The organism is Staphylococcus hsinchuensis (genome assembly GCF_038789205.1).
GTDB lineage: Bacteria > Bacillota > Bacilli > Staphylococcales > Staphylococcaceae > Staphylococcus > Staphylococcus hsinchuensis.
This window is the reverse complement of record NZ_CP128355.1, coordinates 2,132,436-2,190,106: the sequence shown is the minus strand read 5'-3', so window position 1 is coordinate 2,190,106 and position 57,671 is coordinate 2,132,436. Positions and strand designations below refer to the sequence as shown.

The 57,671-nt window shown below is 34.2% G+C and carries 58 protein-coding genes (2 of these 58 cut by a window edge); 36 read left to right on the top strand and 22 right to left on the bottom strand.

Annotation, left to right across the window (positions count from 1 at the left end):
• The 5 genes from QQM35_RS10975 to ilvD all read right to left on the bottom strand — a co-directional run.
• Window positions 1–216: the start of a 2-isopropylmalate synthase gene (locus tag QQM35_RS10975; protein WP_251518319.1), read on the bottom strand. Its footprint begins 1,317 nt before the window's first position; 216 of the gene's 1,533 nt are visible here — the first part of the coding sequence; its start codon is at window positions 214–216; its stop codon lies off the left edge, out of view.
• A 168-nt stretch (window positions 217–384) separates the two neighbouring features.
• A complete protein-coding gene (ilvC, locus tag QQM35_RS10970; RefSeq protein ID WP_342610395.1) occupies window positions 385–1,389 on the bottom strand; it encodes a ketol-acid reductoisomerase in 1,005 nt (334 codons plus the stop codon).
• Window positions 1,390–1,441: 52 nt separating this feature from the next.
• Window positions 1,442–1,915, bottom strand: a complete 474-nt coding sequence (gene ilvN / locus QQM35_RS10965) for an acetolactate synthase small subunit (RefSeq protein ID WP_251518324.1) — start codon at window positions 1,913–1,915, stop codon at window positions 1,442–1,444.
• Window positions 1,912–3,684: a biosynthetic-type acetolactate synthase large subunit gene (gene ilvB / locus QQM35_RS10960; protein WP_425356345.1), complete on the bottom strand. Its 1,773-nt coding sequence runs from the start codon at window positions 3,682–3,684 to the stop codon at window positions 1,912–1,914. The genes ilvN and ilvB overlap by 4 nt, the downstream gene beginning before the upstream one ends.
• A gap of 30 nt (window positions 3,685–3,714) precedes the next feature.
• Window positions 3,715–5,403 carry a dihydroxy-acid dehydratase gene (gene ilvD / locus QQM35_RS10955; protein ID WP_251518328.1) on the bottom strand — a complete coding sequence of 563 codons (1,689 nt, stop codon included), beginning with the start codon at window positions 5,401–5,403 and terminating at the stop codon, window positions 3,715–3,717.
• A gap of 518 nt (window positions 5,404–5,921) precedes the next feature.
• Here ilvD and tsaE point away from each other — a divergent pair.
• From tsaE to QQM35_RS10930, 5 genes are all read left to right on the top strand, one after another.
• A complete protein-coding gene (gene tsaE / locus QQM35_RS10950) occupies window positions 5,922–6,383 on the top strand; it encodes a tRNA (adenosine(37)-N6)-threonylcarbamoyltransferase complex ATPase subunit type 1 TsaE (RefSeq protein ID WP_251518330.1) in 462 nt (153 codons plus the stop codon).
• Window positions 6,364–7,026, top strand: a complete 663-nt coding sequence (gene tsaB / locus QQM35_RS10945; RefSeq protein WP_251518332.1) for a tRNA (adenosine(37)-N6)-threonylcarbamoyltransferase complex dimerization subunit type 1 TsaB — start codon at window positions 6,364–6,366, stop codon at window positions 7,024–7,026. Before tsaE ends, tsaB begins: the two co-directional genes overlap by 20 nt.
• Window positions 7,027–7,037: 11 nt before the next feature.
• A complete protein-coding gene (gene rimI, locus QQM35_RS10940) occupies window positions 7,038–7,463 on the top strand; it encodes a ribosomal protein S18-alanine N-acetyltransferase (RefSeq protein ID WP_425356344.1) in 426 nt (141 codons plus the stop codon).
• Entirely contained in the window at window positions 7,456–8,478 is a 1,023-nt protein-coding gene (tsaD, locus tag QQM35_RS10935) for a tRNA (adenosine(37)-N6)-threonylcarbamoyltransferase complex transferase subunit TsaD (protein ID WP_251518336.1), read from the top strand. The genes rimI and tsaD overlap by 8 nt, the downstream gene beginning before the upstream one ends.
• 191 nt (window positions 8,479–8,669) lie before the next feature.
• Window positions 8,670–9,092 carry a VOC family protein gene (locus QQM35_RS10930; protein ID WP_251518338.1) on the top strand — a complete coding sequence of 141 codons (423 nt, stop codon included), beginning with the start codon at window positions 8,670–8,672 and terminating at the stop codon, window positions 9,090–9,092.
• Window positions 9,093–9,461: 369 nt separating this feature from the next.
• On the opposite strand, the gene QQM35_RS10925 is transcribed toward QQM35_RS10930, so the two are convergent.
• Window positions 9,462–11,396, bottom strand: a complete 1,935-nt coding sequence (locus QQM35_RS10925; protein WP_251518340.1) for an ABC-F family ATP-binding cassette domain-containing protein — start codon at window positions 11,394–11,396, stop codon at window positions 9,462–9,464.
• Between the two features lie 166 nt (window positions 11,397–11,562).
• Here QQM35_RS10925 and QQM35_RS10920 point away from each other — a divergent pair, with 166 nt between their 5' ends.
• The 6 genes from QQM35_RS10920 (at window position 11,563) to QQM35_RS10895 (ending at window position 17,471) form a co-directional block, all read left to right on the top strand.
• Window positions 11,563–12,186 carry a redox-sensing transcriptional repressor Rex gene (locus QQM35_RS10920; RefSeq protein WP_251519063.1) on the top strand — a complete coding sequence of 208 codons (624 nt, stop codon included), beginning with the start codon at window positions 11,563–11,565 and terminating at the stop codon, window positions 12,184–12,186.
• A 254-nt stretch (window positions 12,187–12,440) separates the two neighbouring features.
• The gene (locus QQM35_RS10915) at window positions 12,441–13,532 is read left to right on the top strand and encodes a YeeE/YedE family protein (protein WP_251518342.1); all 1,092 of its coding nucleotides are present in this window, start codon (window positions 12,441–12,443) and stop codon (window positions 13,530–13,532) included.
• An 18-nt stretch (window positions 13,533–13,550) separates the two neighbouring features.
• Window positions 13,551–13,775 carry a sulfurtransferase TusA family protein gene (locus QQM35_RS10910; RefSeq protein ID WP_251518344.1) on the top strand — a complete coding sequence of 75 codons (225 nt, stop codon included), beginning with the start codon at window positions 13,551–13,553 and terminating at the stop codon, window positions 13,773–13,775.
• Window positions 13,776–13,971: 196 nt separating this feature from the next.
• The gene (locus tag QQM35_RS10905; RefSeq protein WP_251518346.1) at window positions 13,972–14,934 is read left to right on the top strand and encodes a LacI family DNA-binding transcriptional regulator; all 963 of its coding nucleotides are present in this window, start codon (window positions 13,972–13,974) and stop codon (window positions 14,932–14,934) included.
• Between the two features lie 91 nt (window positions 14,935–15,025).
• On the top strand, window positions 15,026–16,543 hold the full coding sequence (locus QQM35_RS10900; protein ID WP_251518348.1) for a sucrose-6-phosphate hydrolase: 1,518 nt from the start codon (window positions 15,026–15,028) through the stop codon (window positions 16,541–16,543).
• Window positions 16,506–17,471: a carbohydrate kinase family protein gene (locus QQM35_RS10895; RefSeq protein ID WP_251518350.1), complete on the top strand. Its 966-nt coding sequence runs from the start codon at window positions 16,506–16,508 to the stop codon at window positions 17,469–17,471. Before QQM35_RS10900 ends, QQM35_RS10895 begins: the two co-directional genes overlap by 38 nt.
• A gap of 49 nt (window positions 17,472–17,520) precedes the next feature.
• Here QQM35_RS10895 and agrA read toward each other — a convergent pair whose 3' ends face one another.
• The 6 genes from agrA to QQM35_RS10865 all read right to left on the bottom strand — a co-directional run bounded on the left by agrA (window position 17,521) and on the right by QQM35_RS10865 (window position 22,610).
• On the bottom strand, window positions 17,521–18,237 hold the full coding sequence (gene agrA, locus QQM35_RS10890) for a quorum-sensing response regulator AgrA (RefSeq protein WP_251518352.1): 717 nt from the start codon (window positions 18,235–18,237) through the stop codon (window positions 17,521–17,523).
• Between the two features lie 18 nt (window positions 18,238–18,255).
• Window positions 18,256–19,545, bottom strand: coding sequence for a quorum-sensing sensor histidine kinase AgrC (gene agrC / locus QQM35_RS10885; protein ID WP_342610392.1), 1,290 nt, complete (start codon window positions 19,543–19,545; stop codon window positions 18,256–18,258).
• Window positions 19,546–19,573: 28 nt separating this feature from the next.
• The gene (gene agrD / locus QQM35_RS10880) at window positions 19,574–19,711 is read right to left on the bottom strand and encodes a cyclic lactone autoinducer peptide AgrD (protein WP_251518356.1); all 138 of its coding nucleotides are present in this window, start codon (window positions 19,709–19,711) and stop codon (window positions 19,574–19,576) included.
• A 2-nt stretch (window positions 19,712–19,713) separates the two neighbouring features.
• Complete coding sequence (locus tag QQM35_RS10875) at window positions 19,714–20,283, bottom strand: accessory gene regulator AgrB (RefSeq protein ID WP_251518357.1); 570 nt, start codon at window positions 20,281–20,283, stop codon at window positions 19,714–19,716.
• Window positions 20,284–21,068: 785 nt separating this feature from the next.
• Window positions 21,069–21,854 carry a carbon-nitrogen family hydrolase gene (locus QQM35_RS10870; RefSeq protein ID WP_251518359.1) on the bottom strand — a complete coding sequence of 262 codons (786 nt, stop codon included), beginning with the start codon at window positions 21,852–21,854 and terminating at the stop codon, window positions 21,069–21,071.
• Between the two features lie 126 nt (window positions 21,855–21,980).
• Window positions 21,981–22,610, bottom strand: a complete 630-nt coding sequence (locus QQM35_RS10865; RefSeq protein ID WP_251942670.1) for a nitroreductase family protein — start codon at window positions 22,608–22,610, stop codon at window positions 21,981–21,983.
• Window positions 22,611–22,803: 193 nt separating this feature from the next.
• Here QQM35_RS10865 and QQM35_RS10860 point away from each other — a divergent pair, with 193 nt between their 5' ends.
• The gene (locus QQM35_RS10860) at window positions 22,804–25,845 is read left to right on the top strand and encodes an SdrH family protein (RefSeq protein ID WP_342610391.1); all 3,042 of its coding nucleotides are present in this window, start codon (window positions 22,804–22,806) and stop codon (window positions 25,843–25,845) included.
• 110 nt (window positions 25,846–25,955) lie between these two features.
• Here the strand turns inward: QQM35_RS10860 and mroQ are convergent, their stop codons facing one another.
• Complete coding sequence (mroQ, locus tag QQM35_RS10855) at window positions 25,956–26,702, bottom strand: intramembrane glutamic endopeptidase MroQ (RefSeq protein WP_251518365.1); 747 nt, start codon at window positions 26,700–26,702, stop codon at window positions 25,956–25,958.
• A 176-nt stretch (window positions 26,703–26,878) separates the two neighbouring features.
• Between mroQ and groES the strand changes: the two genes are divergently transcribed.
• The 3 genes from groES to QQM35_RS10840 all read left to right on the top strand — a co-directional run bounded on the left by groES (window position 26,879) and on the right by QQM35_RS10840 (window position 29,486).
• On the top strand, window positions 26,879–27,163 hold the full coding sequence (gene groES, locus QQM35_RS10850) for a co-chaperone GroES (RefSeq protein ID WP_251518367.1): 285 nt from the start codon (window positions 26,879–26,881) through the stop codon (window positions 27,161–27,163).
• A gap of 51 nt (window positions 27,164–27,214) precedes the next feature.
• Entirely contained in the window at window positions 27,215–28,843 is a 1,629-nt protein-coding gene (gene groL / locus QQM35_RS10845) for a chaperonin GroEL (RefSeq protein WP_251518369.1), read from the top strand.
• Window positions 28,844–29,018: 175 nt separating this feature from the next.
• Window positions 29,019–29,486 (top strand): bacillithiol transferase BstA, encoded by a 468-nt coding sequence (locus QQM35_RS10840; protein WP_251518371.1) that lies wholly within the window; start codon window positions 29,019–29,021, stop codon window positions 29,484–29,486.
• 71 nt (window positions 29,487–29,557) lie between these two features.
• On the opposite strand, the gene QQM35_RS10835 is transcribed toward QQM35_RS10840, so the two are convergent.
• Window positions 29,558–30,856 carry an aminotransferase class I/II-fold pyridoxal phosphate-dependent enzyme gene (locus QQM35_RS10835; protein ID WP_251518373.1) on the bottom strand — a complete coding sequence of 433 codons (1,299 nt, stop codon included), beginning with the start codon at window positions 30,854–30,856 and terminating at the stop codon, window positions 29,558–29,560.
• Between the two features lie 198 nt (window positions 30,857–31,054).
• Here QQM35_RS10835 and QQM35_RS10830 point away from each other — a divergent pair, with 198 nt between their 5' ends.
• The 7 genes from QQM35_RS10830 (at window position 31,055) to pmtD (ending at window position 35,424) form a co-directional block, all read left to right on the top strand.
• A complete protein-coding gene (locus QQM35_RS10830; protein ID WP_251519066.1) occupies window positions 31,055–31,150 on the top strand; it encodes a Trp-rich small protein in 96 nt (31 codons plus the stop codon).
• A 313-nt stretch (window positions 31,151–31,463) separates the two neighbouring features.
• On the top strand, window positions 31,464–31,658 hold the full coding sequence (locus QQM35_RS10825) for an SE1626 family protein (protein ID WP_251518375.1): 195 nt from the start codon (window positions 31,464–31,466) through the stop codon (window positions 31,656–31,658).
• Window positions 31,659–31,859: 201 nt separating this feature from the next.
• On the top strand, window positions 31,860–32,240 hold the full coding sequence (gene pmtR, locus QQM35_RS10820; protein ID WP_251518377.1) for a PSM export ABC transporter transcriptional regulator PmtR: 381 nt from the start codon (window positions 31,860–31,862) through the stop codon (window positions 32,238–32,240).
• On the top strand, window positions 32,237–33,142 hold the full coding sequence (pmtA, locus tag QQM35_RS10815) for a phenol-soluble modulin export ABC transporter ATP-binding protein PmtA (protein ID WP_251518379.1): 906 nt from the start codon (window positions 32,237–32,239) through the stop codon (window positions 33,140–33,142). Before pmtR ends, pmtA begins: the two co-directional genes overlap by 4 nt.
• Window positions 33,139–33,807 (top strand): phenol-soluble modulin export ABC transporter permease subunit PmtB, encoded by a 669-nt coding sequence (gene pmtB, locus QQM35_RS10810; RefSeq protein ID WP_251518381.1) that lies wholly within the window; start codon window positions 33,139–33,141, stop codon window positions 33,805–33,807. Before pmtA ends, pmtB begins: the two co-directional genes overlap by 4 nt.
• Window positions 33,808–33,820: 13 nt before the next feature.
• On the top strand, window positions 33,821–34,693 hold the full coding sequence (gene pmtC, locus QQM35_RS10805) for a phenol-soluble modulin export ABC transporter ATP-binding protein PmtC (RefSeq protein ID WP_251518383.1): 873 nt from the start codon (window positions 33,821–33,823) through the stop codon (window positions 34,691–34,693).
• Complete coding sequence (gene pmtD, locus QQM35_RS10800; protein ID WP_251518385.1) at window positions 34,693–35,424, top strand: phenol-soluble modulin export ABC transporter permease subunit PmtD; 732 nt, start codon at window positions 34,693–34,695, stop codon at window positions 35,422–35,424. Before pmtC ends, pmtD begins: the two co-directional genes overlap by 1 nt.
• 66 nt (window positions 35,425–35,490) lie before the next feature.
• On the opposite strand, the gene QQM35_RS10795 is transcribed toward pmtD, so the two are convergent.
• Entirely contained in the window at window positions 35,491–36,051 is a 561-nt protein-coding gene (locus QQM35_RS10795) for a thioredoxin family protein (RefSeq protein WP_251518387.1), read from the bottom strand.
• Between the two features lie 245 nt (window positions 36,052–36,296).
• Here QQM35_RS10795 and QQM35_RS10790 point away from each other — a divergent pair, with 245 nt between their 5' ends.
• Together QQM35_RS10790 and QQM35_RS10785 are read left to right on the top strand one after the other, a co-directional pair.
• The gene (locus QQM35_RS10790) at window positions 36,297–36,857 is read left to right on the top strand and encodes an HAAS signaling domain-containing protein (protein ID WP_251518389.1); all 561 of its coding nucleotides are present in this window, start codon (window positions 36,297–36,299) and stop codon (window positions 36,855–36,857) included.
• Window positions 36,854–37,708, top strand: coding sequence for a DUF4097 family beta strand repeat-containing protein (locus tag QQM35_RS10785; protein WP_251518391.1), 855 nt, complete (start codon window positions 36,854–36,856; stop codon window positions 37,706–37,708). Before QQM35_RS10790 ends, QQM35_RS10785 begins: the two co-directional genes overlap by 4 nt.
• A gap of 98 nt (window positions 37,709–37,806) precedes the next feature.
• On the opposite strand, the gene QQM35_RS10780 is transcribed toward QQM35_RS10785, so the two are convergent.
• Window positions 37,807–38,850: a C45 family autoproteolytic acyltransferase/hydolase gene (locus tag QQM35_RS10780; protein ID WP_251518393.1), complete on the bottom strand. Its 1,044-nt coding sequence runs from the start codon at window positions 38,848–38,850 to the stop codon at window positions 37,807–37,809.
• A gap of 611 nt (window positions 38,851–39,461) precedes the next feature.
• Here QQM35_RS10780 and QQM35_RS10775 point away from each other — a divergent pair.
• Complete coding sequence (locus QQM35_RS10775) at window positions 39,462–39,632, top strand: hypothetical protein (protein WP_251518395.1); 171 nt, start codon at window positions 39,462–39,464, stop codon at window positions 39,630–39,632.
• Between the two features lie 405 nt (window positions 39,633–40,037).
• On the opposite strand, the gene QQM35_RS10770 is transcribed toward QQM35_RS10775, so the two are convergent.
• Window positions 40,038–40,463, bottom strand: coding sequence for a YolD-like family protein (locus QQM35_RS10770; RefSeq protein ID WP_251518397.1), 426 nt, complete (start codon window positions 40,461–40,463; stop codon window positions 40,038–40,040).
• Between the two features lie 399 nt (window positions 40,464–40,862).
• Between QQM35_RS10770 and QQM35_RS10765 the strand changes: the two genes are divergently transcribed.
• Entirely contained in the window at window positions 40,863–41,900 is a 1,038-nt protein-coding gene (locus tag QQM35_RS10765) for a lactonase family protein (protein WP_251942682.1), read from the top strand.
• Between the two features lie 72 nt (window positions 41,901–41,972).
• On the opposite strand, the gene QQM35_RS10760 is transcribed toward QQM35_RS10765, so the two are convergent.
• The 3 genes from QQM35_RS10760 to QQM35_RS10750 all read right to left on the bottom strand — a co-directional run bounded on the left by QQM35_RS10760 (window position 41,973) and on the right by QQM35_RS10750 (window position 45,041).
• Entirely contained in the window at window positions 41,973–43,352 is a 1,380-nt protein-coding gene (locus QQM35_RS10760; RefSeq protein WP_418128829.1) for an aldehyde dehydrogenase, read from the bottom strand.
• 155 nt (window positions 43,353–43,507) lie between these two features.
• Window positions 43,508–44,434, bottom strand: a complete 927-nt coding sequence (locus QQM35_RS10755; protein WP_251518403.1) for a manganese-dependent inorganic pyrophosphatase — start codon at window positions 44,432–44,434, stop codon at window positions 43,508–43,510.
• 55 nt (window positions 44,435–44,489) lie between these two features.
• The gene (locus QQM35_RS10750; RefSeq protein ID WP_251518405.1) at window positions 44,490–45,041 is read right to left on the bottom strand and encodes a cysteine hydrolase family protein; all 552 of its coding nucleotides are present in this window, start codon (window positions 45,039–45,041) and stop codon (window positions 44,490–44,492) included.
• A gap of 133 nt (window positions 45,042–45,174) precedes the next feature.
• On the opposite strand from QQM35_RS10750, the gene QQM35_RS10745 reads away from it, so the two are divergent.
• On the top strand, window positions 45,175–46,269 hold the full coding sequence (locus tag QQM35_RS10745; RefSeq protein ID WP_251519068.1) for a glycosyl hydrolase family 28-related protein: 1,095 nt from the start codon (window positions 45,175–45,177) through the stop codon (window positions 46,267–46,269).
• Window positions 46,270–46,366: 97 nt separating this feature from the next.
• Window positions 46,367–47,926 carry an SLC13 family permease gene (locus QQM35_RS10740; protein WP_251518407.1) on the top strand — a complete coding sequence of 520 codons (1,560 nt, stop codon included), beginning with the start codon at window positions 46,367–46,369 and terminating at the stop codon, window positions 47,924–47,926.
• Window positions 47,927–48,006: 80 nt separating this feature from the next.
• On the opposite strand, the gene QQM35_RS10735 is transcribed toward QQM35_RS10740, so the two are convergent.
• Together QQM35_RS10735 and QQM35_RS10730 are read right to left on the bottom strand one after the other, a co-directional pair.
• Complete coding sequence (locus QQM35_RS10735; protein ID WP_251518409.1) at window positions 48,007–48,810, bottom strand: prephenate dehydratase; 804 nt, start codon at window positions 48,808–48,810, stop codon at window positions 48,007–48,009.
• Window positions 48,811–48,846: 36 nt separating this feature from the next.
• The gene (locus QQM35_RS10730; RefSeq protein WP_342610390.1) at window positions 48,847–49,911 is read right to left on the bottom strand and encodes a nitric oxide synthase oxygenase; all 1,065 of its coding nucleotides are present in this window, start codon (window positions 49,909–49,911) and stop codon (window positions 48,847–48,849) included.
• Between the two features lie 214 nt (window positions 49,912–50,125).
• Here QQM35_RS10730 and QQM35_RS10725 point away from each other — a divergent pair, with 214 nt between their 5' ends.
• From QQM35_RS10725 to pcrA, 8 genes are all read left to right on the top strand, one after another.
• On the top strand, window positions 50,126–51,595 hold the full coding sequence (locus QQM35_RS10725; protein ID WP_251518413.1) for a nicotinate phosphoribosyltransferase: 1,470 nt from the start codon (window positions 50,126–50,128) through the stop codon (window positions 51,593–51,595).
• Window positions 51,588–52,409 (top strand): ammonia-dependent NAD(+) synthetase, encoded by an 822-nt coding sequence (nadE, locus tag QQM35_RS10720; protein WP_251518422.1) that lies wholly within the window; start codon window positions 51,588–51,590, stop codon window positions 52,407–52,409. The genes QQM35_RS10725 and nadE overlap by 8 nt, the downstream gene beginning before the upstream one ends.
• A gap of 82 nt (window positions 52,410–52,491) precedes the next feature.
• The gene (locus tag QQM35_RS10715) at window positions 52,492–53,070 is read left to right on the top strand and encodes a DUF2179 domain-containing protein (RefSeq protein ID WP_342610389.1); all 579 of its coding nucleotides are present in this window, start codon (window positions 52,492–52,494) and stop codon (window positions 53,068–53,070) included.
• On the top strand, window positions 53,067–53,258 hold the full coding sequence (locus QQM35_RS10710) for an NETI motif-containing protein (RefSeq protein WP_251518426.1): 192 nt from the start codon (window positions 53,067–53,069) through the stop codon (window positions 53,256–53,258). The genes QQM35_RS10715 and QQM35_RS10710 overlap by 4 nt, the downstream gene beginning before the upstream one ends.
• Before the next feature lie 272 nt (window positions 53,259–53,530).
• Window positions 53,531–54,832: an adenylosuccinate lyase gene (gene purB, locus QQM35_RS10705; protein WP_342610388.1), complete on the top strand. Its 1,302-nt coding sequence runs from the start codon at window positions 53,531–53,533 to the stop codon at window positions 54,830–54,832.
• A 91-nt stretch (window positions 54,833–54,923) separates the two neighbouring features.
• On the top strand, window positions 54,924–55,226 hold the full coding sequence (locus QQM35_RS10700; RefSeq protein WP_251518429.1) for a YerC/YecD family TrpR-related protein: 303 nt from the start codon (window positions 54,924–54,926) through the stop codon (window positions 55,224–55,226).
• Window positions 55,227–55,457: 231 nt separating this feature from the next.
• A complete protein-coding gene (locus QQM35_RS10695; RefSeq protein WP_251518432.1) occupies window positions 55,458–56,150 on the top strand; it encodes a heptaprenylglyceryl phosphate synthase in 693 nt (230 codons plus the stop codon).
• Window positions 56,147–57,671 carry the 5' portion of a DNA helicase PcrA gene (pcrA, locus tag QQM35_RS10690; RefSeq protein ID WP_251518434.1) on the top strand. Its footprint extends 674 nt past the window's final position, so only the first 1,525 of its 2,199 coding nucleotides appear in the window; the start codon lies at window positions 56,147–56,149; its stop codon lies off the right edge, out of view. The genes QQM35_RS10695 and pcrA overlap by 4 nt, the downstream gene beginning before the upstream one ends.

The window sequence follows — 57,671 nt, the reverse complement described above, 5'->3', positions numbered from 1 at the left end:
ACCGCAAACAGCTGTAGTTGTTAATGTTTCAGCAATACTTTCAACAGATTTAAAACTTCCTGTACTAGAAGCGGGGAAACCAGCTTCGATAATATCGACGCCCCATTTTTCTAGTTGTTTAGCGATTTTTAAACGTTCGTCAAATGTGAAATTCACTCCTGGTGTTTGTTCACCATCTCTTAGTGTTGTATCAAAAATTTGAATATGGTTTTCCATTTGCAACATCTCCTCACATTGTATGTTCATTCTATAATTGGATGATGTCTATTTGGTGGTATTGCCATGAGCAATATAAAAATTCACCATGTTAGGAGGCGTCTTGTTGATTTAATTGTTGTGTTACCTAACATGGTGGATATGGACTTCATTCAATTATAGTGCTTGTTATTTTGGGATACTCTTTGATTTAATAAATGGCATCATTTCACGTAAGTCTTTACCAACTTTTTCAATTTGATGTCCGTGTTGTGCTTCGCGTAATTTATGGAATTCTTCGAAATTATTTTTATTATCTTCGATGAATCGATTACTGAAGTTGCCATTTTGAATATCTGTTAAAACATCTTTCATATTGTCTTTAACTTCAGGGCTGATGACACGTGGTCCTGAAACATAGTCACCGAATTCAGCAGTGTTAGAAATTGAATAACGCATATTTTCCATACCGCCTTCATACATTAAGTCTACGATGAGTTTCATTTCGTGTAATACTTCAAAGTAAGCAATTTCTGGTTGATAACCCGCTTCAACTAATGTTTCGAAACCTGATTGGATTAATTTTGTAACGCCTCCGCAAAGAACGGCTTGTTCACCAAATAAATCAGTTTCAGTTTCTTCTCTAAATGATGTTTCTAGAACACCAGCTCTTGTTGAACCGATACCTTTGGCATAACTTAATGCGATGTCTCTTGCTTCGCCACTTGCATCTTGTTCTACTGCGAATAATGACGGTACTGCACTTCCTTCTGTAAATGTTCTACGTACTAAATGACCAGGACCTTTAGGTGCAACTAAGAATACATCTACGTCTTGTGGTGGTTGGATAACATCGAAATGAATGTTGAAACCATGTGCAAATGCTAGAACGTTGTTTGCTTCAAGATTCGGTTCGATTTCATTTTTATAAACATCACCTTGGATTTCGTCAGGTAATAAAATCATGATGACGTCTGCTTGTTTAGCAGCTTCGTTAACAGGATATACTTCGAAACCATCATCTTTAGCTTTGTTAAAGGAATTTCCTGGGCGGATACCGATAATCACATCATAGCCGTTGTCTTTTAAATTTTGTGCATGTGCATGGCCTTGTGAACCATAACCTACGATTGCAATTTTCTTACCTTGTAAGGCATCATTTGTTACTGATTGATCATAATAAACTGTTGTCATGTTAAATTCCTCCATATTATTATTTGAATTTTCAGATTTTAATTTCAATTTTTTAATGTATGGCTGCTGAGCCAGTCCTTGATACTTGTTCGATTTGGTATGATGATAGATCATCTAAGAGGTTATCCATAGTATATTGAGGACCTGCAGCTTGAAGATAGGTGTACCCATCTTCATTTTTTAAAAATGAAACTAGCGCATCATACGGTTTAATTAACTTTTGTAATTTTAATTCATCTTGAGGTGTTTGGAATTTCAAAAGAAGTAATTCTCTGTTGTACATATTTGTATCTGTTATGTCTTGTACAGAAATGACATTGATTTGTTTCTTTAATTGTTGAATTAAATTACGAAGTACATCTGAATCAGGCACTTCTGCTACAAATATAATTTCAGTAATACCTTCCTCTAAGGTAGGGGTAGCTGAAATGGTAACGATATTAAACTGACGACGTACAAATATACTAGTTAATCGATTTAATGTACCAGCTTTATCTCGTACACGGGTTTTGAATGTCCTTCTCATATTAGGCCCTCCATCTCATGATTTGCTTTACCACTTGGTACCATTGGATTGACAGGTTCGACAGGTGAGATACGAACGTCAATGAGTGCCGGTCCTTCGTGATTAAATGCTGCATCTAATTGTTGCTCTAAGTTATCTGGATTATCTATGAGATAGCCTTTCACATTGTATGCTTCGGCTAATTTTAAGAAGTCTGGTTGGTCGTTAAATACAGAATGTGAAAAACGTTTATTGAAAAATTTATCTTGCCATTGCTTTACCATACCTAAAGTACCGTTATTTACGATAACTATTTTAATATCGATTTGATATTCATCTAATATAGCCATCTCTTGGTTTGTCATTTGGAATCCACCATCTCCAACAAATGCTACAACGGTCTTATCTGGTTGTGCTAATTTAGCACCAATAGCAGCTGGAATACCGAACCCCATTGTACCTAAACCACCACTTGTAACAAGTTGGCCATGTGTTTTAAATGGATAATATTGAGCAACCCACATTTGGTGTTGTCCTACATCAGTTGTAACGATTGCATCACCGTTTGTTATTTCACCAATGTATTCAATTGTACGTTGAGGTTTTGAGAATACTTTATCTTCATCTTCCTCATAAGAGAAAGGTTGCTTTGCTTTGTTCTCATAACACCATTCTAACCATTCTGTATGCTTGATTGAATTACTTTCGTAGCCTAGTAATTCTTCTAAAGTTGCTTTACAGTCAGCATTGATTCCTAAATCTACCTTGATGATCTTATTGATTTCTGAAGGGTCGATATCAACGTGAACAATCTTAGCATTTGGTGCAAATTCATCAGGATTACTCGCAAGTCGGTCATCAAAACGACTACCGAAATTAATTAATAAATCACATTCTGTGAGTGCCATATTACTTGCGTAAGAACCATGCATGCCCCCCATACCTAAAAATAGCGGATGTTCATACGGGATAGAACCTAATCCTAATAATGTATTAACAACAGGTAATTGATGTCGAGTAACAAATTCGTTTAATACATCATTTGCTTTTGCATGATTAATACCAGCACCAGCAAGAATTAGTGGCTTTTCAGCACTTTTTAAGTAATCGCGTAATTTTTGTATTTCATTTTCTGATGGTTTTTCAGCTACTGAATATCCAGGTAAGTCAAGTGAGTTACAAACTTGCGCATTAGTTGAAAGCACGCCCATGTCTTTTGGAAAGTCGATTACGACTGGGCCTTTTCTTCCAGTGTTGGCAATATGAAATGCTTCATGCACAATTGTTGGGATATCGCTTACATTTTTAACTTGGTAATTATGTTTAGAAATTGGTGTCGTCATTGATAATAAGTCAGCTTCTTGGAAGGCATCTTTACCGATACCTGCTGTTGCAACTTGTCCTGTAAATACTACTAATGGAAGGGAATCGCTATAAGCATCAGCGATTCCTGTGATTGCATTTGTAGCTCCAGGGCCACTCGTAACTACGACAACGCCTGTATTACCAGAAACACGTGCATAACCTTCTGCAGCGTGTGTTGCACCTTGTTCGTGTCGTGCTAAAATGTGTTTGATTTTGCCTTCATAAAATGTGTCATAAAGTGGCAATACTGCACCACCGGGATAACCAAAAATAAATTCAACATTTTCATTGACGAGTGATTCTACTAATAATTCAGAACCAGTCCTCATTTCATCTACTGTTTGTTGTTCTATTTCAACTTCAGGTTCTACTGATTGAGCTGCTTCTAATGTATCAAAACTTTCTGTACTATTTTGATCTAGCATTTCTGTTTGTTTAGCCATTTTACTCACTCCTTATAAAAGGTCATCTGGTACTTGCATGATGCCACCTGTATTAGCACTAGTAACTAATGATGTGTAACGTGCAAGATATCCTGTTTTAACTTTTGCTTTGAATGGTTCAAGTTCTTGCTTTCTAGCTTCTAACGTTTCGACTGGTACATCGACATCTAATGTTCTGTCGACTAAATCGATTGTGATTTCATCGCCATCTTCGATTAAAGCGATAGGTCCGCCAGCTGCGGCTTCAGGAGATACATGTCCGACTGCGACACCTCTTGTTGCACCTGAGAAACGACCATCTGTAATTAATGCGACGTCCTTACCAAGTCCGCGACCTACAATGGATGAAGTAGGGGCTAACATCTCTGGCATACCTGGACCACCTTTAGGTCCTTCGTAACGGATGACTACGACATGTCCTTCACGAACAGTGTGGTTATCGATGGCTTCTACTGCTTCATCATGTGAGTTGAAACAAATAGCTTTACCTTTAAATACTTTGATAGAAGGGTCAACGCCACCGACTTTTATCGCTGCGCCCTTAGGTGCGATATTGCCGTATAAGATTGATAGACCACCTTGTTTATCGTAAGGGTTATCTAAATGTCTGATGACATCATTATTTGTGATCTCTTTGCCTTCGTTATTTTCGCGTAACGTCTTGCCTGTAACTGTGATACGGTCTGGATGTAACGTGCCTTCTTTTTTAAATAGTTCATTGATGATTGCTGGAACACCACCTGCTTCATGAACATCGTGCATTGAATATGATGAACTTGGTGCTATTTTTGAAAGGTAAGGTGTTTTTTTAGCGATATCATTAATACGTGTTAAATCATAATCGATGCCAGCTTCGTTAGCTATAGCTAATGTGTGTAGTACAGTGTTAGTAGAGCCGCCCATAGCCATATCTAGAGCAAATGCATCATCTATTGCGTCATGTGTAACGATATCGCGTGGTTTGATATCATTTTTAATGTTGTCTACTAATCTAAATGCAGCTTCTCTAATCATTTCACGTCGTTGGTCACTTACGGCTAATGCAGTACCGTTATATGGTAATGCTAAACCTAATACCTCCATAAGACAGTTCATAGAGTTTGCTGTGAACATCCCTGAACAAGAACCACAAGTAGGGCATGCATTTTGTTCCATATCTAAGAATTCTTCTTTTGAAAGTGAACCATCTTTAAATGCGCCAACCGCTTCAAACATTGAAGAAAGGTTTAAAGCTTTCCCTTGTGATGATAAACCGGCTTTCATTGGCCCACCTGAACAAAAGACTGCTGGTACGTTTGTTCTTACTGAAGCTAGCAACATACCTGGTGTGATCTTGTCACAGTTTGGAATGTAAAATACGCCGTCAAACCAATGTGCATTGACAACAGTTTCTGCAGCGTCTGCGATGATTTCTCTAGATGGCAATGAATATCTCATTCCGATGTGTCCCATTGCGATACCGTCATCGACACCGATTGTATTGAATTCGAACGGTACTGCACCTGCTTCACGTATTGCTTCTTTAGCGATGTCTCCTAATTCTCTTAAATGTACATGTCCTGGTACGATGTCGATGTATGAATTACATATAGCCACAAATGGTTTATTCATATCAGTTGGTTTATCTAATGCGCCTGTTGCGTGTAATAAACTTCTTGCCGGTGCTTGATGATCTCCTCTTTTTATCATATCGCTTCTCATTTTAATTCCCCCATAAAATTGAAAATAAAAAAACGTCCCAATAATTTATTGGGACGTTTTTAAGTCCCATTCCATTAGAAAGAGGACTTAAACGTTTAGTAGGTCATTACTAAAGTTCCAGTCCTAATTGCATAATAAAATGACTAAAATATTTGAAGTTGTCGGTCTATATTTCATTGTATGTTGGGTCATTTTATTATACTCCTTCCTCTAGAATGGTTATATTGAAATTTATTTGAAATGTCTAAAAATTCGATAAATTAAATCTACTACAGATAGAGCAATGTGCCAATAAGTATTTGAAATTTTCTTACAATTTAAATTAGAGATATCGTATTTATATAAATTAAACATGCTTAAAGTAAAATCAGTTAAAATTTGTTAAAATAGAAACGTTCATTTAAGCTCATTTATAAAAACAAGCGGTGTATGGTGCGAATGCCATTTTGAGTAAAAAAATAAAGATGAAATTAAAATATGTGAAATAAACGCTTTGAACGTAAATAAAGGAGTTAGCAATGATTAGAATAAAGGATTTGAATGATTTAGAACGTTTTGGTGAGACAATAGCTCAACATTTGTCGATAGGAGATATTATTTTATTAAATGGCGATTTGGGCGCTGGCAAGACAACTTTAAGTCAGAAGATAGGGAAAGCATTAGGCGTCAAACGCAATATCAATTCTCCAACATTTAATATAATTAAGTCATATCGAGGTACAAATTTGAAATTACATCATATGGACTGTTATCGTTTAGAGGATTCAGACGAAGATTTGGGCTTTGATGAGTATTTTGAAGATGAAGCAGTAACATTAATAGAATGGAGCCAATTTATTGCTGACTATTTACCATCTCAATATTTAGTAATTAATATAACTACAACTGATGAAACAGAACGAGAAATAACAATAGAAGCACAAGGTGCACATTATAAACAGTTAAAGGAGGCGATTGAGCATGAATTATCTATTGATTGATACTTCTAATCAACCGTTATCTGTGGCAGTCATGCAAGATAATCAATTGTTGAGTGAGTTAAATTCCAATTTAAAGAAAAACCATTCTGCTCAATTAATGCCTGCAATAGAATCCGTAATCAAAGAGAGTGGTATAGGGAAAAAAGAGATAAATGCAATCATTGTGGCACAAGGTCCAGGATCGTACACCGGATTAAGAATTGGTGTGACAGTCGCAAAAACATTGGCATATGCTTTGGATGCCAAGTTATATGGCGTATCTTCTTTAGCTGCATTAGCCGCTACCGTTGACGAAAGAGAGGATTTAATTGTTCCTCTCTTCGATGCTAGACGTGAAGCGGTTTATACCGGGGTGTATCAAAATCATTCTGGTCAAATGAAACAAATTATTGAAGATCAGTATCTACCAATTACAGATTTATTAACTATTTTGCATGATCAACAGCAACCTTATGTATTTGTCGGCCAGGATGCCAAACAGCTTGAATCATTGATAGATGGAGAATATATATCGAATTTACCACGAGCTAAAGTAATGTTAAACCTAATTGAAAATGAAGAAGATGTACATCAATTTACACCAAACTATATTAAATTATCAGAGGCGGAACGCAATTGGATAAACCAACAGAACAAGAACTAAATATCCGCTTAATGACGTTAAAAGATGTGCCACAAGTATTTGATATAGAGCGAGCAAGTTTTAATGACAGTAGTTGGACAATTGATGCATTTTACCATGAGATTGAAAAAAATGAATTCGCGCATTATTTTATAATTGAATTTAATGAGACTATTATTGGCTACATCGGTGTTTGGATAGTGATTGACCAAGCTCAAATCACGACAGTTGCAATCGACGAACAATATAGAGGATATGGACTAGGGCAGCTTTTATTGAAATATGTGATGAATTACGTCCAAACGCAATGTGAGGTCATGAGTTTAGAAGTACGTGAAGAAAACGTTATAGCTAGAAGAGTTTACACAAATTTAGGATTCCAATATGGTGGAAAGCGGAAAAATTATTACGGTGAAGGTGAGGATGCTTTAGTGATGTGGGTGAATTTAAATGAATAATCAAACTAAAATATTAGCAGTAGAAACGAGTTGTGATGAAACAAGCGTAAGTGTCATAGAAAACGGTACAAATACATTATCTAATATCGTTCTAAGTCAAATTGAAAGTCATAAGCGATTTGGTGGGGTTGTTCCTGAAGTCGCAAGCAGGCATCACGTTGAAGGTATGACAACTACAATTGATGAAGCGCTGAAAAAAGCTCAGGTGACAATGGAAGATATCGACGCGGTTGCAGTAACGCAAGGACCTGGTCTCATTGGTGCACTTCTCGTAGGAATTAATGCCGCTAAAGCATTAGCATTTGCATATGATAAACCAATCATTCCCGTACATCATATTGCGGGTCATATATATGCAAATCATTTAGAGCAACCATTACAATTTCCATTAATGGCGCTTATCGTTTCTGGTGGTCATACTGAACTGATTTACATGAAAGACCATTTAAACTTTGAAGTCATTGGAGAAACACGTGATGATGCTGTAGGTGAGGCTTACGATAAAGTAGCGAGAACCATTGGATTAAGTTATCCAGGCGGTCCTCAAATTGATAAACTTGCCGCAGAAGGTAAAGATCGATATGACTTTCCAAGAGTGTGGTTAGAAAATGATAGTTACGATTTCAGTTTTAGTGGATTGAAAAGTGCTGTTATTAATAAATTGCATAATTTACGCCAAAAAGGGGAGGCCATTGAGGCAGCTGATGTTGCAACTAGCTTTCAAAATAGTGTTGTAGAAGTATTAGTAGGTAAAGCAATGAACGCGTGTCGTGCATACGATGTACAACAATTGATTGTCGCAGGTGGTGTAGCAAGTAATAAAGGGTTGAGAACACATTTAACACAAGCTTGTAAAGACAATGATATTACATTGCACATACCTAGTATGAAACTTTGTACTGACAATGCTGCCATGATTGGTGCTGCAGGGCATTATTTATATCAAAGAGGTATGCAGGCCGACATGTCATTAAATGGTTTGAGCAGTATAGATATTGAAGCATTTACAATGTAATAATGCGATAGCGAGTTGACTTTATAAGTGAAACCAAATGAGTCGATAAATAAGACTTTTATTTTGCTCATCAACAACATCATAATTTTATCATTGATATTTTAATAAATAATAATATGGGTATAAGTAATAGAGGATTATTAAAAAATTGACTCATGACAAATCATTTATAAACATAGGAGGTTTCAACTATGAAATCAATTCAATACTTCAACTTTCAAAATAGTTTATCAGCGTTAAATTTTTATGAAAAACATTTAGGTGCAACAAATATCAATCGCCTTGGTGGCGACGACAAAATGTTCGACGATATGCCTGACGATTACCAAATTGACAAAGACTTTACGATGCATGCTTCATTCGAAATTTTAGGTGAAACTTTTTACTGCAGTGACACATGGAAGAATAAGAGCATAGATAATACTGGGGCTATTGTTGCATTTACTTTTGACGCTTCAAATACTGCCGATAAAGAACGTGCTGAAGAATTTTTCAATAGAGCAGTTGCTGGTGGTTGTGAAGTAACAATGCCATTAGGTAAAACTGAATGGTCAGAGTTCTATGGTATGTTTAATGACCCATATGGTGTAACTTGGATGGTTAACGCTGAATAATAAAAACATAACTAATTATTACAGGGCTTTAGAAACATTGATGACGTTTCTAAAGTCTTTTTTTGTGCATATTTAAATATTGTAAAGCAATATTATCTCAATAATTATATATTAGTTTAAAAGTCAAGAGGGAACATGCGTACTTATCAACAAAAAGTGTATAACTTGTGGATAATTACTGTGTATCCATGTGGACAATGGTAGATATCTGAAAATTAGCAACAGCAAAAGTTACTTTTTACCTGTGGATAACTAGGATAACTTTGTGGATAGCTATCATTATAGGAAATACATTGTGAATAAAAGTTATTGTAAAATGTAAAATAAAAAGGTGCAAAAGTGAGAAATTCTCCTTTTGCACCTTTACAATTATTGAGCTGATGTTAATGATTCTTGTAATTCTGCCCACTCTGTCATTGTTTGTTCTAGTTTTTGTTCGGCATCATTTTTTTCTTGAGTCATTTCATTCGCTTTTTGTGGATCTGAATACACTTCTGGTTGCGTTAAAGCTTCATTTAATTCACTAATTTGTTGTTCGTACGTTTGAATTTGTTCTTCACATTGTTCTATTTTACGTTCGATTTGGCGTTGTTCTTTACGTTGTTGTTTTTGTGATTTGTAAGTATTACTTTGATTTTTAGTGTTTGATTCCGCCTGGGTCTCTTGTTCCGCTTTAGCTTGAATGGCTTGCTGTTCTTCTAGTTTTTCAGTGTAATATTGATAGTCACCGAGATAGATTGTGCCACCATCATGATCCAGGCTAAATACTTTATTAGCTAATTGATTAATAAAATAACGATCGTGTGATACGAACAGTAATGTACCTTCGAATTGTGCTAACGCTTGCTCTAACATTTCTTTAGAGTCAATATCGAGATGGTTTGTAGGTTCGTCTAAAATGAGTACATTATTGCGTTCTAGCATGAGTAACGCGAGTTGTAGACGTGCCTTTTCGCCACCAGATAAATCGTTGATAATCTTCTTTACATCTTCTTGAACAAATAAGAAGCGGCCTAATATTGCACGTACATCCTTTTCATTCATCATAGGGTATTGGTCCCATATGTAATCTAGAATTGTTTTAGAAGATTTAAATTCAGCTTGTTTCTGATCGTAGTAGCCTACTTTTAAATTCGCACCCGTTACAATTTCTCCATCAAGTTTATTTAATTTGCCAGCAATTGTTTTAATTAATGTGGACTTTCCAATGCCGTTTGGTCCGATGACTGCGATGTGATCACCTTTAGTAATTTCTAAATTAATTCCACTCGTAATGGGTGCATCATAGCCAATTTGTAAATTTTTAATATGATATACATCATTTCCGGTATTTCTATCAAAATCAAATTGGATGTTTGCACTTTTAGCATCAATCATCGGTTTATCCATGCGTTTAATTTTTTCTAACATTTTACGGCGGCTTTTCGCCATACCAGAAGTTGAAGCACGTGCAATATTTTTATCTACAAACGTTTCTAAGCGTTTAATTTCTGCTTGTTGACTTTCATATTCTTGCATTCGTTTTTTATAATATTGATCACGCTGTTTAATAAATTGACTATAATTACCTAAGTAATGTTGAACATCGCCTAGAGCTACATCATAAATTTGATTGACAATTTTATCTAAGAAATAACGATCGTGACTGATTATAATGATAGCGCCTTTAAAGTAATTGAGGTAACCTTCTAACCATTGAGTCGTTTCCATATCTAGATGGTTGGTAGGCTCGTCAAGTAGTAATAAATCAGGTTCATTAAGTAACATTTGGGCTAAAGATAGTCGGGTTTTTTGGCCTCCGCTAAAGTCATTAATAGGGCGGTTAAAATCCGCTTTTTTAAAGTTAAGGCCAAAGAGTACGGTTTTGATTTTACTTTCATATTGATAGCCTTCTTGTTGTTCGAACTGATTGGACAATGTTTCGTAACGATCTAAATGTGATTTATAAGATTCACTTTCGAAATCTTCAGCATGTTGTGCAAGCCAATCTGTTTCTTTTTGCATTTCATCTTCAATTTGCTTTAAATGATTAAACGGTTTAGACATTTCTTCTATTACCGTATGATTCGTATTTAAAGTCATTTGTTGGGTGAGATAACCGAGCTTTAAGTTTTTAGTTTTGGATATAGTACCTTCGTCATAACTTTCAACACCGGCAATAATCTTCATTAGTGTGGACTTTCCTGCACCATTTCGACCAACAATACCAATGCGTTCGCCAGTTTTCACTTCTAAATCCACATCATTGAATATATCTTCACCGTCAAATGACTTTGTGATGTTGTTGAGTTGTAATAATATCATTTGAATCGCACCTCTCTATTATCTTTTATTTTACAGTATTCAGGGCACGGTTAAAACTATGATTGTTTATTTTTATATTGTAGTCATGTATAATAATCAAGTATTGTGAGATAGTTTAAGACAAGAAAAATAATAAGGGGACAGTACTTTGGCTAATCAGGGCGATATGATTCCTCGTGCTACATTAAAGCGCTTACCGTTGTATTATAGATTCGTGCATACCTTAAAGGAAAAAGGTATTGATAGAGTTAATTCTAAAACGATTAGTGAAGGTTTAAATATTGATTCTGCTACGATTCGACGTGATTTTTCATATTTTGGAGAATTAGGTAAAAAGGGCTATGGTTATAATATTGATAGTTTATTGCATTTCTTTAAACATGAAATCAGTGACGATGAAGAAATTAAAATAGCTCTAGTAGGCGTAGGGAATTTAGGGAAAGCATTATTAACGTATAACTTTTCTATACACGATGATATGACGATAACGGAAGCATTTGATATACGGGAAAATATTATTGGGACTCAAATTGGTAATGTCGTTGTGAAATCTTATGATCAAATATCTGATATTTTGATGCAAGGAAATATTGACGTTGTAATTTTAACAACTACTGAAGACGCAGCTCAAAAGGTAGTCGACAATTTAGTGGATTTAGGTGTGAAAGGTATATTGAATTTTACACCAAGACGCGTGACGACTCCAGAGGATGTTCAAGTTCAGCACATTGATTTGGGGATTGAGCTACAATCATTATTATTTTTTATGAAAAATTACAATAATAAATAATTTATTTTTCTATAGTGAAACGTGCTATAAATATGAAATTTGCATTTGTATGCAACATATTTATAGTGCGTTTTTGTATTTTTAGAAAAGCGCTCTAATCTTCTATTTCCAATAACAACATACAGATTGAAATTTTTATGAATATACTAATTTAATGGAACTCACACTGTAATGATTAAACTGATGTGGTTGAAAATGAACATAAATTAATATATTATTAATCATATTAAGTTAATCGGAAATGAGGTCATAACATGTTATGGATGATATTCAGTGGTCTAATTGTGGGCTTGCTGTTAGGGTTCGTCATGCAAAGAACAAGATTTTGCTTAGCAGGCGGATTTAGAGATATGTATGTGCAAAAAAGCAATAAGATGTTTTATGCATTGCTTATAGCAATAACTGTACAAAGTATTGGGTTAGTTATTTTATCTTCATTTGGTCTTGTGAAAATACCAGAATCAACATACCCAATCATAGGAACTGTGATTGGTTCATTTATTTTTGGTGTTGGAATTATTTTAGCTGGAGGTTGTGCCACTGGGACATGGTATAGAGCAGGAGAAGGACTCATTGGTAGTTGGGTCGCTTTAATTGCATATGGTTTCACTTCAGCTGTAACGAAATTTGGGATTTTATTACCCGTGATGAATAAAGTGAATAAACCGACCAACGTCAACACGAGTATGGCACAAACGACAGGTATTCCAATGTGGGTATGGGTTGCTTTATTGACGATTATCACTGGTTTCCTCGTAATAAAAACATTGCGAAAACTTAAACCCCAAATAGCCATCCCTAAATTAAAACAGAAATATTCTGGTTTAAGACATGCGTTATTTGAAAAAAGATATCATCCTTTTATAGCTGCTATTGCAGTCGGATTAATAGCCTTACTCGCTTGGCCTATGAGTGAATCTACAGGACGTATGCATGGTTTGGGTATTACGACACCTTCAGCAAATATCGTTCAATTTCTACTTACAGGAGATACAAAGTTATTAGATTGGGGCGTATTTCTTGTCGTAGGTATCTTCTTCGGGTCTTACGTTGCAGCAAGAGGTGCACGTGAATTTAAATGGCGTTTACCTGACAAGAAAACAATTAGAAACAGTGTGATTGGCGGAGCATTTATGGGATTTGGTGCCTCAGTTGCTGGCGGTTGTTCAATTGGTAATGGACTTGTTGAAACCGCAGCAATGTCTTGGAAAGGCTGGATTGCGCTAGGGTCAATGATACTCGGAGCATGGTTTATGAGTTATTTTATATTTATTAAACCAATGAAGAAAGCGCAACGTGCAAACAGTAAGAAACAAGCAATGTCCACACAAACACAGACAACTTAAAGGAAGGAGTAAGTGATTATGGTATATGAATTAGGAACAGTAGGGATGGTATGTCCGTTCCCATTAATAGAAGCACAAAAGACAATGACAGATTTAAATTTAGGAGACGAATTAAAGATAGATTTCGATTGCACGCAAGCTACAGAAGCCATTCCAAATTGGGCAGCCGAACAAGGCTACCCTGTTACGAATTATGAACAATTAGATGATGCTTCTTGGACAATTACAGTACAGAAAGCATAAAAATTGCAATATTTGAGACACAAGAGGTTAGGACTTATTTAAATATAGACGTTATGTAACTACACTATACATTTGTAATAAAAACGTCTATGTCCTTATCCTGATGTGTCTATTTATTTTGAAATAGTATTTTATCATCTGCTAATATGGTAAAATAAATAAAGTTTATAATGACCATATATGAGAGTGAGATTTGATGAAAAACATTACCGATATTGCTAAAATTGCCGGCGTCTCAAAAAGTACAGTCTCAAGATATTTAAATAACGGCTCTGTTAGTAATAAAACAAAGCAAAAATTGGATAAAATAATTGAAGAAAATGACTATCAACCAAATCAATTTGCGAGAAGTTTAAGAGCTCAAAGTACAAATATGATTGGTGCCATTATACCAAGAATGAATTCACATGCAGTTGATGAAACGATTAAGGGAGTCAAAAAAGTTTGTGATAATCTGAATTATAGACTCCTATTAAACTATACAAATTTACATAGTGAATTAGAAATTGATGCACTTGAAACGTTTAATCGTAGTAAAGTTGATGGCGTGATCTTTATGGCGACAGAAATTACTGACAAACATTTAGAGGTTATAAATAAAATGAATGTACCAGTTGTCATCATTGGACAAGAACATCCGCAATTAAACTGTGTCATACACGATGACTATCAAGCAGGGTATATGGTTGGCAAGCTTATCGGTCAAAAAAGCTATAAAAAAGTTAAATATTTTGGAGTGACTGAAACGGATATTGCAGTTGGTGTTAAAAGGAAAAACGGTCTATGTGATGGACTGAAGGCATTCGAAATAGAACCAGTGATATCTGAAACATCTTTTCATTATAAAGAAGCTTTAAAAGATGTTAGTTCAGATTTAGAAAATGCAAGAGATTATGATGTCATTATCGGAGCGACAGATTCAATTGCTTTAGCAGTTCATAAGTTTACGTTTGACTATGAAGATAAACTGCAACAACCTTTAATTGTAGGATTCGGTGGCGATCCAGTAACAGAAATTGTGACACCAGCGATTAATACGGTAGAATATCATTTTGTAGAGGCCGGAGAAATCGCAATGTCTAAACTACAGCGCTCAATTAAAAATCAGCAAAAAGATGACATCAGCGTCGTAGATGTGACATGTGCATTTAAATTATAATAGGGTCATGATAAAATAAAAGAAATAAGTGGAACCGGTACCAAATAAATAATGATTTGTATTATTTTTAATGATTTTTGGAGGTAAGATAATGGCTGAATGGACAAGAGCACAACGTTATCAAAGATATGAAGATGTCGATAACGAAACTTTAGAAAATTTACAACAACAAGTTAATTTGTCGAAATACAGACAATTATTCCATATACAACCGAAGACTGGCTTATTAAATGATCCAAATGGATTAATTTATTATAACGGTTTATATTATATTTCCCATCAATGGTTTCCGTTAGGGCCAGTACATGGTTTGAAATATTGGTATACATATACAAGTAAAGATTTAGTTCATTTTTCACCACAAGGTATTTCATTGAGGCCTGATACTGTGAGTGATAGCCATGGTGTTTATAGTGGTAGTGCATTTGTTTATAAGGGAGAACTTTACTATATGTATACGGCGAATCACCGAGATGAAGAATGGAACCGTGTTTCAACACAACATATCGCTAAAGTTCATGACGATGGTAGCGTGGAGAAGTTTCCCGAAGCGGTAATCTCACATCCTCCAACAGGTTACACACAACACTTTAGGGATCCTAAAGTGTTTATAAAAGATGATACATATTATGCAATTATTGGTGCCCAAAACGAGTTAGGCCAAGGGAGAGCTCTACAATATCGCTCTCAAGATATTAAGCATTGGGAATTTTTAGGTGAAATTAATACAAATTTAGATGCTTTCGGTTATATGTGGGAGTGCCCAGATTATTTTAATATCGATGGATACGATATTTTATTATTCTGCCCTCAAGGTGTCGAATCAGATGGCGAGCATTTTAGAAATATTTATCAGTCTGGGTATATCATGGGCCAATTAGACATTAATCATTTAAAGATGAATCATGGAGATTTTCATGAGCTAGATTATGGTTTTGATTTTTACGCACCTCAAACGTTCGTTGACGAATTCGGGCGTCGTATTCTGATCGGTTGGATGGGGCTGCCTGATACGACTTATCCTTCAGATCAAGATGGATGGGCGCATTGTTTAACTTTACCGCGCGTTCTTTCAGTGGAAGGTGGAAACCTAAAACAACGTCCAATCAAAGATTTAGAAAAATTGCGTACAAATAAAGAAACTGCATTAGGTTATGCAAATAAATTTACGACGAAACTACATCCTTATGAAGGAAAACAGTTTGAGTTAATTATAGATGTTTTGGAAAATGAAGCTACAGAGATTTATTTTGAAGTTCGAACTTCAAAATCTCAAAGTACTTTAATAGGATACAATACGAAATCAAGAAAACTCACATTAGATAGGACAGATAGTGGTTATTTACCAGAAAATGTTGAAGGTACAACACGTACTACTACATTAGATACAGATTTATCAAAGTTACAACTATTTGTAGATACTTCTAGCATTGAAATCTTTTGCAACGATGGTGAACGCGTATTAACATCGAGACTATTTACAGATGAAGATGCAGTGGGGATAAAGACTTCGACGGAATCCGGTCAAGCCTTTCTTAAATTTACTAAATACGACTTAAAGGGTGAAGAAGATGAAAAGACTATTAGCAATAGGGGAAGCTCTAATTGACTTTATTCCAGATACAACTGATGCTAAATTAAAAGAAGTCAATGGTTTCACACGTCAAGTTGGTGGTGCGCCTTGTAATGTTGCTTGTACTGCAACGAAACTAGGCGGTCATGCCGAAATGATTACGCAACTCGGTGACGATGCATTCGGTGAGGCGATTATTGATACGATTGAAGCAATCGGTGTGCATACAAATTACTTAAGAATTACAGATGAAGCGAATACTGCTTTAGCATTTGTTAGCTTAACTAAAGAAGGCGAACGAGATTTTTCATTCTATCGTAAACCTTCGGCCGATATGTTATACCAACCCGAGTATGTAGACGACATTAAAGTAAACGAAGATGATGTATTACATTTCTGTTCAGTAGACTTAATCGAAAGTCCAATGAAACATGCACATACGGCTTTAATCAATAAAGTAAAAAATGCAGGCGGCACTGTTGTATTTGATCCAAATGTGAGATTGCCTTTATGGAGTAATGAAAACGACGCGAAAGAGACGATTCAATCATTTATTCCGAAAGCACATATTGTGAAAATTTCAGACGAAGAACTATCATTTGTTACTGGATATGAAGACGAACAACAAGCCATTCAATCTCTATTTACAGGTGATGTTGAAGCAGTTATTTATACTCAAGGAGCTCATGGTGCTACGATTTATTTTAAAGATGGCCATTCAATTCAACAACAAGGTTTTAAAGTAGAAGTAAAAGACACGACAGGTGCTGGAGATGCTTTTATAGGAGCAATCATTAGTCAACTGATTACTTCACAAGAAACTGATGTTATTAAATTATTGAAAGAACAAGGCGAAGCAATATTAGAATTTAGTAACTTTGTTGCCGCTTCTGTGACGACTAAATATGGAGCGATAGAAAGTATACCGACTTTAAAAGAAGTAGAGCAAGCATTATATCAATAAAAATAAGCCAAAGAGGAACGCATTTATCGTTTCATCTTTGGCTTTAAAATTATATTTTTTTAACATTTCTTACTGAAGCATAGCAATGTTCTTTATTTTTGAAATATACAATTCTGTTTTTTGAATCAATTGATTCGATATTATGTCTGTTGACTACAAAACTATTATGACATCTAAAGAAGCGATCATCTAACTGGTGTAATTCTTTAAGACTACCATAAAATTCAATTTGTCGATTATCTAGATGGGCGATAAGACGATGAGATTTGGATGAGGATTCAAAGAACATGACGTCATCGTACTGAACATACACTGAATTACTTCCTCTTTTAAGCTCAATTGTTTCCACGTTATCTTCTTTTGAAAGTAGATTCAAACGTTTTTCCGCTGTTTCAATACAGTCAATGATTCTTGACTGTAGTTCATCAGGATCGTCTTTAAAGATGAAGTCCATAGCGGCAACTTTATAAACGAAGGTGAGGTAAGTAAGCTCGCTGTGACTCGTTACAAATATAATATTACCGACAGGGTCAAACTTACGAATTTCGCTAGCAAGTTTGATGCCATTAATATCTGCATTCAGTTGAATATCTAAAAAGTAACATCCAATATCGCTTGTTTCTTTAGCTGTTTCGATGACTTCATATGGGTCGTCTGTTGCTAATTCAATAGACATCGGTTTTTCTTCAATCATAATGTAGTTGTTAATAATCGACATCATATTCTCACGTTGTTTTACGTCATCTTCACAAATGAAAATCTTCATAGTTACACGCCCTTATGATTAAGAATTTAGAATTTCTACTTTTTGTATAAAGTAATTTGCATCTATGGTTGTATCTAATAACACATTTGGTGTTTCATCAGTTATTTCCTTCAACGTTGATAAACCTAAACCGCGATTTTTGCCTTTTGTTGAAAAATTTTGTTGAAATAATGTATGTAGACGCGGCATATCCGATTCACATTTATTCATCACAATCAACGTGACTGAAGTTGCTTCGTTTTTAATAAACGCCAGTCGAATTAAAGGTTCCTCTTCAATTTTTTCGGAGGCTTCAATTGCATTATCAAGTATAATCCCTATAATACGACTAAGATCAATCTTTCGCATATTGATATGATCAATTTCATCAGGTACTTCAATATTTATAGTAATATCTTTTTCCTGTGCTTGTAAAATTTTCGTAGTGAGTAATCCTTTAATCTCACGCACTTTTAAATTTTCAATACCATTGATTTTAATTGCATTCATTTGCATGCTATCTTGCATAGGTAATATTTCTTCATTGAAATACGTTCGTAAACCCTTCATGTCGTCCTCTCTTATAAAATCCGACATTGTAGAAAGGATGTTTACGTAATCATGACGAAATTTACGCATTTCATTATTGATTTTTTCTATTTGAAGTGTGTATTTGTAATAATTATCAATTTCCTGCATATTACGTTTGTACTGAATTTGTCTGACAATGCTGAAAGAAATGGTTATAACTATGATAGCTAAAGCAATTATTACCATAGCTCCGATAAAGACTAAGAATTTTAAGTCACCAAAATTTAAAGATTTATTTGGTAAATAAAAACAAATAATTAATAGGACTATAAACAAAAAACTAGCAACTATCGAAAGGTAGATTTTACTTACAGATAAACCTGAAGTAATAAGAGTTCTTAAAAAATACCTTGCAATATATGCTGTTGAAATTGAAAATATTAAAAAAATTGCTACATAAATTATGCTAAATAATACATTTGACGGAACGAAGACAAAGAATAAGGTACCTAACCAAATTGTAACAAAATTGGTCATATATAAAATGAAAAAACTTATTAAAACGGATAATATGCCCATCATTTTATTTTTAAGGTACATAAAAATTGCAGCACCAACTAATAAAACAATCATTGCTTTTGCTTCAATAAAACAAAAAAGAATATTAGAAGGGATTATAATCCCTAAAATAGAAATATAATCCCTCAAAGTGTAATTTATTTTATTTAAGATTTTAATTAAAATAAAAGGACATATTGACTGAAATATTATTAAAAAAATTGAATCTAAGATTGCCATTTTCTACACACTCTCTATTGTTAAACAATTATTCGTATAGTTCAGTTAACTCTTTAGGTACTTCAGGTTCATCGAAAAATCCACCGCATGGTTTCCCAGTTGCACTCGTTCCTAGTAATGAAAATAATTTAGTAATAATGTTAAGTATAGATTCGAAAATTTGCATCTTTAAACATCCTCCTTAGGAAAAAATATAGGTAATTGTGTTGTAGATATTAACAATATACCTAATAAAATTAATTGCTGATAGACTAAAGGGACAAAAACGGAAATAAATAATAAGACTAATGCTACTGATATTGCTTTTACTTTTTTACCTTTTTTAAGTCGCTCTGGAATCGGTTGCTTTTTAGTTTCTGCTGGTGCATAAATAAAAAGAATTATGATTCCGAAACATGCCAAAATATACATTACATATGATGGTATATAAATATGAGCTATACCCCAAGGTAAAAAAACAAATAACAATAAATTTTGTACATGACACATAATAGACGATTTTGCATGTGCGCCATGGGCATACCTTCGTATGAGAAAGTATGATAAATGTGTAGTTAGAGTGTATAGAAAGGCATCAAATAGGATAGAAACACCATACGTGACAATCGTTTTGAAAAAATTACTAACCGCTACTTGTATCCCCAAACGTACTTTAAGAAATTCAATATGATCTAAGTTGTTTCGTTGTTGCAAATACCTAGAAAAACTATCAATTTTACGGTCAATAACTTTAGACATCACGTTTCTCTCCTTAGATGTATTATACAATTTTATTAAAAAATCATGCGAATTAATGCCTAACTGTACATTTCTAACGCCTAACTGTTTTTTACATTTACAAAACTCATTTTAACATATTTTTACTAACAGTTAAGAATAAAATGTAATGAGTTAGGAATTTTTTTACGATTTAAAATAATATTATGGTTTAATGTACTTTTATCACAAATAAGTGATAAACAAATCCAATTGAAATGCATATTTCATGTTTGGATTTATTTTAATTATGCTTAGCAGAAGAGTGTAATTAAAACACTAATGTGATGACATTTCTTCGTGTAGTTGTCTCTTTTGCACATTAGTCCCTGTTTTTCAATTCTTTGAATACAAAAACATAGGAGGCTGATGTAGAGACAGAGACATTTCAGCGAAGGTTTTTGGTTTCGTAAAGTAGTACTGATAAGATCCCAACTCACATATGATTTGTAGATTTTCCCAGTCTAAAATCAAGAATCATCTCAATACTTTAATTTGTAGATCTTTCCCAGTCTCAAATTATTGTTATCTTTATTAGGTTTGTAGATTCTCCCAGTCTCAAATCTATACAATTTAATTTGACTATAACAGAGCCAAATTAAATTTAACATGTAAGCTATCTGAAAATTGTCGATTTATAATTAATCGTTAAATTCACTAATTTTTTCATAATTAATAACATCCCCAAAAATAGATAGAAAAATAATTGCAAAACATTCCCTTAATAATTAAAACCGTGAGTCCCTCCCAAGCTCACGGTTTATTTTTTATTTATAAAGACTCGGTTTTATACTTTCGAAGACAGGAATATTTTTCCGTTGTTGTTGTACTTCATTTATATCAAGCTCATATGTTAAATGATCTTCTTTGTCTTTTAAGCTAGCCACAATTTCTCCATTTGGGTTAATGACCATTGATTGACCTGCATAAAGTGTTTTGCCATCATCTCCACATCCATTACAAGCAACGATAAACATATCATTTTCAATTGCACGTGCTTTTAATAACGCAACCCAATGATCAGCTCTAACGTCTGGCCATTGTGCAACATAGAAAGCCACTTGTGCACCGGTGCGAGCTGGATATCTTAATAATTCGGGAAAACGTAAATCATAACAGATAATTTGTGTAGCACTGATTCCATTTGTTAAATTAAAGCTTTCTGGCACTACATCACCTGGTGCTAAGAACTTGGGTTCATCTAACATAGGAACAAGATGGACTTTGTCGTATTGATTAATAATTTCTCCATTATTATTAACGGTGAAAGCAGTATTATAAACGCTACCATCGTGTTTATTTGAAACTGACCCAGCAATAATATCGACATCGTAGTTAAATGCTAGTTTTCCTATAAATGCTTTGCTTCTTGTTAATTCTTTATCTGCTAAACCTTCTAAATGAGGTAATGCATAGCCGTTGTTCCACATTTCAGGCAAAACCACCACATCTGTGTCAGAAGTTACATATTGTTCAAAGCATTTTTTAATGACCGCTTCATTTTGTTCTACGTTTGCAGGCTCAACTTTAAATTGAAAAATTTCGATATTCATGTATATCGCCCCTTAAATTGTTATTATGGCAACTATACTAAATATTATCAGATTATTCAAAAATCTTTAACATAAAATAAAATCGTAAAAAACAGAGATATACTGTATATCTCTGTTTTATCTCAATTATTTTTTTACTACAAAACGTGAGTTAATATCTTGGAATTCTTTGTCTCCAGCGTTTTCTCTAATATTACCGAATGGCATTTGTGCCATTAATTTCCATGATTTAGGAATGTCAAAAGTCTCAGTAACCGCTTGATCAACAATAGGATTATAGTGTTGTAAAGAAGCTCCGATACCTTTTGTGCTTAACGCAGTCCATATGGCAAATTGGTGCATAGCGTTTGTTTGGCTAGACCAGAGAGCGAAGTTTTCTGCGTAATTAGGCATTTTATCTTGTAAACCTTTAATTACGTCTTCGTCTTCAAAATAAAGGATTGTTCCATGTGAATGTTTGAAATTATCAATTTTATCCGAAGTAGGTTGGAAATCTCTATCTGGACCCATAACTTCTTTTAAAGTTGCTTTTGTGATATCCCAAAATTTATTGTGATTATCGTTCAATAATAAAACGATTCGTGTAGATTGAGAATTAAATGATGAAGGCACATGTTTGATGGCATGTTCAATGATGTTTTCAACGTCCTCATCTGAAATTGAAATTTCTGTGTCTAAACTATATATCGTTCTTCTTGTTTCAATCGCATTTTGTAAAGATGTAAGGTCATCTGATTTTTTATTAAATAGTCCCATAAAGGACCCTCCTTCAATCTATTTTGTATATTTAATATATCAATTATACCTATATTTGTCTATTTATCTTTATTAAATTTCTAAAATAAACCTAATTCTTAAATATACGCTATAATTAATGAAATATTTCTACATATCTAATATAATAAGTGTGTTAGAAGTGTATTTTTCTTAAAATTGGGGGGGGGAGCAAGTGAGTAATAATAAAAAACATAAATTTGCAATTTCAGGTTTTGTGTTTGTGTTAAGTGCATCGTTATTAACTAAAACTACACATGGTGAAGAAACACAGTATCCATATGATTCAACTTTAAATACACCAAATAAATTAAATGAAAATGTTTCAAATACCTTAAATAATGATTTTAACGATAATTCAACAGATAGTGATGACACTGATTTGAACGATGGCATTGATAATGGCTCAAGCGAAGAACCAACCGACTCAGCTGATTCTGATGACGGCCAAAATGATGGTTCAAGTGAAGAACCGACAGATCCAGATAACACAGACGGCGGTCAAGATGATGGATCAAGTGAAGAACCAACGAATCCGGATAATCCAGACGATAGCCAAGATGATGGGTCAAGTGAAGAGCCAACGGATCCAGATAACCCAGACGATGGTCAAGATGATGGGTCAAGTGAAGAGCCAACGGATCCAGATAATCCAGACGATGGCCAAGATGATGGGTCAAGTGAAGAGCCAACGGATCCAGATAATCCAGACGATGGCGAAAATGATGGCTCAAGTGAGGAACCAACAGACCCAAATAATCCCGACGATGGCCAAGATGATGGGTCAAGTGAAGAGCCAACGGATCCAGATAACCCAGACGATGGTGAAGATGACGGATCAAGTGAGGAACCAACAGACCCAAATAATCCCGACGATGGTCAAGATGATGGCTCAAGTGAGGAACCAACGAATCCAGATAACCCAGACGATGGCCAAAATGATGGATCAAGTGAGGAACCGACAGATCCAGATAACCCAGACGACGGTCAAGATGATGGATCAAGTGAGGAGCCGACCGATCCAGATGACGGTCAGAACGATGGTCAAGATGATGGATCAAGCGAAGAACCGTCAGATCCAGACGATGGTCAAGATGATGGCTCAGGCGAGGAGCCAACAAATCCAGATGACGGTCAAAACGATGGTTCTAGCGAGGAACCAACGGAGCCAGATGACGGTCAGAACGATGGCCAAGATGATGGCTCAAGCGAGGAACCAACGGAGCCAGATGACGGTCAGAACGATGGCCAAGATGATGGCTCAAGCGAGGAACCAACGGAGCCAGATGACGGTCAGAACGATGGCCAAGATGATGGCTCAAGCGAGGAACCAACGGAGCCAGATGACGGCCAGAATGATGGTCAAGGTGATGGCTCAAGTGAAGAGCCAACGGATCCAGATAACCCAGACGGTGGTCAAGATGATGGTTCAAGTGAAGAACCGACAAATCCAGATGACGACCAGAACGATGGTCAAGATGATGGATCAAGTGAGGAGCCAACAAATCCAGATGACGGCCAGAACGATGGTCAAGATGATGGGTCAAGTGAAGAGCCAACGGATCCCGATAATTCCGACGATGGCCAAGATGACGGATCAAGTGAGGAACCAACAGATCCAGATAATCCAGACGATGGCGAAAATGATGGCTCAGGCGAGGAGCCAACAAATCCAGATGACGGTCAAAACGATGGCCAAAACGATGGTTCTAGCGAAGAACCGACAAACCCAGATGACGGTCAGAACGATGGCCAAGGTGATGGCTCAAGTGAAGAGCCAACGGAGCCAGATGATGGCCAAGACGATGGCTCAAGCGAGGAGCCAACGAATCCCGATAATCCCGACGATGGTCAAGATGATGGGTCAAGTGAGGAACCAACGTACCCAGATACTCCAGACGATGGTCAAGATGATGGGTCAAATGAAGAACCAACAAACCCAGATGACGGCCAAAATAATGGTGAAGAGGGTAGCTCAAATGAAGAACCGTCATACCCAGACAAAACGGACAATGGTTCAAATTCCGGACCTATAGTGCCCGATACTCCAGATGATGGAAATAATAACGGCTCAAACGATGGTTCAACAAACCCAGATCGTCCTGATAATAATACAAATGGTGGGTCGAGTGAAAGTCCAACCGATTCGGATAACAACTCTAGCGAAACACCTACACATTCAGATGGTGGAACGCATAATGACTCAACTAATCATTCAACACCTCATGAGACGCATGGTGAAAATTCAAACGACGGTGGGGTAATTTTCCCAACGCCTACACATGACAATAATGATAGTAGTTCTGATAGCGTGCCAACGAAACCAAACCATTCAAATTCACATCATAATAGTCATCATAGGGCAGAATTCCCAAACAATAATCGAGATCATCAGTCAAATAATATAGGAGTTCCAGTTCAACCACATCGTAGCTTAGACTATAAATCTCCATTAGATATTAAATCTAATGACAATCATATTTCTTCTACATCACATAACCATCACAATGGAACAGTCGGTAGAAGCTCAACATTTAATCGAAACAAATATAATTCAAACACGTATGATGACAATCTATCTCGTTCATTCAACACTGATAGTGGTCAACATCAAACAACAGCTCAAAAAAATATTGAGGATTTTAATATATTTGGTTATAGACCTTTTTCAGATAGAGAAAAGGGTAACGATGATAACCAATTAATACACCGCTTCAAACAAATGGCGGACGGATCATTTAAGTACAATCCTTTTATTTTAAATCAAGTGAAACATTTAAATAAAATTGGTAAAGTTTCGAACAAAGATATTTCTTCATTGTTAAAGAGACAGCGTTTCCCAGATAATTCATTTTTAAATCGTTTGCAACAAGGGACAAATTATTTTAAATTCCAATATTTTAATCCACTTAAAGCTAAAGATTACTATGAAAATCTGGATAAACAAGTATTAGCGCTCGTTACTGGTGAAATTGGTTCAATGCCTGACTTAAAAGAAAACGCAAGTTCGAAAGTAAATGGAAAATATGAATATCATACGAGCAGTGATCAAGAGTATACGCAAACAACTGATCCGAGTAAAAAGGATTCCAATGGTATCAAATTTGAACGTACATTATTTGGATTAATTATTGCTATAGTCACAATCTTTCTAGGTGTGTTGATTGGTTTCTTTGTTAAACGTAAAAATGACGACAAAGCAAAAAGTACGTCATAAAAGATAAATTTGTATTAGCATAAAATATTAAATAGAAAAAGAGAAACTAAGCATAATCATTATGCTTAGTTTCTCTTTATTTAAATAACTTTTTCAAGTTATGTTTCACATTATAAGAAAATCAAATGGTAAATAAATGATGCTTTCTCTTGTATTTCTTTTAATTTGTCTGGACCTATAACAACTTGGAATATAACGACAATACTATTTTGCATTATATGAATTAAAATTGATACCCAAATACGTTTAGTATATGCATAAAAAATAGCTAAAATGAAGCCCATTCCAAAATATGTAAGGAAGTATGCTGGATCTCCGTGTGCCAAACTGAATATTGCTGAACTTACAATAGCAGCAATTAAGAATCTTATTACTTTATTACCTTTCATCATATTGAAAAGTTCACCAAATATCACTTTACGGAAGACATATTCTTCTAAAATAGGTCCCACTGTTGAAATTAAAATAATGAAGAATGGTATTTCTTGTGCAACTTTCATTAATCTATCCGTGTTAGGACTTTTTTCTGGGGCTCCAAATACATATATATTGATTAAGTTTGCAGCCATTTGGTATATCATTACGACGACTAAACCGACAATGGCCCATAACACAACATATCTTTTTTCCTCTTTAGGTTGTTGATCTAATCGTGTTGGATTTTTCACAAATTGATGTATAGTTACAATTAAAATTGCTGCGATGATAAAAAAGGCTACTTGTGTGTAAATACTAGTAAAAATTAAATCTTTACCTTTTAAATTTTTAAATAGACCTGCCATTTGCATAAAGCTAACACCTAATTGCGCAAGTCCATAAATTAATAATGTCAATACTGACACCCAAATACGCGACATGATGTACCTCCAAAATAAAGATTATAATTCATTCTATCGTAAAATGAACTAACGTACAAAGTTAATGACAAACGTTATAACTTGAAATGTTGACCAAATTTGATTATTATAGATACTACATTAGCACTCAACACATTCAACTGCTAATAAATTGAGATTCTGAGGAGGAACAATTCATGCTTAAACCATTAGGTAGTAGAGTAGTAATACAAAAGAACGAACAAGAGCAAACAACAAAAAGCGGTATTGTACTAACTGATAGCGCTAAGGAAAAGTCAAACGAAGGGACAATCATTGCAGTCGGAGCTGGCCGCTTACTAGACAATGGTACACGAGTTACTCCTGAAGTTAAAGAAGGCGACACAGTAGTGTTTCAGCAATATGCCGGTACAGAAGTTAAACGCGGCGATGAAACATACTTAGTCTTAAATGAAGAAGATATTTTAGCGATTATTGAATAATAAACTTTTAAATATAAAAATGTAATACACATAAATGGAGGTATGTAAGTTATGGCAAAGGACTTAAAGTTTTCAGAAGATGCTCGTCAATCTATGTTACGCGGGGTAGATAAACTCGCTAACGCCGTTAAAGTTACAATTGGCCCTAAAGGACGTAACGTAGTATTAGACAAAGAATATACATCACCACTTATTACAAATGATGGTGTGACAATTGCGAAAGAAATTGAATTAGAAGACCAATATGAAAATATGGGTGCGAAACTTGTACAAGAAGTTGCAAACAAAACAAATGAAATTGCTGGTGACGGTACAACAACTGCAACTGTATTAGCGCAAGCAATGATTCAAGAAGGTTTGAAAAACGTTACAAGTGGCGCAAACCCAGTAGGTTTACGTCAAGGTATTGATCAAGCCGTTGAAGTGGCTGTAGATGCATTACAAAATATTTCTCAAAAGGTCGAAAATAAAAATGAAATTGCTCAAGTAGGTTCAATTTCTGCGGCTGATGAAGAAATTGGTAAATATATATCTGAAGCAATGGAAAAGGTAGGTAACGACGGCGTTATCACGATTGAAGAATCTAACGGTTTCAACACTGAACTAGAAGTAGTAGAAGGTATGCAATTTGACCGTGGTTATCAATCTCCATATATGGTAACAGATTCAGACAAGATGACTGCTGAGTTAGAAAGACCTTATATCTTAATTACAGATAAGAAAATTTCTTCATTCCAAGACATCTTACCTCTATTAGAACAAGTAGTACAAGCCAATAGACCTATTTTAATCGTTGCAGACGACGTTGAAGGTGACGCTTTAACAAATATTGTACTTAACCGTATGCGTGGTACGTTCACAGCTGTGGCAGTTAAAGCACCAGGTTTCGGTGATCGTCGTAAAGCAATGTTAGAAGATTTAGCTATCCTAACAGGTGCTCAAGTGATTACAGATGATTTAGGTTTAGAACTTAAAGACGCTACAATGGATATGTTAGGTACTGCAAATAAAGCAGAAGTAACAAAGGATAATACAACTATTGTTGATGGTGACGGTGACCAAGACAATATTGACGCTCGTGTAAGCCAAATTAAAGCTCAAATCGAAGAGACAGATTCTGACTTTGATAGAGAAAAATTACAAGAACGTTTAGCTAAATTAGCAGGAGGCGTTGCTGTAATTAAAGTTGGTGCAGCAAGTGAAACAGAATTAAAAGAGCGTAAATTACGTATTGAAGATGCATTAAACTCGACACGTGCTGCGGTTGAAGAAGGTATCGTAGCTGGTGGTGGAACTGCATTCATGAATATCTACGATAAAGTTGAAGCAATCGAAGCGGAAGGCGATGTAGCGACAGGTATTAACATTGTATTGAAAGCATTAGAATCACCTGTGCGCCAAATTGCCGAAAATGCTGGTCTTGAAGGTTCAGTTATAGTTGAACGACTTAAGAATGCAGAGCAAAGCGTTGGATTCAATGCGGCAACAAATCAATGGGTAAATATGTTAGATGAAGGTATTGTTGACCCAACTAAAGTTACACGTTCTTCACTACAACATGCAGCAAGCGTGGCAGCGATGTTCTTAACTACTGAAGCAGTTGTAGCCAATATTCCTGAGGAAAATAATGGCGGAGACGCTCCAGCACCAAACATGGGCGGTATGCCTGGAATGATGTAATAAGCAACTGAATAATGGTCATATCATAATTTGACTTTGCCATTAATAACGGTTGTCAATATAAAATCACCATGAGTATTGAAACTCGTGGTGATTTTTTTATGTATAAGAATATAAGTAAAGGGTATTATAATTAAGAATAGTTTCTGAGTTTCGTAAAAGGGGGAGAAACAAATTGACTAAAAAAACAGTTTTCAACGTGATTGATACAGGCGTAAATTATTTATTGAGCAACTACGAAAGTTGGGGTAATGAAGTAGTTTTAGACAAGGAAAGTGAATTCTTTCCTAATACATTACATTGGCAATATGGACATGTCTTAACGATTTTTGAAAGTGGTTTATCTATTTGCGAACAAAATGAAGTAGACATTCAAAAATACACACAATTTTTCGGATATGGTACGTCTCCAAAAGATTGGGGAGATGTTGAACCACCAAGTATTGAAGAAATATTCAACCATATTAAAACACTACCAGAACGTGCAGAGAACCTTACTGATGAACAATTAGAAATAGAATTAGATCAACCGATTGCAGGCTGTAAAACATTAGATGAATTGCTTGTGTTAAATGCAATTCATATCCCATTACATGCAGGTAAAATCGAAGAAATGTCTCGTGTATTAAAACAAAATCAATAATAAGTTAAAAAAATATAAAGCCTGAGGCGCAAACACGTCTCAGGCTTTTTTGATTATTAATCGAACTTATTTTATTCACTTTTAGCTTGAAGATCTTCAATTGCTTTAGCAATCATATCAAATACGTATGGGATATCATCTTTTTCAATACAACTGAATGCAATTCGAATATCAGTAGCGTTTAAAGCGATAATACCGATTGAATAGTGTTCGATAAGATGTTCACGTAATTCTTCCGGTTTAACATCTTGAACTTTCACTGCCATAAAGTAGCCTGAATTGAAATCATATGGTTGCCAGAATTTTTTGTATTTTTCATCATAAACGACTGATTTTGTAACTTCATATCGTGCTTGAAGTGTATCTATATTATGTTGAATTTCCTTTTCAAATGTTTCAGGATGTTCTAAAACGTATTTAACAGCACTTTGTGAAGGCATTGGACCGCTAGAAATATTACTGCGTATTAACCCTTTAACTTTCGCTTCTAAAACTTGTTTTGTAGTTTCATCATTTACACCAAATGTGATAAATCCAACACGTAAGCCCCAAGCGAAGAATTCTTTTGTAGCACCATCTAAACGGATAGGTAACAAGTTTTCTTGTTGTAGATTAGTGAGTGCTGTAAATAATGACTGCGTATATACGTCTTCATAGAATAAGCCGTAATAAGCGTCATCCACAATAGCAATGACATTCGTACCTCGCTCAGCTAATGATTGAATTGCCTCAACCATAACTTTTACTTCTTCTTTATTTGGAGTATAGCCAGTAGGGTTGTTAGGGTAATTTAAAATTAAAATCACTTTATCTTTCTCATAGTTTTCTAAATGTTTAACAAGACCATCAGTTGTGAAATTACCTGATTCATCAAAAATATTATAAGTTTCTATATCTACACTATGTCTCGTACTATAAACAAGCTTGTAGTTACCCCAATTGTGCGTTGGTAATAGCAATGTATCACCACTATCTGCGAACATATCACCTACGATTGATAAACCATGTGTTAACGCATTTGTTGCAATTGGTCGTGAGAAATCTTCTTTTTTTAGATCTGGGTTTTCTTTTAACATTTTTTGTTGCCATAAATCACGTAATGACTCTAAACCTTGAGGTGGGGCATAAGGAAATATTTCATCAGGCTCTAAATGATGGAATACATCATTTAACGTATCTGCATACATTTTACGATCACTATATGTTGCCATACCTATCGTTGCGTTATATTTTGTAGATTTAGCTTCTGCAGATTGTGACAAAATCCCTTTAGGATAGTAAATTAATTTACCAAGATCTGAGAGCATATCTGCAACATTTGGGTTTGATTTAGATAATTTTTCGTTTAAATCTAAAGCTAATGGATTCATAGTAGGACAACCTCTCTTTTTTGATTGATATTATTATATTATCTTGAAATGCTTTAAAATAAAAGTATTGAACCAACAATACCTACAAATTATGAAAAAAATACCCTTATACCGAACATACGTTCTATTTTTATGTTAGAATATAAGAAGGCCATTGTTATTCCTCATGGCACTCTTTGTTATGGGAGGTGTAGTATGATTATGTGGTGGCAAGATATGGTTATGACGTTAATAACAGGTGGCATACTTGTTGTTTTCCGTGTCTGGTTAGACATTAAATGGAAAGACAAATAGGTGGCCTTGCACAAAAAACCCCAAGTCTGTGGCAGCAGACTTGGGGTTTGTGTAGTATGACTTGTGGATACATTTACATTTTACCATTAAAGTATTATGTCTGCAATCAATTCATGTATTTATACAAAATGTACAATATATATCTAGAATTATAAGTGATTTAAACTGGGTGAAATGAGAAAAAATCGTGTTTATGTATTCCATAAGTCTTTTTTACGATATTAATCTTATTTTTAATAAGTAAATATGTGACGTTCACTATTTAGATATTCAGTATAAAATTTGATATACTGTGAGTGTTTGAGGTGAAAATATGAAACATTTAACAAAAATATTTGTAATAATTGCTATTATCGCTTTTATTGTGGGTTATTATTTACAAGCGACTGGTAATGAAAGTGCTGGCATTAAATTATTATTAGCAGCGATAATGTTTATGATTTGTGCATTTATTAACAGATACAATGATCGACGAAAAAAGCAAAACCAAGACAAGCATAAAAAGTAAAGTGTATATAACTACGAGTGAGACTGATGTAATGGGTTTCGCTCGTAGTTTTTTATGCATACTGTATATATACTATATATACAGTTGTATGATATTCCCCTAAAGAAAAATGCGATTATCTCAATTATTTTTACAAATACCCTTTACAAAACAGTGTATATTGTATATATTGTGTATATACAGTCGTAAGGGAGGACGTTAATGAAGATACTTTTAAAGAATAATAGTGAACGACCCATATACGAACAAATCAAACAACAAATTAAAGAAAACATTTTAAAAGGTTATGTTGCACCTGGTGAACACTTACCATCTATGCGCGAATTAGCTGAGGATTTAAGTGTCAGCGTAATTACAACTAAAAGAGCTTACGAGGATTTAGAAAAAGATGGATTTGTTTTTACCATTAGAGGAAAGGGTACTTTCGTAAAGGAACAAGATAGTTCTATTTTAAAGGAAAAACAATTTATAGTTATTGAATCATTAGCGAAATCGATGACGAAAGAAGCAAAAACAATAGGCATGCCATTATCCGAACTGCAAGAAATACTAGCTATGATATTTGAGGAGGATAACGAATGAACGCAATCGAACTTAACGATGTAAGTTATCAATTCAAGAAGTTCTCCCTCAAGGATATTAGTTTTAGCGTACCCCAAGGTTACGTAACAGGATTTATCGGATCTAATGGTGTGGGTAAAACAACGTTAATTAGATTGATTATGGATTTGATAGAACCGGATGGTGGAGAAATCAATATCTTTAATCAAAGAATGAAAGAGAATCCTTTAGAAATAAAGAATAAAATAGGTTTTGTATACTCCGATTTATATCTTAATGACAAATGGACAATAAAACAAATTGAATCCTATATTGCACCTTTTTATAAGAAGTGGGATCACACAGTTTTTGCTAATTATCTGGAGAAATTTAACCTGCCGTACAAAGGAAAAATAAAAACTTTCTCAACAGGAATGTTGATGAAATTATCTATTGCGATTGCTTTTAGTCATGAGGCAGAGTTATTTATTTTAGATGAACCTACTTCTGGTTTGGATCCAATTGTTAGAAACGAAGTATTAGAAATAATTCAAAAAGAACTTATTGATGAAAATAAAACAGTCTTTATTTCTACACATATCATTTCAGATTTAGAAAAGATAGCTGATTATCTTGTTTATATTAAAGAAGGAGAAGTCGTCTTAAATTCATATATAGATGATATAATAAGTAAATTTAAAATCGTTAAAGGTGATGCAGAGCACATAGACAGTGAGCTGAAAGATTTAATGAACTACGTTGAATATAATCGTACTGGCTATGTAGCACTTACCGAATATGCAAATGTATTTAAAGAATTGTTCGGTAATCAAGTTACTATCACTGAACCGTCAATTGAAGATCTAATGGTCTATCTTGAAAAAGGTGAATATAATCATTCAGATTCTGGTGGAATGATTGATCAACAGGAGGACATTAGATGAAAAATTTACTTATTCGAAATATAAAATTACGTAAGTGGACGATTTTAATTTACGCGATATTACTTATACTTTCTCCTTTGCATCTAATTATTAGCAACGATACGATCTTTACTAAAGTTAGTTATTCTTGTGTTGCTATGCTGTTGTTGTTTATCTCACTCAAAGATTCAGGTCATGCCTTCCGTTTTTATAGTAAACTTGGTCATCGTCGTGCTTATGATTTCTTTGGAAGTTTACCCGTTTCTAAGAAAGATTTGCTTAATGCTAATTATATAACTGTTTTAGTGTTTACATTAGTTGGTGCTGGTATCTTATCTTTATATAACATGCCAGATTCTAATTTAGCCGACAGTGATGTGAACTTTAATTATACAATTCCAATCTCCTATATGACGATTAACTTTTTTGCGATTCCAATTGCATTTAAGCAATTCATCGAACGAAAGGCAGAACGCATTTCTTTCTTAGTTTACTTATTGTTTATGTTTATATTAGTACCATTTGCTGTTGCTTTCAGCATAATTGGTATTACGTTGTTGTTTCAAATTGATTTTTCTTTTTTAAATAAATGTGAATGGTTGTTGAATTATGGTTTGCTAGTATTGAGTATTATATTTTTCGTAATTAATTATTTTATGCAGTTTAAAAAATTAAAATCACACTAAAGGGGGCACATATATGCAATTAAAAGATATTACAAAGACGTACGGTAGTAACAACGTATTGGACCATATTAATTTTGACTTTGATAAAAGTCGCATCGTTGGTCTAATTGGTAAAAATGGTGTCGGAAAGACAACATTAATGAAAGTTATGAATGGTAATATCGTAAATTTCAAAGGTGACGTAAAAGTAAAAGCTAAACAAAATATAGGGTATCTTATTGAAAACCCTAAGTTATATGGTAACAAATCAGGTTTGTATAACTTAAAATTATTTGCAAATGTATTAGGTGAAGGGTTTGATAAAGAGTATTCAAATCATATTATTGATGCATTTGGTATGAGACCTTACATTAATAAAAAAGTAAAAAAATATTCAATGGGTATGAAACAAAAGTTAGCGATTGCTGTTTCATTAATGAATAAACCTAAATACTTAATTTTAGATGAACCAACTAATGGAATGGACCCAGATGGTTCAATCGATGTACTTAAAACAATTGAACAACTTGTAAAAGATTTAGATATGAAAATTTTAATCTCAAGCCACAAACTTGAAGATATTGAATTAATTTGTGACCGTGCCATCTTTTTAAGTGACGGAAACTTTGTACAAGATGTCAATATGGCAGAGGGTGCACCTACTGATTCTACAATTCTTATTCTTCCGAAAGAACATTTTGATAAAAGTTTAGATTACTTGAAAAAGAACTTTGAAATTGTTCAATCAGAAAAGAGCAGCAAAGAAATTATCCTAAAAGGTCAAAAGAACTATCAGAAGTTACTTAAAGGGTTAGCAAGTATTGATGTGTTCCCTGAATTTATTGAAACACGTAAGAGCTCGTTACGTGATACTTACTTCAATATTAATCAGAAAGGTGGCAAATAATGAATAGTTTACAACTTGTAAAATATGATATGTATAGCATCTTAAGAAGTCCATTAACGTATTTAGCACTAATTTTAGTTTTGGTTCCAATCATTACTTTTACAATATTAGCAAATCAAAATAATCATGAAGTAGATGGTAATACAGTTTTAACTGCTGGCAGCTGGTTCTTCTCAATTATGGGGTTACTGTTCGTTATTAAGACAATCACACGTGATATTTCGAATGGTACAATTCAACTTTACATGAATAAGAAATCTAGTCGTATTGGATATATTGTTGCAAAAACAATTTCTATGATTTTAATTGCGATTTTAATTACAGTTTTACTTATAATTTTTGTTCTAATTGTACAAGGTGTGGTTGATGGTAAAACTGTAAAAGCTGATAAGTTCTTTAACTTACTTTGGTTCTTTATTATGTTCCATTTATTCTTTGGATTACTATTATATCTTTTCTCATTATTTGTACCTAAAGCAGCTGTAATCTTTACAGTTGGTATATTCTTAATATTAGTTGTGCCATTCGCTGAACCATTTTTACCAATGATTCCAAAAATTGGCGATAACATCAAAGATTCTTTAAAATACATTCCATTCAGTTATCTAACTACTAAGACAACTGAAAGAGGAAATTATACATTCACACATTGGCAATGGTTTATCACTAGTGCTTCAATTGTAATACTATTTATTGCAAGTCTCTTATATGGAGCTAAAAAAGATATTTAATACGAATCAAAACCGGCAAAGTATCAACACTTTGCCGGTTTTTTTGTTTAACGTATGATTTAATGTTTATTTAGTTATCAGTTTATCTAATATAGAATCATAGACATGTTGCCACATTTGTGAATCGGTCTTGAAGCGGTTGCTAATAATTGTATGCGTTTCAGCAACTTTATCTTCATAGTTAGGATTGTCTTTTTCTGGTAAGGCTTCTCGAGTTTGTTCTACGAAATGTTGCGCTTGTCTTGCGCGTGGTCCCCATACCGTTTCTTGTTCAAATTGATCATTTAAAAATACAAAAATAGGTATAGAACGAGCTGTTCCATTTGTTAAATATTGGTCTATTAAATTCGTGTCCTCATCACGATGGAAGACACGAACGTCAAAATTTAGTGATTCGCTAATATGCTTTAAGATCGGCACATTCATCATTGCATCCCCACACCAATCTTCTGTTATAACCAAAACTTTACTATAATTTAAACGCTTTATTTGATCTAAACGTTCATCTTGTTCTGGGACTGTAAAAGAGTTATAAATAGTTAATAATCCCTCTTTATTTTGAGTCATAGCTTCGATATATTGCTCTAGTGGCTGACTTTTTTTGAAATATGTTTCGAGATTTGTCATAGTATCTCCACCCCTTTTATTTTATTAAAAATGATTATAACAATCTTCAAATCAAAAAGTAAATTTTTATACGTTATCGTACGTGAATAAATCAGTTTTCAAGTTTTAACGTGAAAGTGATTAATTCATATGCTATATTAAAAAGTAATGTAACATAACAATATGAAATTGTTTCATTCTAAGATGTCTTAAAAGCTGAGCGAACATGATGACAAGATTATTACTCTAGAATGGCGGTAGATATTTTGGATAAAATTACGTTTTTGAATGAACTTGAGCAAGAGTTAGATGGCCTCGCTAGAATAGAAAGAGACAAAGTAATGTTTGAGTATGAAGATTACTTTTTTGAAGAGGAAAGTAAAGGGAGAAATGAGTATCAAATCATCGGTGCGTTGGATTCACCCAAACAGATAGGGAAAGAGATTTTAGCAAAACGTGCAATTGCTTCAGCTGAATCACGACCAAATGCAAAGACAATTATCCGCGCAATTATGGCTTCTTTGGGCATGGGTATCATTTCTGTTTTACTGATTTTGGTATCTACTATTTTTTTAGGTTTCGGGATGTTTATACTGTTATTATTCTCCTTGTTTTTAATATTAAGTCCAATTTTATTAGTTATAAATGGGTTGGTGTCACATAATTTGAGTTTTGCATTAAGTAACTATTTATTTGCAATTTCCTATACAGGACTAGGCATCGTCTTGTTTGTATTTATTGCTAATCTAGCACATTTCGTATATAGGCTGATATTAAAATACCTTCGTTGGAACATTAAAACAATTAGAGGAAGGGCAGTCGGATGAAGAAGTTATTTATTAGTGGTTTAATTATTTTCGTTGTATGTTTCGTTCTCGCAAGTGTAATGTGGTTTGGCTTTGAACGACAAAATAATAAATTAAATACTGCACATAAATCTTTTCCAAATGACAAAATTAATGGACTTCATATCTCTAGTCAAAACAGTTTCGTCGAAGTTAAACGTGGCAAGCAATTTTCAGTATCATATAAGGGGCAAAAGAAATTAAATGTTCAAAACCATAATGGGACGCTCTATATTAAAGAACAAAGAAATAGTGAGGACCATTATGGGTTAAACTTTAACCCATTTAGAAAGATTAAAGAACACTTAGTTGTTACAGTGCCTGACAAGAAATTAAAACAATTTGATTTAAAAAGTAAAAGAAATAGAGTAGAAGTGAATCAACTTGATGTCGAAAAAGCAAAAATAAACATGGCTTATGAAGGAATCGTTAAGGTTGGATTAAATCGTTCTAACGTGGATAAATTATTTTATCGTGGTAAGAATTCACCAGTAACTTTAACGAAAGATAAAATTGCGAATGCTAATATTAAAAGTAGTAACGCCCATATTAACGCTGAAGAGTCACTCATTGAAAAATCAGTTTTATTAGTGACACGAGATAAAGATATTCATTTAGATAAAATGGATATTAATTCAAACTTTAAAGCATCTTCAGAAAATGGAGATATAATTATGTCATATAATAGAAAGCCTGAAAATGTATTACTCAAATTAAACCCATCTGATGGTAAATCAAAAGTTTTCAACAGCAGCTTTAATGATGACAAAGTAGGCAAAGGTGATAATGTTTTAGAAATGTATACAGAAAAAGGAAATATTCAAATAAATTAGTGGTTCCCGTTTATCATTAAAGAAGCATCTCGAAGTTAGACAAGTAGCTTCGGGATGCTTTTTTACTTAGTGCGTACATGAGTAAATGTCGAGCCTTATTAGTATGAAGCGAAAGTTAAATTAGTATCGATTGAACCTTTAAAAGATTTAATTTCTAATGTTTCACCTTGTAACCATTTACTAAAATCAATTTTAGAAGGTGATTGATTTTCCCCTAATGTGAAATAGACAATTCTTTTTTTAGGCTCATACAAACTTGTGTGGATCGTACCTGACCAACTTTTGAATAACTTACTATATATTTCATACTCTGGATTGTTGAACAATTCGAATGCTTCCATTTTATCCATAGATGAATTCGGAGTTTGTTGGATAAGTCTCGATAATCTTTCTGTTGATTCTTTAGTGTAATTGCGATTTTCGTGTGTTAATAATTCAAAGTGGTTTGTACATGTACGGTCATATCTTACGTCAATATTACGTGGTGTGACTTCAACAATAGCATGATTCAAATTTGCATCCATTACGATATAACTAAATGAGCTTCTGTGTGGTATTTCTTTAAGTAATTGGATAGCTTCAGAGACATTTTTACAGTTCTGTAATATCAATCGCCCAATCATATAACATACAAAGCCGTCTCCAGGTTTCTTACGATGCATAAAGTTATAGCCCATCGTTAAGCCATGTTCATTCATGCCATCCATTCTTCCTGTGACACGAGATGTAGGGCCTATTTGAGCATATCCTCCATCATTTGGTTGAAATAATAAAAAGCGTCCATCATATGTAGCAGGATGATAATCATAATTACGAACCATATAGTCATTGCCTAAAAATATTGTACACCCACTATTTTTTAGTTTTGTGAAGCGGTAATGTCCGAAATTGAGTATCATTTGGCTAGTTGGTAGTTGAAGAACTTCTTGCATTCCTTTTATTTCTTCCCATATTTGGGGTGCATACATTTGGAAAATATCGTATGTTTCTTTAATGTGAATGTCAAAACGTGGCATGCGTTTGCGCCATTCTTTTTCTCTATTTTTTAATAAAGCTGTTTGTTTGAGCCATTGACCCGTTTGCACACCTAAATCAAAATGAGACCCACGATGTGTTAAAATATCTGATTTAACTTGTTGCATTATTTAAAAACTCCTCATTTAATTCATCTTACAATTTTGTTATATCATTGTAACTCTAGCTTAATTGTATTATACATCATTATTGGTTAGTATAAATGTAACAACAGGGAATGACGAATAAATTTGGTTAGAGGGGCGAATTTAATGTTTAATTCAGTTAGAGATGCAATTTCAGTATGGTGGGGTAATTAAAGCTCAGCGTATAGTACTTGACTTACATTAAGGATCGAACAAAAATGTTGAATAAGTATAACATCAACTTTCATATTACGATGTATAAGGGATAGTTGGGGTGATTTCTATGTTGTATATAGGTAGAAATTATCCCAGCTTTTTTGTAGTATAAAATAATTTCTTTGTTGATTATATTTTGCAATTTAAAGGTAAATATCAGTTATTTATCTTAGATATTTGAATTAGGGCAAGACTTTCTGATAACATCGATTATAATCACTACATATTAAAGTATTAGTAAATATATTATAAGTAGATGTGACTTCATCTATTTTATGTTAAATGCACAGTTGCACAGTGGGTATATATTTATTGATGCTTGCAAATATGCTATTATTTAATATAGATGTGTTAATAATTTATTGAGGTGAAACAGAATGTGGAATTTTATTAAAGGTTTATTTAAATTTGTAATGGGTACAATCCTTACTTTATCTCTATTAGCGGGAATCGGTGTAGTAGCATTCGCTTATATCTTTAAAAAAGACTTTGAAGATATTGAAAACAAAACTAAAGAAATTGTTTCAGATATTGAGGCAAACAACTAAAAAAGATTATAGCGTAATGATACGTTGTATAAGCTATAGTCAAAGAATTTCTATATGAAAAGGGCAGAACAACAGCAACTCAAAAAAGTTGGTGGTTTCTGTCCTTTTTTATGTTTCACAAATAAACAACATACAAGAAGATGTAAATTGTTTGATAGCAATAGTCATGGCATCATTAGATGGTGAAATGAGGAAATAGGATGATAACACGATGAGTCTGAGACAAAAATAGGTGTCTCAGACTCTTTATCAACTTGGCAATAGATGTCTGAATTGAAAATGCGCTTAGAACAAGCTTTTTTTAATCCTAGTCATCCTTGCCGGGGTGGGACTACGAAATCTCTATTAGAAAATTCGATTTCTGTCCCGCTCCCATTTTTATGTTTGGAATAAGGGCGATGTAAGTTAATGCTCGATTTGAGCAATACGTGTAATATCTAATAATGATAACTTGACCGTTTGAGGATTAGTTTGTGTATGACCTTCAATGAATAATTGTAAGGTGTCGATGCGTGAGATTTCTAAGGTGATTGTTTCTATCCAACCGTCGTTGAAAAATTCAACTTGAACTGGACGATTGTGATGTAACGCTTGATGAAGCTGACAATTGAGCTCATTTAATTGATCGTCTGATAATAATGGACGTTCGACTTTATTTTGATCGTGCATATATTGTTTAATTGTTTCAAATTGTTCGGGTAAAGTAGCGAACGGTTGCCATTTAATTTTGCCACGACCATGAGGAATACGTGGATTTAAATATTGTCTTGGAACCTTTCTGTAATCAGTCTCGTATTTATACGGATCAGGAGCATCTGGGTTTATAATCATCTAATCACCTCAAATCAATAATAGAACATTTGTTCGATTTTATCAAGTGGTAAAGGCGGAAACAAAAATAGTTTTCTCAGCACCTTTGTCAATTCGTGGGACAGAAATCAAATCTCTGTTAGAAATTTGATTTCTGTCCCACGACCACTAAAATGAAACAAGATATACTCAAAGTAAATAAGTGATACTTAAATTAAATAGACGAAATTCGGGAATATGAAAGCATCAAGTACTATGTATTTCATTTATGCATGCTTGGAAAGTATTAATTTTACAAATCGATAAAAACATAGATAATATAAGTAAGGATAGTTAAATAACTCAAAGAGACTTCACACTTATTACTAAAGTAATGGGTGAGTATGAATAAAATCATTCTATTATATTGGAGGAGTTAGTATGACGACAATCGGATATATCGGCTCGTATACAAAGAAAGACGGTAAAGGGGTGTATCGTTTTCAACTTGATGAAAATTCAGGGAAAATAACAGAAGTTGAAACAGGCTATGAACTTGAAGCTTCAACATATGTAACGCAACATCAATCATATTTATATGCGATTACCCGTGAAGGTGACGACTGTGGAATAGCAAGCTTTGAAATTCAACAAGATGGGCAGTTAACTTTAATTAATAAATGTTTAGCTTCCACAAAGGGGACAGGATGTTATATCAGTGTGTCACCAGATGGCAAATATGTCTTTGAAGCGATTTACGGGGCAGGATTGGCTAGAATTTATAAAGCAAATCCAGAAACTGGAGAAGTTGAACACTTAATACAAGAAATAGCACATGACTATACTATAGGACCAAAGGAACGCCAAGATCAAGCACATGTCCATTATTTAGATGTGACGCCAGATGAAAGATATGTGATTGCTATGGATCTAGGTACAGATAAAGCTGTGACTTATAAATTTGGTGATGAAGGTTTAACAGAATATGAAGTTTATGACTTTGAACAGGGAGACGGGCCACGACATATTACATTTCATGGTAACGGCAAGTTTGGATATGTTGTACATGAGTTATCAAATATGATTAGCGTTGTTGAATATAATGACGGTAAGATTAAAGAGTTAGAACGTCATTCTACAATCCCTGAAAACTTTAATGATGAAACGAAATTAGCAGGTGTTAGACTATCCCAAGATCAAAAATATGTTTATGTAAGTAACCGCGGTCATGATAGTTTAGCGATATTTAAAGTGAGTGAAACAGGAGCTTCAATTTCTGCGGTTGATATTGTTTCAAGCGGCGGTGTCTTTCCACGTGATTTCAATATTACGCCTTCTAACGATTATCTTGTATGTGCACACCAAGAAGGTGATTCTATTATAACTGTGTTTAAACGTGACAGCGTTACAGGATTGCTTGAAAAGGTAGATGATCACCAAACTGCAGCGGAAGGTGTTTGTGTGCAATTTTTAAAATAATAATATAAAAAACGCCATGCACTTATGCGCTTGGCGTTTTTTAGTTTAACGCGTATATAAACGTCGATGCTTTCAATTATTATAGAATTTCTTGATATATTTGAATTTCCCTTTATAAGGAGGGAACAATAAGCTTGATTCTAGACGAGTTGTTTTAAAAATATATGATTTATCATGGCTAAATGTATTGAAACTATATTTTCCGTGATAATGTCCAATGCCAGAGCCACCGACACCGCCAAATGGTAAGTTTGAATTAGCTAAATGCATCATTGTGTCATTGATGGCACCACCACCGAATGAAATTTCATTTAACACGCGTTCTGTTGCATTTTCATCTTCACTAAAGAGATACAGTGCTAATGGTTTAGGAAGTTTACGGATGGATTCAACAGCTTCATCGAATTCATCATACGTAATGATTGGAAATACTGGACCGAATATTTCGTCTTCCATAATTTTAGAGTCGAACGTAATTCCATCAAGTAAAGTTGGAGCGACATACAATTCATCTTCATCCGTTTCTCCACCAAGAATGATATCTGATTCATGTAATTGTAATAAGTGTTTCAATCTATCAAAGTGTCTTTGATTAACAATTCGTCCGAAATCTGGACTATCTTTCACTGATTTACCATAAAATTCTTTCAACGTTTGTTTCATGCCTTCGACCAATTGATCTTTTACTTTTCGTTGAACAAGAACGTAATCTGGAGCTACACATGTCTGACCCGCGTTTGCAAATTTACCGAAACTAATACGTTCACTAGCAACTTTAATATTCGCTGTATCATCCACAATAACAGGTGATTTACCGCCAAGTTCAAGTGTGACAGGCACTAAATTTTGGCTAGCAGCTTGATAGACAATCTTACCGACTTGTTTACTACCTGTAAAGAAGATGTAATCGAAAGGCATGTGAATTAATGATTGCGTTGTATTCGCATCACCCTGACAAACAGTAATATATTCTGGTGGACATGCATCTTCAATGATTTGTTGTATCACTTCTGAAACATTAGGTGTATATTCAGAAGGTTTAAGTATCACTGTATTACCTGCAGCTATTGCACCGATTAATGGTTCGAACAATAACTGGAAAGGATAATTATATGGACCGATAATCAATACAGTTCCATAAGGCTCTTTCATAATGTAACTTTTCGTAGGGAACATAAATATCGGAGTATTAACTTGTTTCACTTTAGTCCAATTTTTAAGTTCTTTCCTCGCTGCTTTGATATTTCTTAAAGTAAAACCTATTTCTGCTGCATACGCTTCAACTTTATTTTTGCCTAAGTCTTTTTGAAAGGCAGTTAATAAATCGTCCTCGTGATTACGAATACTTTTACTTAATTGCTTTAATTGTTTTTTTCTGAATTTAACATTTTTAGTTTCATGTGTATTGAAAAATTGTTTACATTGATCAAACCTTTGTTTTAAATCGTCCAATGATATCCTCCTAGTCTGACATACATAAATGTTGTCAAATTGATAAAAATGGAGTGGGACAGAAATCTAAAGTATTCGCAAGATTTCAATATCCCACCCCGGCAAGGGTGACTAGTTAGTCGTGACTATACGTTTGCTAGAGATGTAGTGAATAATTAACTTAAAGCATCTGTAATTTGTGGTACGACTTGTTTCTTTCTTGATACTACGCCTGGTAAGAAAGCAGTGCCGTTATCAAGTTCCACATCAAATGCTTGACCGACTTTATCTTTTTCTGATCCAACTGCTAAGATCTTAGAGTTACTGTTTAAAATGTCAGTAACAACGAGTACAAATAAGTCGTATTTTTCTTCTGCACTTGCAGTTAACATTTCTTTTTCAAGTTCTTCTTTACGTTCGAATACTTCATCGATGTCAACTGCGTTAACTTGTGCGATGCGTGTAGTGTTGTCGCCCATGTTGAATGATTTCGCATCCATTGTAATTAATTCTGAAGCGGATTTATCAGTTGTAGATGCGCCTGCTTTTAAGAAATCTAAACCGTATTGTTCTAAATCCACTTTGGCAATTGATTTTAAAGCTTCTGCGGCTTCCACATCTTCATCTGTACAAGTTGGTGATTTGAATAATAAAGTATCTGAAATAATTGCAGAAATCATTAATCCAGCGATTTCAGGAGAAATTTCAAAACCACGTTCTTTGTACATTTTATATAAAATTGTAGCTGTACAACCAACTGGTTCTGCACGGTAATAAAGAGGTGCAGCTGTTTCAAAGTTAGCAATTCTATGATGGTCAACGACATGTTGAATTTCAGCATCTGCAATAGAATCTGCACTTTGTTGGAATTCGTTATGGTCAACTAAGATAACTTTTTGATCGCTTAAATTATCTGATAGCAATTCAGGTGCATCGATTTTAAAATAATCTAACGCAAACTGAGTTTCAGCACCTACTTCTCCTAATCGATAAGGTGTTGCTTCAGTGTTACCTGTTTGCTTTTCAAAATCAGCCATAATAATCGCAGATGAAATTGCATCTGTATCAGGATTTTTATGTCCGAAAATATATGTTTTAGCCATGTAATCATTCTCCTAACCAATATTTTTAATTACATTTTAGCATGTTCAAGTGTCTTTATTCTACTTCGGCACCTAAAGAATTTTTAAAATGATCAAGTGCCCAATCATGCCCAACCGGATTGAAACTTGCAACGCCTTTAACTGGAATCGTTAAATGGTAGCCTAAATTATAAGCAGTTACTGCAGTGTGTAATATACAAATGTCAGTACATACACCTACAATTTCTAAGTGAGTAATACCACGTTCGCGTAACATGATATCTAATGGTGTGCCATGGAAAGAATCGTAGCGTGTCTTATCAAGATAATGTACGTAATCATTAAATAGAATGTTTTGATAAATATCGTTTACTTTACCGTAAAGTTCTCTACCTAATGTGCCAATAATATTGTGAGGTGGGAATAACTTACTTTCTGGGTGGAACTGGTTTTCTTCGTAATGCAAATCCATCATAAAGAAGATATCGTTTTTTTCTTTATTGTATGCTTCTATACGTTCAACAATATAACTTTCAATTTTTTGACCTGGTTCACCACAAGTTAATTTGCCGTTATCTGCGACGAAATCATTGGAATAGTCGACGATAATCAGTGCACTTTTCTTCATTTGTATAAAACACTCCCGTATTCAAGTTTGTAGTCATTATAAACTATATCATTAAAACTATAAAGGTTGTGCTACGGGTTTAAAAAATAGTTTAAACGTTAATATATAAATATTAATTTTTGAAAGGATTTCAATTATGATAAATGCTAAAGAATTTGGATTAAAAGGCAAAAATAAAAGAGCTGATACCCGTGCGTTACAACGTGCTTTGAATTATGCAAAAAAACATGGAAATACTGAAATATATATTCCAGCAGGTGAATACCATATTCGTAAAGCGCTCGTCATATATGCGCGTACATCGCTTATACTTGATGACAACGCAGTGCTTAAACGTTGTGGTAAAGATGCGTTGTTAAAGAATGGAACGAAGCTCAAACGTTATTACGGTTACGATGGAAATGGTCATATTCGAATCAGTGGTGGTACATTTGATATGAATGGTGAAGCATATCCATATAACAATACAGCGATGAGTATTGGCCATGCACGTGAAATAGAGATTAGAAACGTTACGTTTAAAGATATAGTAGGTGGGCATGCAATAGACGCATGCGGTTTAAATGGTTTATATATGGGTGGTTGTCAGTTTTTAGGATTTAACAACCCTCAAGGAGATCGTAGCTTTTCTGAAGCGATTCAAATTGATTTACAAGTTAAAGGAGCATTTCCGAAATTTGGTGCAGCTGATGGCACAATTACTAAAAATGTAATTATTGAGCATTGTTATTTTGGAAATTCTGACACACCGACAATGCAACCATGGAATCGTGCAATAGGATCACATGCGAGTCGTTTTAATCAGTTTTACGATAATATCCACATTCGTCATAATACTTTTGAGGGTATGGGATATTATGCGTTAACTCCTTTGAAATCAACAAATATGTATATATACGATAATCACTTTATTAATTGTAATGGTGGTATTCGATATTTAGCAGTTAAAGAAGGGAAGAACGCACGCGATTTAAAAGGTAAAGAACGTTCAACCCAAGCAGGTAAACATTTGTACATTTATAATAATGATTTTGAAGGTCATATGAAGAAAGATGCAGTTCATATACAAAGTTATAATTGCGTAAAGCATCAAGATATTGTCATTGCCGATAATCATTTTAATGATGAATCACAAAGTTTATTTTTAAATAATATTCAAGGGCTCGTGTTGGATGTTCCTGACAACACTAAAATCAAAGCCACTCAACTTATAAATATAAATGAATAAATAATGAAAGCGCTTAAATATAATATTTCCTTTTAAGATATTTGTGTTATAATTAAATAATATTTAGAATATTCACAAAATTTGTGGGGGGGATATTATGTTAAATCTAGAAAAAGGGGACTCTAGAGCAGCGCATTATTTAACTTTCTTTTCTAAACAGCAAAAGAAACCGTCATATAATTTGGGACAGTTGATTGGACTCATATTAGGGCCATTGTTATTTGTATTAACATTATTGTTTGTACATCCACATGGTTTACCTAGTAAGGGTGTTTTTGTTTTAGCGATTACTTTATGGATAGCTACTTGGTGGATTACAGAAGCTATTCCAATTGCGGCCACAAGTTTTTTACCTTTGATTTTATTACCTATCGGTCATGTGTTGAATCCTGATGAGGTATCAGCGAAATATGGTAACGATATTATATTTTTATTTTTAGGTGGCTTTATACTAGCTATAGCCATGGAAAGATGGAATTTGCATACGAGAGTGGCATTAACCATTATTAGTTATTTAGGTACAAGTACTGGGAAGATTTTATTAGGATTTATGGTTGCTACAGCATTTTTATCTATGTTTGTTTCGAACACTGCAGCAGTCATGATTATGATTCCAATTGGGTTAGCAATTATTAAAGAGGCAAACGAACTAAGAGAAGAGAATGTCAGCTCAAGCAGTTTGAAGAAATTTGAACAATCACTGGTTCTGGCAATTGGATATGCTGGAACAATAGGAGGGCTCGGTACACTTATCGGGACACCGCCTTTAATTATCTTGAAAGGACAATTTCAATCTACTTTCGGCCAAGAAATAAGTTTCGCAAAATGGATGATTATAGGTGTACCAACCGTCATTTTACTGTTAGGGCTAGTATGGTTCTACATACGATTTATCGCATTTAAACATGATATGAAATCATTGCCAGGTGGCCAAGATCTCATTAAGGAAAAATTAAACGAACTAGGCAAAATGAAATATGAAGAAAAAGTTGTTCAAGCAGTTTTCATTTTAGCTAGTTTATTATGGATTAGCAGAGAATTCTTGCTCAAAAATTGGAGTGTAACATCCGAAGTTGCAGATGGAACCATTGCGATGTTTATCTCAGTATTATTATTTTTAATTCCAGCTAAAAACAAAGAAAAACATAAACGTATTATTGATTGGGAAGTGGCTAAAGATCTACCATGGGGCGTACTCATCTTATTTGGTGGAGGTTTAGCTTTAGCTGAAGGAATTTCAAAGAGTGGTTTAGCAAAATGGTTAGGTGAACAGCTTAAATTAATCGATGGGGTTAGCCCAATTATTATCGTGATTGTTATTACGATCTTTGTATTGTTCTTAACTGAAATTACTTCTAATACAGCAACGGCAACTATGATATTGCCTATATTAGCTACTTTGTCTGTAGCGGTACAAGTGCACCCATTATTATTAATGGTGCCTGCAGCAATGGCAGCGAACTGTGCATATATGTTACCCGTAGGTACACCACCTAATGCGATTGTCTTTGGTACAGGACGTATTTCTATTAAAAAAATGGCAACCGTTGGATTCTGGGTTAATATACTTAGCGTAATTATCATCGTGCTCATCGTTTATTTCTTAGTACCACCTGTATTAGGTATCGACGTTACAAAACCATTACCATTGAAATAATTAAATATAAAAATAGACTGGCTAATAACGTTTTTATTAGCCAGTTTTTTATGCAGGGATTCGTTATATTTCGCTCTGTATTAATTGATTCGTTTAAACGAACCGATAATTGTTACTTCAAAATCTAAAGTGTGTAAAATAGTCATAATCTTTTTAAGTTCATCATTCATAGGTGTATCGGCTTGCACGAAGAAATGATACATACCTAATTTTGTTTTAAGAGGTCGTGATTCAATCCACGAAAGGTTGATATTAAACATAGCGAATGTATTTAATATGCTTGCAAGTAAACCAGCTTTGTCCTGTTTCGGTGTGATTAAGAGCATCGTATCGGTTGCTAAGTTGCTATATTCGGGTTGGTTACTCACGACTAAGAAACGTGTTGTATTGTGTGGATAGTCTTGTATGTTTTTGACAAGTGGTTTGTAACCATAGGGTTCTCCACTACCTAATGGTGCAATAGCACCGATATTTTCAGTAATCTTTTCCAGACTAGCAATCGTGCTATCTACGTAGTCATAAGTGTATTGATTTTTTTGAATGAAATGACTTGTTTGACTGATAGCAGGTGCTATGGAATAAACTTGTGCAATATCACTTGGATGGACATGGTCTAATCCATAAAGCGCGAATTGAATATTTAAATGTATCTCTCCATGTGCAAAAATATTTTGCTGCGTTAGCGCATCAGCGACAATATTGATAGTCCCTTCGATTGAATTTTCAATAGGGACGACTGCAATACTTTTGTCGTCGTTAGATACAGCATTGACCACTTCATAGAGGTTGGATTTCGAGACGTAATTTACTTCATTTTCTGATTTGTATTGTTGTGCTGCTAAATATGAGAAAGTGCCTTTTGGACCTAAATAGTATAATTTCATAGCGTGTGACTCCTTGAGTGATGAGTAAATTGTTATCTAATGGAAGGGGCAGCCTGAAGTGCCTCTCTTTTTATAGAAGAAATTGGGCTCTCGCATAGTGTTATCATAACCATGATGATAGTTAGAAACGAGTGTAGGCGATAACGATGGTGCTAACCAAGACCATTTACCAGTAACTGTTCTATGTTGTTTATGTTCATTTGATTCAAATCTTTCAAACTGTTTTGAAGCGGTTAAATGATCAACAATTGAAACGCCTTCGTTTTTAAATGATTGGTATACCGCATCATTCAATTCTACGAGTGTGCGATCTTTATTAAATGAATTATTTTTAAGTGTATCAAATTCGAAAGCGGCTGCAACTTTTTCTAATAAATTATAGCGATAACTGTCTGTAAAGTTTCGTACTGCGATTTCATTTACCATGTACCATCCATTGAATGGTGCCGTTGGATAAGTAATGCCACCAATTTTTAAATCCATATTTGAAATGATTGGTACTGCATACCACTTCAAGTTAAGGCTTTTGAGTTTAGGGAATTTGTCATGTGTAATAGGGACTTCTTTTATTATATTTGAATTATATTCGTGATACTTCATAGAGCCATTTGGACAACGGTAAATCAGGGGCAGTATATCAAAGTCTGTATATCCACCTGACCAACCTAAATGGTGTGCGAGTTGCGTAACTTCTTGTTCAGCAGGGTCACCTTTTTCAACGTACCCCGCATATCTAATGAGCTGGTTGTTATAAATTGTTGGTGGGTCCTCCGCAGAATAAATTGTAATACAAGGCTTGATCTTTCCATCATTTGTGGCGAATTTGATATGGTGTTCGATACTATTTATAAATGCTTGTTCTGTTCGAATATCTCTTGCATCGATTACATGTAATGTCTCCCAAAAGAACCGGCCAATGCATCGATTTGAATTTCTCCAGGCCATTTTGGCACCATATTTAAGTTCTTCTGACGTATGTGAGTAAGTGTCTCTCTCGTTAATCTCACGTTCGATTTCATGTATTCGCTTAGAAATTGCTTGTGGCTCGTATTGTAATTCTTGATACATGGTCTCTATGAATGTTCTAGCTTGTTCTAACATATTAACACCTCGACCATATTATAAATTATTTTCTGTAAAATAGAATCATTCTGATGAAAATGTCACTATTTTGTTGCAGTTAATTTAAAATTTATAAAAATATTCGCAAATAATTCAGTTAATTTGTAACAATTATGTTTATTGTGTAGTTATCATGTGTTTCTGTTATCGCTTTTATGCTAAACTGATGAAAAAGTTGATTGGAGTGATAGTGATGTACCAATACGAAGACGATACCTTTGTATTGCATAACGATCTGTATCAAATAAATATGGCTGAAAGTTATTGGAATGATGGGATTCATGAACGTTGGTCAGTATTTGATTTATACTTTAGAAATATGCCGTTTGATAGTGGATATGCCGTATTTAATGGGTTGAAACGTGTAATTGATTTTATTGAAAACTTCCATTTTTCATCATCTGATATTGAATATTTAAAATCGATTGGTTACAAAGATGATTTTCTGAGTTATTTAAAAACTTTAAAATTTACTGGGAATATTCGTTCAATGCAAGAAGGCGAGCTTTGTTTTGGTAACGAACCACTTATTAGAGTGGAAGCCCCTTTAATTCAAGCTCAATTAATAGAAACGATGTTATTAAATATAGTGAATTTCCATACACTTATAACTACAAAAGCAAGTCGAATTAGACATGTTGCACCACAAGATCAGCTTATGGAATTTGGAACGAGACGTGCACAAGAAACCGACGCTGCACTATGGGGAGCTAGAGCAGCTTACATAGGTGGTTTTGATTCAACGAGTAATGTACGAGCTGGTAAACTATTTGGTATTCCTGTTTCGGGAACGCACGCACATGCGCTTGTTCAGACTTATGGGGATGAATACATTGCCTTTAAAAAATACGCAGAGCGCCATAAAGATTGTGTGTTCTTAGTAGATACATTCCATACATTGAAATCAGGTGTGCCGACTGCGATAAAAGTTGCGAAAGAGTTAGGAGATAAAATTAATTTCGTCGGCATACGTTTAGACTCAGGTGATATCGCTTATTTATCTAAAGAAGCACGTAAAATGCTTGATGAAGCAGGATTTACAGACACCAAAATTATCGCTTCAAATGATTTAGATGAACAGACGATAATGAGTTTGAAATCTCAAGGTGCTAAAGTGAATTCATGGGGGATTGGGACGAAATTAATCACCGGATATGATCAACCTGCTTTAGGTGCAGTTTACAAACTCGTAGCCGTGCAAGACAGCTCTGGCGAATATGTTGATCGTATCAAATTGTCTAATAATGCGGAAAAAGTAACAACACCTGGTAAGAAAAATGTGTATCGTATTATTAATAAGAAAACAAATAAAGCAGAAGGTGATTACATTACTTTAGAACACGAAGATCCTGACGCAGAATCACCACTTAAATTATTCCATCCAGTTCACACATATAAAATGAAATTCATTAAATCTTTTACAGCGAAAAACTTGCATCATGACATTTTTAAAGAAGGTAAACTTGTCTATGAGTTGCCAAGTGAGAAAGAAGCACAAGCATATTTAGATGACAATCTGTTACATCTTTGGGAAGAAAATAAACGTCACCTCAACCCACAAGATTATCCAGTTGATTTAAGTACAGCTTGTTGGGAAAATAAACATAAACGCATTTTCGAAGTAGCAGAACATGTGAAGGAGATGGAAGAAGAAAATGAGTAACTTGCAAGATATCGTTGTAAGAGAAATGAAAGTTAAACCTGAAATTGACAGTCACGCTGAAACTCGCAGTATTATACAATTTATCAAAAGTTATGTTCAATCACACTCATTTATCGAATCATTAGTATTAGGTATCTCAGGAGGACAAGATTCAACATTAACAGGCAAGTTATGTCAAATTGCTGTTAACGAACTGAAACAAGAGGATGTTCACTGTGAGTTTATAGCTGTGAAGCTACCTTATGGTGTGCAAAAAGACGCTGACGAAGTCGAAGATGCCTTAGCATTTATAGAGCCTGACAAAACGTATACAGTAAATATTAAACCAGCAGTTGATCAAAGTGTTGCGTCACTGGAAGCATCTGGAATTACACTTAATGATTTCCATAAAGGTAATGAAAAGGCTCGTGAACGTATGAAAGTACAATATTCTATTGCCGCACATCATCAAGGCATCGTTGTCGGTACAGACCATTCTGCTGAAAATGTAACTGGTTTTTATACAAAATATGGTGATGGGGCAGCAGATATTGCACCAATCTTTGGCCTTAATAAACGTCAAGGCAAACAACTATTACAATATCTAGAAGCACCACAACATTTATACGATAAAGTACCGACAGCTGATTTAGAAGATGATAAACCTCAATTGCCAGATGAAGAAGCGCTTGGTGTTAGTTATCATGACATTGATGATTATTTAGAAGGTAAATCTGTACCGAGTGAAGCAAAAGATACTATTGAAAATCACTATATCAAAGCTGCGCATAAACGTGAACTAGCCTACACGAGATACACTTGGCCTAAAAATTAAAAACCCGAAAACTTTCTAGTGACAAATTAAATATTCACTGATAAAATAATGTGAATTTAATGAACAGAAAGGGAAATGTGTGATGTCACTAATAACGTCGAATCCATGGTTGATGGTGTTAGCGATATTCGTAATTAATGTTGCTTACGTTACGTTCTTAACAATGAGAACAATTTTAACATTAAAAGGTTATCGTTATGTTGCTGCAGTTGTAAGTTTTTTAGAAGTACTTGTTTATGTTGTTGGGCTAGGTATGGTTATGTCTAGTTTAGATCAAATTCAAAATGTCATTGCGTATGCTTTTGGCTTTTCAATTGGGATTATTGTAGGTATGAAGATAGTGGAGAAATTAGCTTTAGGATACACAGTTGTCAATGTCACATCTTCAGAATATGAGCTAGATTTACCAAGACAATTAAGAGATTTAGGTTATGGTGTCACACATTATACTGCACACGGCAGAGATGGAGAACGACTAAATTTACAAATTCTAACACCAAGAAGATTTGAATTTAAATTAATCGAAACGATTAAGCAAATAGATGAGAAAGCATTTATCGTCGCATATGAACCTAGAACTATTAACGGTGGTTTCTGGGCCAAAGGTGTTAGAAGTAAGAAATTAAAACAATATGATACGGATGAAGTGGAAAGTATATGAAAAAACAACAAAAATTTATTGTCGAAGAACAAGAATCAATTCAAGATTGTTTGAAACGCATGCGAGAAGCGGGATATATGCCCGTAAAACGATTTGAAAAACCAGTCTATAAAGAAAATAAAAATGGTGAAATTGAAGTCCTTAGACAAGAAATACAGTTTGTTGGAAAGTTAATGGATGAATCATAAGTATTCATAGAGAAGTAACGCTATCAGTAAGAAATGCTTAAAAGTCATTTTGTTGGTTCAAGTAATTTATCGTCTTGAATTAGACAAAGTGACTTTTTATTTAAGTAGAAAGATTTTAACAAAAGATGATAAAAACATTTATACATTTATACATAATTCTGTTAAACTATGATTGAAGAGGTCAAACACGAACTTTAACCGATAAAAATTATAAAATGTACAAGTTTTGGAGTTTGTGGAACTATAAAATTGAAAGATAGGAGCTTATTTCAATGATTGAACGTTATTCTAGAAAAGAAATGGAAAGTATTTGGACTGATCAAAACCGTTACGAAGCTTGGTTAGAAGTTGAAATTCTTGCAAGTGAAGCATGGAGTAAATTAGGTTATGTACCTGAAGAAGATGTTAAAAAAATCAGAGAAAATGCAAAAGTAGACGTTGACCGTGCTAAAGAAATTGAAGAAGAAACACGCCACGATGTAGTTGCTTTTACTAGACAAGTATCAGAAACATTAGGTGAAGAACGTAAATGGGTACACTACGGCTTAACTTCAACAGATGTTGTCGATACTGCGTTAAGTTACGTCATTAAACAAGCGAATGACATCATTGAACAAGATTTAGAACGTTTTATCGAAGTGTTAGCACGTAAAGCTAAAGATTATAAATATACTTTAATGATGGGGCGTACACACGGTGTGCATGCTGAACCAACGACGTTCGGTGTGAAAATGGCACTTTGGTACACTGAAATGAAACGTAATCTAGAGCGTTTTAAAAATGTTAGAAAAGAAATTGAAGTTGGAAAAATGAGTGGAGCGGTTGGTACTTTCGCTAATATTCCACCTGAAATTGAAGCACATGTATGTAAAAATTTAGGGATCGATGTAGCGCCAGTATCTACACAAACTTTACAACGTGACCGTCATGCATATTATATTGCAACTTTAGCGTTAATCAGTACTTCAATGGAAAAATTTGCGGTAGAAATACGTAATTTACAAAAGACTGAAACGCGTGAAGTAGAAGAAGCTTTCGCAAAAGGTCAAAAAGGTTCCTCAGCAATGCCACATAAACGTAATCCGATTGGTTCTGAAAACATCACTGGTATTGCACGTGTTATTAGAGGATATATCACTACGGCTTATGAAAATGTTCCATTATGGCATGAAAGAGATATTTCTCACTCATCAGCAGAACGTATCATGCTACCAGACGTAACAATCGCTTTAGACTATGCATTAAACCGTTTCACAAATATCGTGGATAGATTAACAGTATTTGAAGACAATATGCGTGACAACATCGATAAAACATTCGGACTTATCTACTCACAACGTGTCTTACTTGCGTTAATCAATAAAGGTATGGTGCGTGAAGAAGCGTATGATAGAGTGCAACCAAAAGCGATGGAATCTTGGGAAACAAAAACACCATTCAGAGAGTTAATTGAGCAAGATGATCCCATTACGAGTCAATTAACAAAAGAAGAATTAGATGATTGTTTTGACCCTAAACATCATTTAAATCAAGTCGATACAATATTTGAACGTGCTGGCTTGGACGAAAAATAACTATACTTGAATTTCTCAATATTAATCGTTACACTTTAATGTATTAGTACGTTAAAATGAGATTAATTTGAAAGATACAGGGGTTGTTTTTATGCAAATTGAAAAATTAAGAGGCCAAGCACTAGACGAATTGTTCGATGCTATTTTAACGCTTGAAACCAGAGAAGAATGTTATCAATTTTTTGATGATTTATGTACAGTCAATGAAATACAATCACTATCACAAAGATTACAAGTCGCTAAGATGATTAAACAAGGGTATACTTATGCGACAATTGAACAAGAATCAGGTGCATCTACTGCCACAATCTCTAGAGTCAAACGCTCATTACAATGGGGTAATGATGCATATACGATTATATTAGAACGCATGAACATTCCGACAACAGATTAAATAAACTTTAGTGAAGTTATACATTAAACTTTCTTTCATATGAAGTTAATTGAGCTACTGAAACAAAATAATTTAATAATTACTAACAAACCAAATACGATGCCGTATTTGGTTTGTTTTTTGTGCTTGAGATGAATTAAAATACGTGTTAAAAATACATAGTTTCATTTTAGAACTCAAAGAATAAAAATGATATAATTAATTGTATGTTAATTAAAGGAGTCTCCAGTAATGTATGATATTAAACAATGGAAACATATATTTAAATTAGATCCAGCTAAATCAATTAGTGATGAGGATTTAGATGCGATTTGTATGTCAAATACAGATGCGATTGTTATTGGGGGAACAGATGACGTTACAGAAGATAACGTTATTCATTTAATGAGTCGCGTAAGAAGATACCCTCTACCATTGGCACTGGAAATTTCAAATGTAGAAAGTGTAATGCCAGGATTTGATTTCTACTTTGTGCCTACTGTATTAAATAGCAACGACGTAACATATCATAATGGCATTTTATTAGAGGCATTGAAATCGTATGGCCATGTGATTGATTTTGATGAGTTTATTTTCGAAGGTTATGTCGTATTAAATCCTGATAGTAAAGTAGCTCAAGTGACCAAATCCCAAACTGATTTAAGCGAAGATGATATAGAAGCTTATGCACAAATGGTTAATTATATGTATCAATTACCAGTCATGTATTTAGAATATAGTGGCACTTATGGAGAGGTAGACAAAGTTAAAGCTGCCGCAGATATATTAACGGATACACAATTGTTTTATGGTGGGGGTATCTCAAGTTTAGGTGAAGCCCAAGAGATGGCATCATTTGCAGATACAATCATAGTCGGAGATATCATTTACACCGATATTAAAAAAGCACTAAAAACAGTAAAGATAAAGGAGTCGCGTCAATGAATGCATTAGTAAACAATATGAACGATGAACAAAGCCAGGCTGTGCGTACAACAGAAGGTCCATTGCTAATCATGGCAGGTGCAGGTTCGGGAAAGACGCGTGTATTAACGCATCGCATTGCCTATTTATTAGATGAAAAGGATGTTTCGCCTTATAACGTACTAGCGATTACTTTTACAAATAAAGCGGCTAAAGAAATGAAAGCACGTGTGGAACAATTAGTCGGAGAAGAAGCTCAAGTTATTTGGATGTCGACTTTCCACTCTATGTGTGTGCGTATCTTACGTAGAGATGCCGACCGGATCGGTATTGAACGTAACTTTACTATTATAGACCCAACTGACCAGAAATCAGTAATTAAAGACGTATTAAAAAATGAAAATATCGATAGTAAAAAGTTTGAACCTAGAATGTTTATCGGTGCGATTAGTAATTTAAAAAATGAATTAAAAACACCAGAGGATGCTCAAAATGAGGCGACAGATTACTATAGTCAAATGGTTGCCACAGTTTACAGTGGATATCAACGTCAACTTTCAAGAAATGAAGCTTTAGATTTTGATGATTTAATTATGACAACCATTCGATTATTTGAACGTGTACCGGATGTTTTAGAATATTATCAAAATAAATTTCAATACATACATGTGGATGAGTACCAAGATACTAACAAAGCCCAATATACATTAGTCAATTTACTCGCAAAGAAATTTAAAAATCTTTGTGTCGTAGGGGATTCAGATCAATCGATTTATGGTTGGCGTGGTGCGGATATTCAAAATATTCTTTCGTTTGAAGAGGATTATCCAGAAGCCAAGACTATCTTTTTAGAGCAAAATTATCGTTCTACTAAGACAATTTTAAATGCAGCAAATGAAGTCATTAAAAATAATACTGAACGTAAACCTAAAGGGTTATGGACTGGTAATAATGAAGGTGACAAGATACATTATTACGAAGCAACAACTGAAAGAGATGAAGCAGAGTACGTTGTTCGTGAAATTAAGAAACAACAAAGTAACGGTAAAAAATTCAAAGATATGGCTATTCTGTACCGAACAAATGCACAATCTCGTGTGTTAGAGGAAACATTTATGAAATCTAACATCCCTTATACAATGGTCGGCGGTCAGAAGTTCTACGACCGTAAAGAAATTAAAGATTTACTGAGTTATTTACGTATCATAGCCAACAGTAACGATGATATTAGTTTACAACGTGTCATTAATGTACCTAAACGTGGCGTAGGCCCAAGCTCTGTAGAAAAAATTCAAGCATATGCAAATCAAAATGATATTAGTATGTTTGATGCCTTAGCAGAAGTAGATTTTATTGGTTTATCTAAAAAAGTTACTCAGTCATGTATTACGTTTTACGACACTATACAAAACCTTATTAAGCAGCAAGAGTTTTTAGAAATTAGTGAGATTGTCGATGAAGTACTTACACAATCTGGATATCGTGAAATGTTAGAACGCGAACAAACGCTAGAATCTAGAAGTAGATTAGAAAATATTGACG

Bases quoted from the DNA above. Each gene is read 5' to 3' on its own strand.
- ilvC (WP_342610395.1), bottom strand. From the start codon at position 1,389: ATGACAACAGTTTATTATGATCAATCAGTAACAAATGATGCCTTACAA.
- ilvN (WP_251518324.1), bottom strand. From the start codon at position 1,915: ATGAGAAGGACATTCAAAACCCGTGTACGAGATAAAGCTGGTACATTA.
- ilvB (WP_425356345.1), bottom strand. From the start codon at position 3,684: ATGCTAGATCAAAATAGTACAGAAAGTTTTGATACATTAGAAGCAGCT.
- ilvD (WP_251518328.1), bottom strand. From the start codon at position 5,403: ATGAGAAGCGATATGATAAAAAGAGGAGATCATCAAGCACCGGCAAGA.
- tsaE (WP_251518330.1), top strand. From the start codon at position 5,922: ATGATTAGAATAAAGGATTTGAATGATTTAGAACGTTTTGGTGAGACA.
- tsaB (WP_251518332.1), top strand. From the start codon at position 6,364: ATGAATTATCTATTGATTGATACTTCTAATCAACCGTTATCTGTGGCA.
- rimI (WP_425356344.1), top strand. From the start codon at position 7,038: ATGACGTTAAAAGATGTGCCACAAGTATTTGATATAGAGCGAGCAAGT.
- tsaD (WP_251518336.1), top strand. From the start codon at position 7,456: ATGAATAATCAAACTAAAATATTAGCAGTAGAAACGAGTTGTGATGAA.
- QQM35_RS10930 (WP_251518338.1), top strand. From the start codon at position 8,670: ATGAAATCAATTCAATACTTCAACTTTCAAAATAGTTTATCAGCGTTA.
- QQM35_RS10925 (WP_251518340.1), bottom strand. From the start codon at position 11,396: ATGATATTATTACAACTCAACAACATCACAAAGTCATTTGACGGTGAA.
- QQM35_RS10920 (WP_251519063.1), top strand. From the start codon at position 11,563: ATGATTCCTCGTGCTACATTAAAGCGCTTACCGTTGTATTATAGATTC.
- QQM35_RS10915 (WP_251518342.1), top strand. From the start codon at position 12,441: ATGTTATGGATGATATTCAGTGGTCTAATTGTGGGCTTGCTGTTAGGG.
- QQM35_RS10910 (WP_251518344.1), top strand. From the start codon at position 13,551: ATGGTATATGAATTAGGAACAGTAGGGATGGTATGTCCGTTCCCATTA.
- QQM35_RS10905 (WP_251518346.1), top strand. From the start codon at position 13,972: ATGAAAAACATTACCGATATTGCTAAAATTGCCGGCGTCTCAAAAAGT.
- QQM35_RS10900 (WP_251518348.1), top strand. From the start codon at position 15,026: ATGGCTGAATGGACAAGAGCACAACGTTATCAAAGATATGAAGATGTC.
- QQM35_RS10895 (WP_251518350.1), top strand. From the start codon at position 16,506: ATGAAAAGACTATTAGCAATAGGGGAAGCTCTAATTGACTTTATTCCA.
- agrA (WP_251518352.1), bottom strand. From the start codon at position 18,237: ATGAAGATTTTCATTTGTGAAGATGACGTAAAACAACGTGAGAATATG.
- agrC (WP_342610392.1), bottom strand. From the start codon at position 19,545: ATGGCAATCTTAGATTCAATTTTTTTAATAATATTTCAGTCAATATGT.
- agrD (WP_251518356.1), bottom strand. From the start codon at position 19,711: ATGCAAATTTTCGAATCTATACTTAACATTATTACTAAATTATTTTCA.
- QQM35_RS10875 (WP_251518357.1), bottom strand. From the start codon at position 20,283: ATGTCTAAAGTTATTGACCGTAAAATTGATAGTTTTTCTAGGTATTTG.
- QQM35_RS10870 (WP_251518359.1), bottom strand. From the start codon at position 21,854: ATGAATATCGAAATTTTTCAATTTAAAGTTGAGCCTGCAAACGTAGAA.
- QQM35_RS10865 (WP_251942670.1), bottom strand. From the start codon at position 22,610: ATGGGACTATTTAATAAAAAATCAGATGACCTTACATCTTTACAAAAT.
- mroQ (WP_251518365.1), bottom strand. From the start codon at position 26,702: ATGTCGCGTATTTGGGTGTCAGTATTGACATTATTAATTTATGGACTT.
- groES (WP_251518367.1), top strand. From the start codon at position 26,879: ATGCTTAAACCATTAGGTAGTAGAGTAGTAATACAAAAGAACGAACAA.
- groL (WP_251518369.1), top strand. From the start codon at position 27,215: ATGGCAAAGGACTTAAAGTTTTCAGAAGATGCTCGTCAATCTATGTTA.
- QQM35_RS10835 (WP_251518373.1), bottom strand. From the start codon at position 30,856: ATGAATCCATTAGCTTTAGATTTAAACGAAAAATTATCTAAATCAAAC.
- QQM35_RS10825 (WP_251518375.1), top strand. From the start codon at position 31,464: ATGAAACATTTAACAAAAATATTTGTAATAATTGCTATTATCGCTTTT.
- pmtR (WP_251518377.1), top strand. From the start codon at position 31,860: ATGAAGATACTTTTAAAGAATAATAGTGAACGACCCATATACGAACAA.
- pmtA (WP_251518379.1), top strand. From the start codon at position 32,237: ATGAACGCAATCGAACTTAACGATGTAAGTTATCAATTCAAGAAGTTC.
- pmtB (WP_251518381.1), top strand. From the start codon at position 33,139: ATGAAAAATTTACTTATTCGAAATATAAAATTACGTAAGTGGACGATT.
- pmtC (WP_251518383.1), top strand. From the start codon at position 33,821: ATGCAATTAAAAGATATTACAAAGACGTACGGTAGTAACAACGTATTG.
- pmtD (WP_251518385.1), top strand. From the start codon at position 34,693: ATGAATAGTTTACAACTTGTAAAATATGATATGTATAGCATCTTAAGA.
- QQM35_RS10795 (WP_251518387.1), bottom strand. From the start codon at position 36,051: ATGACAAATCTCGAAACATATTTCAAAAAAAGTCAGCCACTAGAGCAA.
- QQM35_RS10785 (WP_251518391.1), top strand. From the start codon at position 36,854: ATGAAGAAGTTATTTATTAGTGGTTTAATTATTTTCGTTGTATGTTTC.
- QQM35_RS10780 (WP_251518393.1), bottom strand. From the start codon at position 38,850: ATGCAACAAGTTAAATCAGATATTTTAACACATCGTGGGTCTCATTTT.
- QQM35_RS10775 (WP_251518395.1), top strand. From the start codon at position 39,462: ATGTGGAATTTTATTAAAGGTTTATTTAAATTTGTAATGGGTACAATC.
- QQM35_RS10770 (WP_251518397.1), bottom strand. From the start codon at position 40,463: ATGATTATAAACCCAGATGCTCCTGATCCGTATAAATACGAGACTGAT.
- QQM35_RS10765 (WP_251942682.1), top strand. From the start codon at position 40,863: ATGACGACAATCGGATATATCGGCTCGTATACAAAGAAAGACGGTAAA.
- QQM35_RS10755 (WP_251518403.1), bottom strand. From the start codon at position 44,434: ATGGCTAAAACATATATTTTCGGACATAAAAATCCTGATACAGATGCA.
- QQM35_RS10750 (WP_251518405.1), bottom strand. From the start codon at position 45,041: ATGAAGAAAAGTGCACTGATTATCGTCGACTATTCCAATGATTTCGTC.
- QQM35_RS10740 (WP_251518407.1), top strand. From the start codon at position 46,367: ATGTTAAATCTAGAAAAAGGGGACTCTAGAGCAGCGCATTATTTAACT.
- QQM35_RS10735 (WP_251518409.1), bottom strand. From the start codon at position 48,810: ATGAAATTATACTATTTAGGTCCAAAAGGCACTTTCTCATATTTAGCA.
- QQM35_RS10730 (WP_342610390.1), bottom strand. From the start codon at position 49,911: ATGTTAGAACAAGCTAGAACATTCATAGAGACCATGTATCAAGAATTA.
- QQM35_RS10725 (WP_251518413.1), top strand. From the start codon at position 50,126: ATGTACCAATACGAAGACGATACCTTTGTATTGCATAACGATCTGTAT.
- nadE (WP_251518422.1), top strand. From the start codon at position 51,588: ATGAGTAACTTGCAAGATATCGTTGTAAGAGAAATGAAAGTTAAACCT.
- QQM35_RS10715 (WP_342610389.1), top strand. From the start codon at position 52,492: ATGTCACTAATAACGTCGAATCCATGGTTGATGGTGTTAGCGATATTC.
- QQM35_RS10710 (WP_251518426.1), top strand. From the start codon at position 53,067: ATGAAAAAACAACAAAAATTTATTGTCGAAGAACAAGAATCAATTCAA.
- purB (WP_342610388.1), top strand. From the start codon at position 53,531: ATGATTGAACGTTATTCTAGAAAAGAAATGGAAAGTATTTGGACTGAT.
- QQM35_RS10700 (WP_251518429.1), top strand. From the start codon at position 54,924: ATGCAAATTGAAAAATTAAGAGGCCAAGCACTAGACGAATTGTTCGAT.
- QQM35_RS10695 (WP_251518432.1), top strand. From the start codon at position 55,458: ATGTATGATATTAAACAATGGAAACATATATTTAAATTAGATCCAGCT.